42 protein-coding genes are annotated in these 49,639 nt (G+C 67.7%); 14 read left to right on the plus strand and 28 right to left on the minus strand.

Going from position 1 to position 49,639, the window contains the following annotated elements; translation table 11 throughout:
* Positions 1 to 238 precede the first annotated feature (238 nt).
* The 4 genes from U1703_RS18990 to U1703_RS17065 form a co-directional block, all read right to left on the minus strand.
* A complete protein-coding gene (locus U1703_RS18990) occupies positions 239 to 430 on the minus strand; it encodes a helix-turn-helix domain-containing protein (protein WP_443025831.1) in 192 nt (63 codons plus the stop codon).
* Positions 431 to 513: 83 nt separating this feature from the next.
* Positions 514 to 1,035: a hypothetical protein gene (locus U1703_RS17055; protein WP_332786668.1), complete on the minus strand. Its 522-nt coding sequence runs from the start codon at positions 1,033 to 1,035 to the stop codon at positions 514 to 516.
* Between the two features lie 203 nt (positions 1,036 to 1,238).
* The gene (locus U1703_RS17060; RefSeq protein ID WP_332786669.1) at positions 1,239 to 1,757 is read right to left on the minus strand and encodes a hypothetical protein; all 519 of its coding nucleotides are present in this window, start codon (positions 1,755 to 1,757) and stop codon (positions 1,239 to 1,241) included.
* Positions 1,754 to 1,936, minus strand: coding sequence for a helix-turn-helix transcriptional regulator (locus U1703_RS17065; RefSeq protein ID WP_332786670.1), 183 nt, complete (start codon positions 1,934 to 1,936; stop codon positions 1,754 to 1,756). The genes U1703_RS17060 and U1703_RS17065 overlap by 4 nt, the downstream gene beginning before the upstream one ends.
* A gap of 341 nt (positions 1,937 to 2,277) precedes the next feature.
* Between U1703_RS17065 and U1703_RS17070 the strand changes: the two genes are divergently transcribed.
* Entirely contained in the window at positions 2,278 to 2,637 is a 360-nt protein-coding gene (locus U1703_RS17070; RefSeq protein ID WP_332786671.1) for a hypothetical protein, read from the plus strand.
* Between the two features lie 74 nt (positions 2,638 to 2,711).
* Here the strand turns inward: U1703_RS17070 and U1703_RS17075 are convergent, their stop codons facing one another.
* The 5 genes from U1703_RS17075 to U1703_RS17095 all read right to left on the minus strand — a co-directional run bounded on the left by U1703_RS17075 (position 2,712) and on the right by U1703_RS17095 (position 10,701).
* Positions 2,712 to 3,605, minus strand: a complete 894-nt coding sequence (locus U1703_RS17075; protein ID WP_332786672.1) for a hypothetical protein — start codon at positions 3,603 to 3,605, stop codon at positions 2,712 to 2,714.
* Positions 3,602 to 5,035 (minus strand): AAA family ATPase, encoded by a 1,434-nt coding sequence (locus U1703_RS17080; protein WP_332786673.1) that lies wholly within the window; start codon positions 5,033 to 5,035, stop codon positions 3,602 to 3,604. Before U1703_RS17080 ends, U1703_RS17075 begins: the two co-directional genes overlap by 4 nt.
* A gap of 118 nt (positions 5,036 to 5,153) precedes the next feature.
* Entirely contained in the window at positions 5,154 to 6,353 is a 1,200-nt protein-coding gene (locus tag U1703_RS17085; RefSeq protein ID WP_332786674.1) for a tyrosine-type recombinase/integrase, read from the minus strand.
* Between the two features lie 277 nt (positions 6,354 to 6,630).
* Complete coding sequence (gene poxB / locus U1703_RS17090) at positions 6,631 to 8,355, minus strand: ubiquinone-dependent pyruvate dehydrogenase (protein ID WP_332786675.1); 1,725 nt, start codon at positions 8,353 to 8,355, stop codon at positions 6,631 to 6,633.
* A gap of 168 nt (positions 8,356 to 8,523) precedes the next feature.
* A complete protein-coding gene (locus U1703_RS17095) occupies positions 8,524 to 10,701 on the minus strand; it encodes a catalase (RefSeq protein ID WP_332786676.1) in 2,178 nt (725 codons plus the stop codon).
* 221 nt (positions 10,702 to 10,922) lie between these two features.
* Between U1703_RS17095 and U1703_RS17100 the strand changes: the two genes are divergently transcribed.
* From U1703_RS17100 to U1703_RS17115, 4 genes are read left to right on the plus strand one after another with little or no spacing between them, the layout of a single operon-like run.
* On the plus strand, positions 10,923 to 11,933 hold the full coding sequence (locus U1703_RS17100) for a glycosyltransferase family 2 protein (RefSeq protein WP_332786677.1): 1,011 nt from the start codon (positions 10,923 to 10,925) through the stop codon (positions 11,931 to 11,933).
* Positions 11,930 to 12,925: an acyl-CoA dehydrogenase family protein gene (locus tag U1703_RS17105; protein WP_332786678.1), complete on the plus strand. Its 996-nt coding sequence runs from the start codon at positions 11,930 to 11,932 to the stop codon at positions 12,923 to 12,925. The genes U1703_RS17100 and U1703_RS17105 overlap by 4 nt, the downstream gene beginning before the upstream one ends.
* Entirely contained in the window at positions 12,922 to 13,572 is a 651-nt protein-coding gene (locus U1703_RS17110) for a PIG-L deacetylase family protein (protein ID WP_332786679.1), read from the plus strand. The genes U1703_RS17105 and U1703_RS17110 overlap by 4 nt, the downstream gene beginning before the upstream one ends.
* Positions 13,569 to 14,159, plus strand: coding sequence for an SAM-dependent methyltransferase (locus U1703_RS17115; protein ID WP_332786680.1), 591 nt, complete (start codon positions 13,569 to 13,571; stop codon positions 14,157 to 14,159). The genes U1703_RS17110 and U1703_RS17115 overlap by 4 nt, the downstream gene beginning before the upstream one ends.
* Positions 14,160 to 14,168: 9 nt before the next feature.
* Here the strand turns inward: U1703_RS17115 and U1703_RS17120 are convergent, their stop codons facing one another.
* On the minus strand, positions 14,169 to 15,230 hold the full coding sequence (locus tag U1703_RS17120) for an SDR family oxidoreductase (protein ID WP_332786681.1): 1,062 nt from the start codon (positions 15,228 to 15,230) through the stop codon (positions 14,169 to 14,171).
* Positions 15,231 to 15,336: 106 nt separating this feature from the next.
* Here U1703_RS17120 and U1703_RS17125 point away from each other — a divergent pair, with 106 nt between their 5' ends.
* Positions 15,337 to 15,747, plus strand: a complete 411-nt coding sequence (locus tag U1703_RS17125) for a winged helix-turn-helix transcriptional regulator (RefSeq protein ID WP_332786682.1) — start codon at positions 15,337 to 15,339, stop codon at positions 15,745 to 15,747.
* 33 nt (positions 15,748 to 15,780) lie between these two features.
* Here U1703_RS17125 and U1703_RS17130 read toward each other — a convergent pair whose 3' ends face one another.
* From U1703_RS17130 to U1703_RS17155, 6 genes are all read right to left on the minus strand, one after another.
* Positions 15,781 to 15,981 carry a hypothetical protein gene (locus U1703_RS17130; protein ID WP_332786683.1) on the minus strand — a complete coding sequence of 67 codons (201 nt, stop codon included), beginning with the start codon at positions 15,979 to 15,981 and terminating at the stop codon, positions 15,781 to 15,783.
* 9 nt (positions 15,982 to 15,990) lie between these two features.
* Positions 15,991 to 16,215, minus strand: coding sequence for a hypothetical protein (locus U1703_RS17135; RefSeq protein WP_332786684.1), 225 nt, complete (start codon positions 16,213 to 16,215; stop codon positions 15,991 to 15,993).
* A gap of 16 nt (positions 16,216 to 16,231) precedes the next feature.
* Positions 16,232 to 17,236: an SDR family oxidoreductase gene (locus U1703_RS17140; protein ID WP_320453154.1), complete on the minus strand. Its 1,005-nt coding sequence runs from the start codon at positions 17,234 to 17,236 to the stop codon at positions 16,232 to 16,234.
* 68 nt (positions 17,237 to 17,304) lie between these two features.
* Positions 17,305 to 18,825, minus strand: a complete 1,521-nt coding sequence (locus U1703_RS17145) for an OprO/OprP family phosphate-selective porin (protein WP_332786685.1) — start codon at positions 18,823 to 18,825, stop codon at positions 17,305 to 17,307.
* Positions 18,826 to 18,928: 103 nt separating this feature from the next.
* Positions 18,929 to 20,251, minus strand: coding sequence for an MFS transporter (locus U1703_RS17150; RefSeq protein WP_332786686.1), 1,323 nt, complete (start codon positions 20,249 to 20,251; stop codon positions 18,929 to 18,931).
* Positions 20,248 to 21,087 carry a substrate-binding domain-containing protein gene (locus tag U1703_RS17155; RefSeq protein WP_332786687.1) on the minus strand — a complete coding sequence of 280 codons (840 nt, stop codon included), beginning with the start codon at positions 21,085 to 21,087 and terminating at the stop codon, positions 20,248 to 20,250. The genes U1703_RS17150 and U1703_RS17155 overlap by 4 nt, the downstream gene beginning before the upstream one ends.
* A gap of 201 nt (positions 21,088 to 21,288) precedes the next feature.
* On the opposite strand from U1703_RS17155, the gene U1703_RS17160 reads away from it, so the two are divergent.
* Entirely contained in the window at positions 21,289 to 22,524 is a 1,236-nt protein-coding gene (locus U1703_RS17160) for a cation:dicarboxylate symporter family transporter (RefSeq protein ID WP_332786688.1), read from the plus strand.
* On the opposite strand, the gene U1703_RS17165 is transcribed toward U1703_RS17160, so the two are convergent.
* Positions 22,438 to 23,367, minus strand: coding sequence for a LysR family transcriptional regulator (locus U1703_RS17165; protein ID WP_332786689.1), 930 nt, complete (start codon positions 23,365 to 23,367; stop codon positions 22,438 to 22,440). The genes U1703_RS17160 and U1703_RS17165 overlap by 87 nt on opposite strands.
* Before the next feature lie 117 nt (positions 23,368 to 23,484).
* Here U1703_RS17165 and U1703_RS17170 point away from each other — a divergent pair, with 117 nt between their 5' ends.
* Together U1703_RS17170 and U1703_RS17175 are read left to right on the plus strand one after the other, a co-directional pair.
* Positions 23,485 to 23,631, plus strand: coding sequence for a hypothetical protein (locus U1703_RS17170; RefSeq protein ID WP_332786690.1), 147 nt, complete (start codon positions 23,485 to 23,487; stop codon positions 23,629 to 23,631).
* 109 nt (positions 23,632 to 23,740) lie between these two features.
* A complete protein-coding gene (locus U1703_RS17175) occupies positions 23,741 to 26,197 on the plus strand; it encodes a putative bifunctional diguanylate cyclase/phosphodiesterase (protein WP_332786691.1) in 2,457 nt (818 codons plus the stop codon).
* Here the strand turns inward: U1703_RS17175 and U1703_RS17180 are convergent.
* The 9 genes from U1703_RS17180 to U1703_RS17220 all read right to left on the minus strand — a co-directional run bounded on the left by U1703_RS17180 (position 26,194) and on the right by U1703_RS17220 (position 37,034).
* On the minus strand, positions 26,194 to 27,918 hold the full coding sequence (locus U1703_RS17180; protein ID WP_332786692.1) for a carboxypeptidase regulatory-like domain-containing protein: 1,725 nt from the start codon (positions 27,916 to 27,918) through the stop codon (positions 26,194 to 26,196). The genes U1703_RS17175 and U1703_RS17180 overlap by 4 nt on opposite strands.
* Complete coding sequence (locus tag U1703_RS17185; protein WP_332786693.1) at positions 27,915 to 29,963, minus strand: DUF4175 domain-containing protein; 2,049 nt, start codon at positions 29,961 to 29,963, stop codon at positions 27,915 to 27,917. Before U1703_RS17185 ends, U1703_RS17180 begins: the two co-directional genes overlap by 4 nt.
* Positions 29,960 to 31,105, minus strand: a complete 1,146-nt coding sequence (locus U1703_RS17190) for a BatA domain-containing protein (protein ID WP_332786694.1) — start codon at positions 31,103 to 31,105, stop codon at positions 29,960 to 29,962. The genes U1703_RS17185 and U1703_RS17190 overlap by 4 nt, the downstream gene beginning before the upstream one ends.
* Positions 31,105 to 31,983, minus strand: a complete 879-nt coding sequence (locus tag U1703_RS17195) for a DUF58 domain-containing protein (RefSeq protein WP_332786695.1) — start codon at positions 31,981 to 31,983, stop codon at positions 31,105 to 31,107. The genes U1703_RS17190 and U1703_RS17195 overlap by 1 nt, the downstream gene beginning before the upstream one ends.
* A 5-nt stretch (positions 31,984 to 31,988) precedes the next feature.
* Entirely contained in the window at positions 31,989 to 32,972 is a 984-nt protein-coding gene (locus tag U1703_RS17200) for an AAA family ATPase (RefSeq protein WP_332786696.1), read from the minus strand.
* Positions 32,973 to 32,976: 4 nt separating this feature from the next.
* Positions 32,977 to 33,678: a DUF4159 domain-containing protein gene (locus tag U1703_RS17205; protein ID WP_332786697.1), complete on the minus strand. Its 702-nt coding sequence runs from the start codon at positions 33,676 to 33,678 to the stop codon at positions 32,977 to 32,979.
* Positions 33,679 to 33,694: 16 nt separating this feature from the next.
* Positions 33,695 to 35,029, minus strand: coding sequence for a TldD/PmbA family protein (locus U1703_RS17210; RefSeq protein WP_332786698.1), 1,335 nt, complete (start codon positions 35,027 to 35,029; stop codon positions 33,695 to 33,697).
* An 11-nt stretch (positions 35,030 to 35,040) separates the two neighbouring features.
* Positions 35,041 to 36,675, minus strand: a complete 1,635-nt coding sequence (locus U1703_RS17215) for a TldD/PmbA family protein (protein WP_332786699.1) — start codon at positions 36,673 to 36,675, stop codon at positions 35,041 to 35,043.
* 104 nt (positions 36,676 to 36,779) lie between these two features.
* The gene (locus tag U1703_RS17220; RefSeq protein WP_332786700.1) at positions 36,780 to 37,034 is read right to left on the minus strand and encodes a hypothetical protein; all 255 of its coding nucleotides are present in this window, start codon (positions 37,032 to 37,034) and stop codon (positions 36,780 to 36,782) included.
* A 265-nt stretch (positions 37,035 to 37,299) separates the two neighbouring features.
* Here U1703_RS17220 and U1703_RS17225 point away from each other — a divergent pair, with 265 nt between their 5' ends.
* On the plus strand, positions 37,300 to 38,151 hold the full coding sequence (locus U1703_RS17225) for an alpha/beta hydrolase (protein ID WP_332786701.1): 852 nt from the start codon (positions 37,300 to 37,302) through the stop codon (positions 38,149 to 38,151).
* 156 nt (positions 38,152 to 38,307) lie between these two features.
* Complete coding sequence (locus tag U1703_RS17230) at positions 38,308 to 40,788, plus strand: TonB-dependent receptor plug domain-containing protein (RefSeq protein WP_332786702.1); 2,481 nt, start codon at positions 38,308 to 38,310, stop codon at positions 40,786 to 40,788.
* A 5-nt stretch (positions 40,789 to 40,793) separates the two neighbouring features.
* On the opposite strand, the gene U1703_RS17235 is transcribed toward U1703_RS17230, so the two are convergent.
* Positions 40,794 to 41,897, minus strand: a complete 1,104-nt coding sequence (locus tag U1703_RS17235) for a DNA alkylation repair protein (protein WP_332786703.1) — start codon at positions 41,895 to 41,897, stop codon at positions 40,794 to 40,796.
* Positions 41,898 to 42,128: 231 nt separating this feature from the next.
* Between U1703_RS17235 and U1703_RS17240 the strand changes: the two genes are divergently transcribed.
* A complete protein-coding gene (locus U1703_RS17240) occupies positions 42,129 to 43,370 on the plus strand; it encodes an MFS transporter (RefSeq protein WP_332786704.1) in 1,242 nt (413 codons plus the stop codon).
* Positions 43,371 to 43,477: 107 nt separating this feature from the next.
* The gene (locus tag U1703_RS17245; RefSeq protein WP_332786705.1) at positions 43,478 to 46,357 is read left to right on the plus strand and encodes a DUF2135 domain-containing protein; all 2,880 of its coding nucleotides are present in this window, start codon (positions 43,478 to 43,480) and stop codon (positions 46,355 to 46,357) included.
* A 183-nt stretch (positions 46,358 to 46,540) separates the two neighbouring features.
* Here the strand turns inward: U1703_RS17245 and U1703_RS17250 are convergent, their stop codons facing one another.
* A complete protein-coding gene (locus U1703_RS17250; RefSeq protein ID WP_332786706.1) occupies positions 46,541 to 48,034 on the minus strand; it encodes a DUF389 domain-containing protein in 1,494 nt (497 codons plus the stop codon).
* A gap of 131 nt (positions 48,035 to 48,165) precedes the next feature.
* Here U1703_RS17250 and U1703_RS17255 point away from each other — a divergent pair, with 131 nt between their 5' ends.
* On the plus strand, positions 48,166 to 49,506 hold the full coding sequence (locus U1703_RS17255) for a chloride channel protein (RefSeq protein ID WP_332786707.1): 1,341 nt from the start codon (positions 48,166 to 48,168) through the stop codon (positions 49,504 to 49,506).
* Positions 49,507 to 49,639 lie beyond the last annotated feature (133 nt).

The raw sequence follows: 49,639 nt of genomic DNA on the forward strand, positions 1-49,639 counted from the left end.
CACGTGATAAAGCTCGACCCATTCGCGCCAGCCTCCTTCCCCAGCACGGATCGTGAATCAGAAAACGGCCGTCATGTGAAGCCCCGATGATTCAATTCGGCTGAAAACCGCTCTAGCGAGGCGATGCAAGCGTCCGGCCGACCATGCCTTAAAACGGACTAGGAATCTTCAGGAGCGGCAATCGGCGGCGGCATGGACGCAGACACCGGCAAGGGGCGAACGGCGCTGTACGATCTTCCTAGGCGGCTTGGAGGATCGCTTGCAGCGCCGATGCTGGGATGAGGCGGCGGTTGCCGATCTTCACGGACGATAGCAATCCGTCGCTCATTAGCTTGTAAAGGGTTGTGCGGCCTATGCCGGTGGCGCGAGACGCCTCCGCTACGCTGTAGGACAATCGCGGCGGCGCAGGGTGGGTAACTTCTTGGTTCATACGTTGACCTCCGCAGACCCATGTATTCGACGCAGCACCAACGGGAACGGCTTATCGGCGGCTTTACCGGGTAACTTCTCGTTTTACGGCCACTCGCCTGTCCAGAGGGTCCGCAGCGGTGCCGCATCTCCCAGCGTGTTGTCGATCTCCTTGCCATCAACGTCAGTCCAGCACTCGACCACGAGACGCCCCTGCCGATCCGGGGTGATACTCCAAGAGGCTGATCTAATTCGCTGGTAATGGCGTTCGGCCAGTGAAAGATGCTTTATCTTGTTCCATTCGCGCGTCGCCATGTAGTCGCATGAGCCACGAGCCTTCTTGATATCGGCAGGCGTCGGGCTAGTTTTGAGCAACAGGCGGTCGCCTGCTTTCATCATCAGCCAGTCGCCGACCTTGGTGTTGTGTCCCTCTCGCGTGCGCTGCACGCGGATGACGTCGCCGTCGATCTTGGCGCGGAAGTGAAGGCCCTCTTTTGCGTACTTCGCGAAGCGATCCTTCAGGCGTTTCAGCGCCTTTTCCGGTGTTTCGCCAGTTTCGGGCCGTTCGGTGGCTTCGCCGCCGATGGGGAGGTTCTTGATGTGGAGGTAGGGGCTAGGGCGTCCCATGTCATTTCCTTTTGGGCGCTACCCTCCCTCCATCACAATTCATTTTCCTAAACCATTGCTCTTAAATAAGAAGTGAAGATGTATTTATTAATAATTCTTGTAGCCATATGAATGATATAAGAGCAATAGAATAGGAAAGTGAATGTATATGGAGGGAGGGTTGATCGCCGCTGGTTAGCGGAAGATATTCTCGGAGTTGTCGCTCACGGCGTGTCCGGCAGTCTGGTCACCCAGAGCGCACCGGCATTATCGAAGAACAACTGGAAGCGTCCACGGCCCTGCGCTCGCATCCTCGCGGCACGGCTGATAGCGGCGTCGATTGCATCGTCATCCGGCTCAGGACAGAGGATCATTGCAACGCCGGCTTCCAACGCTTCCCAATGGGCAAGCTTGCGGGGCGGATCGTCCGCCCGTCCGGCACCACGCGGGCGACCTTCCGCTATACGCCAAAGCATGACGTAGCCGCCATGATCCGCGCTACAGAAGTACGCTCGATCGCTGCGGGCGAATACAAGCGGCCTCAATTGGTGTCGGACGTATCCCTCGCTGTAGCCGAACAGCTTAGCCTCTGATCGGCCATCGAAAGGACCAACGCAGAGGACCGTGTCACAATGGTGGGTCGCGATCGCCTCAAACTCGGGCGAGGCCAAGTCCGGGGCAACGATGCGGAACGGTCGCATCGTCACACCCGGCGGCGGCGAGGGCAGGACTGCCCCGCTCATCGCGTCACCTCCGCGTTCGCAATGAACGCCTCCAGGTCTTCGATCGCATAGCGGATGGAGGTGCCGAAGCGGCGGAACGTCGGGCCGCACTGCGCCCATCGCCAGCGACTGAGCGTCTTGGGCGAAAGGCCAAGGTAGGCGGCGGCGTCAGCCTCTCGAAGAAAGCGGGGGTTTTCCATGTCATTGTCCCATCGTTGTTGAGCGATGGGCATCCATCTGAAGCACCGCGAAGAAGTCGTCAGCAACGTTGGGCGCTTGGTGGCGTGTGGTGGAGGCTGAATGTCCGCGAATGACCGTTGCGCCTCCACGCCCCACCCGGCACATAGAACCCGCGACTGGTATGTCCCGGTCGCGGGGCGTCGTAACCCCAATGACACGCAGTCCGGTCGAGCTTCTCGGCCGGGTGGCGGGCGCGCATGTCCAAGGCTCCGGCTCAAAGGCGTCCGCGCCCCGTACTGCGTGCGCGGGTTACGAACACCTGGCTCCGCCGGTCGCCTCACACATCAAGGGAGTGAGGCACATGCCGAAAACCAAATCGTTCGCCGTCATCGCTCTGGCCCTGAGCGCGCCCATGATCGTCAACGCAACCGCCGACCAATGGCGCAAGCGCCCGCCGCGTTGGGAGGCCACGTCGAGCCGGAGCCTTCCTGACCTGCAAAGCTGCCTTGGATCGCGATGGGCTGGCACGCTCTCCGCGAAGATCGTCGCCATGCCAATCGAACGCGGCATGTCCTACACCACGGAAGGCGACCGCGACTTGCTGGTCGACGTGGTGGACGAAGGAAGCCAGCGCCGCGTGAAGCTGTGGCTCCGCAAGTTCATCGGCATAACGGTCGGCGCGAAGGAGCAGATCGAAAAACTAGAAAGCTGCCGTCGGTGACCCGTTGTCTATTGGGTGGTCTAAAGCAGCTTCCTTCTTGCCCGTGTTGATAGTCAGATTCCCACAGCGGCTCTCTAGTTTACCATAGCAGTCCTGACTGCGGAGCAATTTACCAAAAGGATCTTATAAGGGGTGTTGGTTCGTTCCCAGCTTTCTATATCCCTTCTCAATTGCGAGCTGCAAAATTCATTTATGGAATACGTCAGGCGTACGTGGGCGGCGATTTCTCTATCATAGGTGTTTGAATCTCTGCGTGAGCCTATTTCTGACCTGAGCATTATACCGAGCATTCCGCACGTATCATGTCCGTTTGTGAACTGATCCCAGAGTCGGGCCTGCCCCATCTCTGATGCGATCCTTTGTTCAAGCGCAGTTCTTGCCGGCTGAGTCGAATTTATACCCCTCGAAATGTTGGCCACGAGCACAGATACGTCGATATTTTGGCCATTGTAAGCAGCTGCGATGTCTACATCTGAAAGCTTCATTCTGATTATGCCCCTCTGGTTTAGGCTTCTCAAAATGGATAGCGGTTCAAGCCTTCTCTTTGCGATCTCTAAAACTGCTGCCGATCCTCCGAGAGCCTCAATCTTTTGGCTATCCCCGAACTCTCCCAAGTAGGCCGCAATAACGCTAGCGGTCATCCAATCTAAATCGAAATCATGAGAAACAGAATATATGATGTTGTCGGCCGTCGACGGGTTACCCCAGCCACAGCGATCAAAGTCTGCATCTGCAAGTCCGAGTATGCCCGGAAAACCCTCATCTTCAAGTAGGTCGATAGCTTCCTCAAGATTGTCTCTGCCGAAACAAACAACGACGGAGCAATTAACTTCGTCAATAAACTTTCTAATTCTTTTATAATCAGTATCACCCTCAACAAACAAAAATGCCCCTTTGTGCACCTTTCTCTCTAGCCTGACTTCCTGAGCTATATCCCAGCCATCAATATATTTAGTGATAGACTTCACAGAGGAACGCCTTCGTCATTCATGCTAATTTCGTAAGTGTCATCCTCATCGACATCGCCGAGTTCGACCACTAGACTCTGCCATCTTCCGATAAGCTGTGGGGAGTGTGTTGCGAGAATAGTATCGAACTTGTTAAGATTGATGATCTTCTTTAAGTCAGAAATAAATTTCTTCTGCCACGAAACGTGTAGTGAGAGTTCCGGTTCATCAATGAGGATGAGGGAGTTTTCATCAATTTCAAAAAGCAACTCAAAAAATAAGACAAGCTGGTGTTGCTCACCAGACGATAGTTTTTCAAGGGGGACTGGGCTTCCATTGAAAGAAACATCAATCCCATTTTCTCTGTTTACGTGCACGTCCTTAGTCACAAAACGCTCGTTCACCAGCTCTCTGAATAGCGAAATCCTAGAGAGGAGCTTAGAAAGAGAACCAAGCTTTTCTTCAGTGTCGTCTGCATAAACGCTTAAGACGCGGGATATCGCCGGCTCCATTGGGCCAGAGGGAAACGACACAGGGTCGTCAGCCTCCGTATCTAAGATGCCAGCGGCCATGAGGCGTTGACGTTTCTCATCCAAGACATCTAACTTAGTCTTGAGCTGATCCTCAGGAATAGAAGAGGTCTGTGATATAACCCGCCGCGGAAATGAACGGTCGAGGGACTGAGATAATGCAGCGTAGGCGGTAAGCTGATCACCGATCACTGTTTTTAGAGTTTGAGCCTTTTTGCTAATTGCAAGCGCTGGTGCGGGCCGACGACCGCCTATTCTAAACTCTCGACTATCGCTCATCTTATGCATTACTAGTAGGCGCTGCGTTTCGATAAGGTGGCAGTCGATCTTATCAATCAAAGCCGCTACAGCGGCTGGTACCTTTCCAAATATGCTTTCAGTGATGTGAGCGGGAATACTATCCGAAAAGTTTTCGACCACCTGCTGAAGAGAATAAGCTTCTCCGGTATGATCGTGCGTCCACATATTCGGAGCTATACGAGTCAGAAATGGCAGATACCGCTCAAGCTGATAAGATACTTTGCCATCAATGGTGCGGGGACGCCAAGGCGCAGACTTGCCGCCATCAGGAGCAATTGCAGTTACTCTAATGCCGATGGCGGTGGTAAAATCAGGATCATCCCGCTTGTTGTCTTTATTTATCAGAATGCGCGATCCGTCGGTAAAAACGAATTCAACATCGGCAAATTTATATTCGACAAAAACTGACCAACGCCCTGAAAAAAGTGAGTCAATCATCCTAAGGCACAGCGTCTTCCCATAGCCATTAGGCGCAATGATCGCCGTGATTCTTTCATCTGTGTTTATTGGTATATAGTAGTCGTAAGAACCGAATAAGCCGGCCACTCGAAAGGACGAGAGGCGACGAGCTGTTACAGCTTCTTGCGGCGCTCTCGCGACCCGCCTGATCCTCATAGCCATAACTTTTCATCCCCTATAATCTAACATTAGCCAGCGCCTGCAGGCGCGGGTGTCGCTGACGAACCTTTCCGATGTTGGATGGTGGGTCAAGCAAACTCGAAGCGTATGAGTGACAATCCTAATCCACCGGTGCTGCCTGCGCGTTCGAGCAAACCGAGCCTTGTGGTGCAACGAACGCAGCCCAATCGGCCATCAACGACCGCCGCTTGCCGAGGAAGTTTGTGCGGCGATAGGCCGCCTCCACCTTGTTCGTGAGAACGTGGGCCAAAGCTTCCTCCGCTACCTCACGCGGAACGTCGGTGCATTCCGCCGTCCAGTCGCGGAAGCTGGATCGGAAGCCGTGAACGGTCCACGATCCATCGACGGCGGTACGCAGCACCTTCGTCAGCGTCATGTCGCTGAGCGGCTGGCGCTTGATGCCGGGGAAGATCGGCTCTTGCTCTACACCGGCGCGCAACGCCTTCGTCGTTTCCAGCACCTCCACGGCGGCGGCGGACAGCGGCACGACGTGGGCGCGCTTAGCCTTCATCCGGGTAGCAGGGATGGACCATAGCCCGCGCGTCAGGTCGACTTCCTCCCACGTCGCGCCCCGCACCTCACCCGATCGCGCCGCCGTCAGGATCAGGAAGCGAAGTGCCAGCCGTCCCGCTGTGTCCGCCTCTCGCAGCTTCGCCATCAGTGACGGTACATCGGCATAGGGAAGGGACTCGAAATGCTCGGCCTGCTTCGTCTGTCGCGGCAGACCCGCCCGGATCGAGCGCATCGGTGCTTCGCTGTCGCGCTCACCCGTCGAGTGCGCCCAATCAAGTACGGTGCCGATCCGCTGCAATACCCGCCGTGCCGTCTCCGGCTTGGATTGCCAAATGGGGACCAACAGGTCGCGGATCGCTGGCCCTGCCACCTTCGCGACTGGCACGTCTCCAATTGCAGGGAAGGCATAGGTCCGTAGCGTGGTGATCCACTGTCCGCGGTGCTTCACGTTCTTCCAGTCGCCTGCACGTTCGAGGTGCAAAGCCTCGGCTGTCTCCTTGAACGTGCGCGCGGCGGCTGCGGGCTGCTTTGCTGATCGCCTTGCCTCAACCGGGTCAACACCGGTGCGGATCAGCTTGCGGGTTTCCAGTGCCTTCTCTCGCGCTTCCGACAAGCTGAGCGTGGAGGCTGACCCCAGCCCTATGTCGCGCCGCCGTCCGTCCACCTGGACGCGAAGCTGCCACGATCGCGCGCCGCTCGGCTTCACAACCAGCATCAGGCCCTGTCCATCGACGTAGCGACCCGGCTCTTTCGCGGCCTTCACGGCCAACGCAGTCAGCTTACCCATTCACTCAGACCCCACACAAGAACCCACATTCTTGCCCAACTCTGCGTGAACGTCAACGATCAGACGCGAACGAGCGGCTGGCCTACCGCCTAGGGAAACAGGGGCTTATCCGAACGGCGATGAATCAGCCGGGACAACAGTTATGAGGACTCCCGCTCCGCCATTCATCCGGTACAATGTGCCAGTGTTCACCAGCTCGCGGCCGGTTCAACTGCCACATCATACCGGGAATCCAACGTCGAGCCGGATTCTCGTTTGAGAACCCGGCGCGCGCCCGTCAGCGGAACAGATTGGCCTTGGCCAGCTCGATCACCTCGTCACCGCGCCCGCTCAGGACCGCGCGGGCGGCATAGAGGCTGAAGCCCTTGGCCTGCTCGGCCTGGATCTTGGGCGGCATGATGAGTTCCAGCCCTTCGGTCACGACATCGACCAGCGCCGGGCCGTCATGCGCGAACGCCTCGCGCAACGCCGCCTCCAATGCGTCGGAGCGGGTGACGCGGGTGCCGAAATAGCCCATTTCGCGCGCGATGGCGCCGAAGTCGGGATTTTTCAGCGAGACATTGGCGTCGACATAGCCCGACGCCTTCTGCTCCATCTCGACAAAGCCGAGCGTCGAGTTGTTGAAGACGACGACCTTGATCGGCAGGTTCATCTGCACGGCGGTCAGCATGTCGCCCATCAACATGGTCAGCCCCCCGTCGCCCGACAGCGACACGACCTGTCGCCGGGGGAAGGCGCCCTGCACACCCAGCGCCTGGGGCAGTGCGTTGGCCATCGAGCCATGGTTGAACGAACCGATCAGCCGCCGCTTGCCGTTCATCCTCAGATAGCGCGCCGCCCACACTGCGGGTGTACCGACATCGGCGGTAAAGACCGCATCCTCGGCGGCGATCCGGTCGACCGTCGCGGCGACGAATTGCGGGTGAAGCGGCTTTTCGCCGTCACGCGGGGTGGCCAGATCGTCGAGGCCCTTGCGCGCGTCGCGGTAATGCGCGCGCGCCTTTTGCAGGAACCGGTCGTCGCGACCGGGGCGGACCAGCGGGGTCAGCCGCTGCGCGAATTCGCGCACATCGGCGACCACACCCAGGTCGAGCGGCACGCGGCGGCCCAGCGCACCGGGATCGCGGTCGACCTGCACCACCTTGGCCTTTTCGGGGTAGAAGTTGCGATAGGGAAAATCGGTGCCCAGCATCAGCAGCGTGTCGCACTCCATCATCGCGTGATAGCCCGACGAGAAGCCGATCAGCCCGGTCATGCCAACGTCATAGGGGTTGTCGTACTCGATCCACTCCTTGCCGCGATAAGCGTGGACGATCGGCGCGTTGAGCGCGGCGGCGAGCGCCACCACCTCGTCATGCGCCCCCGCCGTGCCCGAACCGCAGAGCAGCGTCACCGCCTTCGACCCGTCGACCAGGTCGGCGACCTGGCGCAGCGCAGCCTCGTCGGGCACCAGCCGGGGCGTGGCGAGCGCGGGGAAGGGAACGGCGCGCGTATCGGGGGCCTTTTGCAGCGCCACGTCGCCGGGGATCACCAGCACCGCCACGCCGCGCTGTCCGATCGCGGTGCGGATCGCGCGGTGGAGCAGCTCGGGCATCTGGCGCGCGTCCTGCACCATCTCGCAGAAATGGCTGCACTCGCGGAACAGCTCGGTGGGGTGGGTTTCCTGGAAATAGTTGAGCCCGATCTCGCTCGACGGGATATGCGCGGCGATCGCCAGCACGGGCACATGGTTGCGGTGACAATCGTACAGCCCGTTGATGAGGTGCAGGTTGCCCGGCCCGCAACTGCCCGCGCATACCGCCAGCGCGCCGGTCGCGGCGGCCTCGGCACCGGCGGCGAAAGCGCCCGCTTCCTCGTTGCGGACATGCATCCAGTCGATCTTGCCCGAGCGGCGCAGGCTGTCGTTGAAGGCATTGAGGCTGTCGCCGGTCACACCCCAGATGCGCTCCACCCCCGCTTCCAACAGCGTATCGTGCAGCAGGTCGGCGATCGTCTTGCTCATGAAATCCACGTCCATCCATTGCGGGCCAGCGCCCCGAGAGTAGCTGTAGAACGCAAAGGCGCGCGGTTCGCCTCCCGGCAAAACGCGCAAACGTAAATGCAGGACGTGCAATCGCGCCCCTCCCCACACCGTCGATCCGGGATCGGTGCGGGGAGGGGCGCTGCCGCCTCAGGCCATGGCGGGGGCCGGGGCGGCGTCGAGGTCGACGCCCGGCTCACGTGCCCAGAAGCGCAAGGCGCGGCACTGGGTAACGAACGCCTTGGCATCCTTGCCCTTGGCCAGGGGCACGAAGCCGTCGTCGCGCGCCGTCACGCCCGCCGCGTCGAACAGCGTGGCGGCCGCCGCGCTGTGACCGATGAACTTGGCATGGGCGAAGGCGTCGGCAACGAAGTCCTTGGCGGTGGCATCGCGCGCCAGAAGCGCCGCCCCTTCCTCCGAAGGCAGGACCGCGACCGCATCGTACAGGACCGAGGGGCCGCCATCGATCTTCTGCTTGGCGGTCACCTTCGTCCCGTCGTCCAGGGTGACGCCGCCGATCTTGGGCGCGACGACTTCCCAGATCGCACCTTCGGCCTGAAGCGCCGCGGTCAGCGCGGCGAACAGGTCCGCGCTGCTGCCATCGGTCAGCAGCAGGCCCATCTTGCGTCCCTTGAAGTCCTGCGGACCGTTGGACAGGATGCTCAGCTTGGGCGAGGGGCGCAGGTCGAGCGTGGGTTTCGCCGCCTTGGCCGGTTCGGGCAGGTCCAGGCCCAACCCGTCGGCCACCGTGGCGGCCAGTCCCTCGTCGATCAGGCGCAAATGCGACACGGCGCGGGCGCGGATGTCGACGCGCTCGACCTTCGACAGTTCGAACACCAGCGCGTCGCCGATATGCTTCTGCTCCACGGGCAACTGGCTGATGAAGAACTGCCGCGCCTGGCTGTAATGGTCGGCAAAGGTCTCGGCGCGGATACGCTGCTTGGTGCCCTGCACCTCGGCGGGGAAGCTGCGATAGCCGATCGTCGGATTTTCACGCGGGCCGCCATCCGGGCCCCAGCTGTTCGGCTCGTAATTGGCGCGCCCCTTGGGGTTGTGCATCGCCATATGGCCGTCCTGCTGGAAATTCATCACCGGGCAGCGCGGCGCATTGACCGGGATGTGCGTGAAGTTCGGCCCGCCCAGCCGCTTCAGCTGCGTATCGAGATACGAGAAGTTGCGCCCATGGAGCAGCGGATCGTCCGAAAAGTCGATGCCGGGGACGATATTCTGGGTGCAGAAGGCGACCTGTTCGGTGGCGGCGAAGAAATTGTCGACATTGCGGTTGAGGGTCAGCGTGCCGATGATGCGGACGGGCACGTCTTCCTCGGGGATCAGCTTGGTCGAATCGAGATGGTCGAAGGGCAGCCGGTCGGCGGTTTCCTGGTCGAACAGCTGGACACCCAGGTCCCATTGCGGAAAGTCGCCGCCCTCGATCGCCGTCCACAGGTCGCGGCGATGGAAATCGGGGTCGGCGCCGTTGATCTTGACCGCCTCGTTCCACAGCACCGATTGCAGGCCCTGGCGCGGCTTCCAGTGGAACTTGACGAAGGTCGACTGGCCCTCGGCATTGACCAGCCGGAAGCTGTGCACGCCGAAGCCCTCCATGGTGCGGAACGAGCGCGGGATGGTCCGGTCGGACATCTGCCACATGACCATGTGCCACGCTTCGGGGCTTAAGGAAGCGAAGTCCCAGTAATTGTCATGCGCCGACTGCGCCTGTGGAAAGGCGCGGTCGGGTTCCTGCTTCACGGCATGGACGAGGTCGGGAAACTTGATCGGGTCCTGGATGAAGAACACGGGGATGTTGTTGCCGACAATGTCCCAGTTGCCCTCCTTCGTATAGAATTTGACCGCAAAGCCGCGCACGTCGCGCGCCAGGTCCATCGACCCCTTGTTGCCCGCCACCGTCGAGAAGCGGACGAAAACCTCGGTCTGCTGCCCGACCGTGCTCAGCACGTCGGCGCGGGTATGATCGGCCAGGCTGTCGGTCAGCTCGAAGACGCCGTGCGCGCCATAACCACGGGCATGGACCACGCGCTCGGGAATACGCTCATGGTCGAAGTGGAAGATCTTTTCGCGCAGGATGAAGTCTTCGAGCAGCGTCGGTCCGCGCTCGCCGGCACGCAGGCTGTTCTGGTTGTCGGCGACGGGGATGCCCTGCTGGGTGGTCAGCGTGCGTTCGGCGTCCTGCGTCGTCTGATGGGTTTCGCCACCATGGCCCTGCGCCTCGGCATAATGGGTCGGCAGGTCGGCCCCGGCAGGAAGGACAGGGGCGGGGGCCTGTCCCTCGATCTTGCCGTCCGCGCGCGCGCTTTTCTTATTGGCCATGATGCTGTCTTTCGTCGTGAATGGGTTATCCCTTTCAACGCGCGGATCGGCCAATCGCCCGGCAACTAAATGGTTGATATTGATCAAGGTCTTTGTGCGCTGCTTCGCCTACACTTTGTGCGATGATCGGTATCGATCGACGGCTGCGGCGGATTTTCGCGCCCGGACCATGATGCTCGGGGAGGACGGTTCTGTTCGACGTTCTGTTCGACAAGGCACCCGTGGTCATTTGCGTCCCCGCCCGTGACGAGGTGGCGATGCTGCCCGGATTGCTGTCGGCGATCGCCGCGCTTTCGGTCGAGCGCGACAGGCTGAGCCTCTGCCTCTATCTCGACGATTGCCGCGACGGCAGCGGGGCGCTGCTCGACCGGCTGGCGTCCAGCCTGAACTTTCGGCTGATCGTGGCGCGGGGCGGGGACCGGGGCACGCCCAATGCCGGGGCGGCCCGGCGCGCGGCGCTGGCCATGGGGCTCGATCTGCTCGCAGGCGGCGAAGGGGCATTGTTCACGACCGATGCCGACAGCCAGCCGGGGCGCGACTGGATCGCCGCAGGGATTTCGGCGCTCGCCAGGGCGGAGGTCGCGGCCGGGCGGATCGTCCGCCGCGATGCCGCCGCCGATCCGCAGCAATGCCGGATCGAGGCCTATTACGACCGGCTGCACCGTCATCGCCGGATCGTCGATCCCGTGCCCTGGGAGGCGTGCGACACGCATCACTTCAGCGGCGGCGCCAATATCGCCATCCGTGCCTCGGCCTATCGGGCGCTTGGCGGGATCCAGCCGCTGTCATCGGGGGAGGATGCCCGGTTGCTCGACGATGCGGGGCGTGCCGGGATGCGAGTGCGGCGCGACGGGGCGATGCTGGTCGAAACCTCGTCCCGGCGCGAGGGGCGGATCGCGGGCGGGCTGGCCGGGCTGTTGCGCGCGCTCGACCAGGGGGAGCCGCCGCGCTTGGCCGATCCGCGCGAGGCATCGTGGCAATGGCGCGGGCAGGCGGCGGCGCGGGCCGGCTTCGCCGCGATCGACCGCGTCGATGTGCGCGCGGCCTTGGGCGATCGGCTGGGCCTGACCCCGGATCATATTCTGGGCGTCGCGCGCGACTGTCCCAATGCCCAGGCGTTTGCGATGCGGGTCGTACCTTCACCGCCGGGCGCGGGCATGTTGGTCACGCTGTCGGAGGCCGAGGCATTGTTGACGGAATTGGAGGGCCAAGGGTGCGAGATCGCGGCATGAACGCCATGGCAGACGCCTTGCGCGATACCGTCGCGGCGGCGGGCTGGGCGGAACGGCCCGCCGGGGATCCGCCCACGGCCGAGGCCTATGTCGCACTGCTGCGGCAGTTATACGAGATCGGTCGTCGTGACCTGCCGCTCGGCCGCCTGGTGGAGGGGCATGTCGATGCGGTGCAGATCGTCCGGCGCTATGGGTCCGCCGCGCAGGTCGATCGGCTGGGCCGCGCCCTGGCGCATGGCGCGACGCTGGGCGTGTGGAATGCCGCGCTGCCGGGCGAGCCTTTGCGGCTGGACGAAGGCAGCCTGACCGGGGGCAAGAGCTATGCGTCGGGGGCCGGGGTGCTCAGCCATGCGCTGGTCACCGCCGACACCCCCGGTGGCGTGCAACTGCTGCTGCTCGATCTCGACCAGGTCGTCCCCGCCATCGATCTCGACTGGTGGCGGGTGACCGGGATGCAGCGATCCGAGACGCATCAGGTGCGATGGGAGCGCGCCGCGATCGAGGCGGACGACCGGATCGGCACGCCGGGCGTTTATGCGCGCGAGCCTTTTTTCAGCGGCGGGGCGCTGCGCTTCGTGGCCGTCCATGCCGGGGGCATCGCCGGGATCGTCGACCGGACGCGCGACCATCTGGTCGCGACGGGCCGCGCGGGCGATCCGTTCCAGGCGGCACGGCTGGCCGAACTGTTCGGGCTGGCCGATGGCGCGGCGGCGATCGTTCGGCGCGCCGCGCATTTCTGGTTCGAGGATACGGCCCCGGAGGAAGCCCGGCTGGCGCAAGTGGCCGCTGCCCGGCTTGGCGTTGCCGATGCGGCCGAGCGCGCCATGGCGACCGCCCGAGAGGCGGTGGGGCTGGCGGGACAGTTCACCGCGCATCCGCTCTCGGCCCTGCTGAGCGACCTGACGGTCTATCTGCGCCAGCCGGTCCCCGATGCGCAGCGCTTGCGGGTCGGGCGCGCGGTCGAGCAGGGCCTGCTGGTGCCATCCTTATGAGGTTGCGCCTTGCGGGGGTGACGCGCGCGGTCGTCGTGGCGCCGCATCCCGATGACGAGGTGATCGGCGCCGCCGCGCTGATCGCCGCGCTGCGCCGACAGGGGAGCCATGTCGCGGTGATCGTGGTCAGCGACGGTGCGGCCTCGCACCCCGACAGCGCCGCCTGGCCGCAACGCCGCCTGATCGCGGCGCGGGAGCGGGAAAGCCGACATGCGCTGCACCGTCTGCGTGTCGGTCGTCGCGACGTGACGTTCCTGCGCCTGCCCGATGGCGCCCTGCCCGCGCAGCAGGACCGCTGCCACCAGCGGCTGGACCGGGGGCTGCGGCGGCTGGGGCGGATCGATCTGCTGGTCGGTCCGGCGGCGAGCGATGCACATCCCGACCACCGCGCGGTCGCCGCGGCGCTGGCGGGGTTCCGGTTCGCGGGGCGGCGGCTCGCCTATCGCGTCTGGCCACCGCAGCGCTCCATGGGGCATCGCTGCCGCTGCATATCGCTGCCCGGCGGCGCGGCGGCCAAGCGGTCGCTGATCGCGGCGCACCGAACCCAGTTGGGGGCGATCAGAGACGACCCGCAGGGCTTCGCGATCGCGCGGCACGAATTGGCGGTCTTTGCCCATCCGGTCGAACGCTTCGTGGAGGGCCGGTGACGCGTGCCATCGACCTGAGTGGCTTTGCCGACAAGTTCGCGGGTGATGATGATCCCTGGCGCACCTTTTCCAGCCATGACGAGGGGGTGAAACGCGCCGCGATCCTGAATGGCCTGGGCGCAGGGCCGCTGGGCCGGGTGCTGGAGCTCGCCAGCGGCAACGGGTCGAACAGTCGGGCGATCGCCCCGCGCGCGCGGCGGCTGGATGCGACCGAAGGGACGATCGAGGGCACCCGCCTGACCGCGCAGGCCATCGCCGCCTGGCCCCGCGCGCGGGCCATCCCGCTGGTGCTGCCGGGTGGCTTTCCACGCCCGGCCTATGACGCGGTCGTCATTGCCGAGTTGCTGTATTACCTGTCGCCGCACGCGATGCGGCAGGTCGCGGCGCAGGTCGCCGCCAGCGTACGGCCGGGCGGGCGGCTGATCCTGGCGCATCACCGGGTCGACTATTATGATTTCGTCCAGCATGCCGCCGCCATCCAGGCGCGGTTCCTGCGCCTGACGGGGGTGGCGTGGCAGGTGCGTACCGTCCGCCGCCGCGCCCGCTGGCACGTCCTGGTCGCGCGGCGCGGCGGCGGTTGCGTCTGATGTCGGCCGTCAGGGGATCAGGCGATCCGCGCGCAGCCGCTCAAACAGCGCGAAGAACGCGTCGTCGGTCGGCTGATAGCCGGTAAAACCCAGCTTCCGGCTTTTCGACATGTCGGTCACCACCTCGATCGGGCGGCCCAGATCGGCGTCGGTGTGCCAGGGCGAGGCCAGGCGATCGAGGTCGGGTTCGGCCAGCCCCTCGCGTGCGGCGATCTCGCGCCAAAGCGGCGCATCGCTTGCCATCTGCTGCTCCAGCGGGCGGACGACGCCATCGAACGGCACCGCCTCGACGCCGAACCACTCGGCGATCCGGCCCCACATCCACTGCCAGCGAAAGACGTCGCCGTTGACGATGTTGAACGCCTCGTCATGCGCCGCCTCGGTTTCCGCCGCCCAGAGCAGATGGCGGGCGAGCTGGCCTGCATCGGTCATGTCGGTCAGGCCGGACCACTGCATGGCCGAGCCTGGAAAGGTGAAGGGCCGCCCCGTCTCGCGGCACAGCGTGGCATAGACCGCCAGCGTGGTGCCCATGTTCATCGCATTGCCCACCGCCAGGCCGATCACCGTATGCGGGCGGTGCACGCTCCAGGTGAAGCCGTCGCGCTTCGCGGCGGCGAACACTTCGTCCTCTTGCCCATAATAGAAATTCTCGACGTCCAGCCGCCCCTGCTCCTCGCGGAACGGCGTCTGCGGCAGCATGCCTTTGCCATAGGCCTCGAACGGCCCCAGATAATGCTTCAGGCCGGTGACCAGCGCGACATGGCGCGGCCCGGTCGGCCGGGGCAATCCGTCGAGCAGGTTGCGCACCATCGCGGCGTTGACGCGGATATTTTCCGCCTCGCTGTCCTGCCGTGCCCAGGTGGTGATGAAGACCGCGTCCGGGTTCACCCCGCGCAGTGCCGCGGCCGTCGCGTCCGCATCCTGAAGGTCGGCGGCGACCGGCTGTACGCCCGCCTGTCCGGTCGGGCGGCGGGCCAGGCCATGCACCGTCCAGCCCTGTTCCACCAGAAGCGCCGCCGTCGCGCTGCCCACGATCCCGCTTGCGCCCACCACCAATGCCGTCTTCGCCATCAAAGCCTCCTATGTCGGCCCCTTAGCTGGGCATGGCTGGACACCGCGTCCAGACGGCACCATTTGGGCCCCCAGGCACCATCTGGTAACCACTGGAGACAGACCCATGCTACCGGCAACACCCGACGAGGAATGGCGCGAGGATTGCGCGCCGCGCCGCGTGCTGGAACTGTTCGCGACCAAATGGACCAGCATGGTGCTGCACACGCTCCACGCCCGGCATGGCGGCGCGGCGCGTACCGGCGTCCTGCAACGCAGCCTGCCCGGCATTTCGAAGAAAATGCTGACGCAAACGCTCCGCGACATGGAGGTCAGCGGGCTGTTGACCCGCCATGTCCAGAGCACGATCCCGCCGATGGTCGAGTATCGCCTGACGGAGCAGGGCCAGCGTTTCGTCGAGCCGGTGGAGATGCTTTATGGCTGGGGGCGCGACAATGCCGATGCGCTCGACCGGTTGGTGCCGCGCCGCAGTTCGCGGCGCGCTGCTGGCTTGGCCGGGGATCAGCGCGAGTCGTAAGGCCATCCAACGGCATTGCGAATGGCACGGGCGTCACCCTTCGTGCAGGTCGGGAAAGCTGTAGGGGGAGGGCTCGTCCTCCGCCGTACCCTTCGCGAATATCGCGATGTCGCCGGGCGCCATGTCCATCCGCGCCCAGCGGTCCCACCCGATATGGATGAAGTCGGGTGGGCCGAAGATGCGGACGGCGCGGGCATATTCGTCGCCGCGAAAGCCCACGAAATGCAGCGCCATCGCGAAGGGTCAGCGCCCCTCGCGGCGTGCGCCCACGATCATCCGCCGGGCGATCTCGCGCACGGCTTCGTCATCCTTGTCCGCACCGTCCGCCGGATCGCCGAGATGATCCAGGCTGCCCTCCAGAAAGTCGAGCAGGCCGGGATGCTGCGCCTCGACATATTCCATCGTCTTGAACAGCAGATGTTCGGTCGCAATCTCGCGGCGGCGGGTCTGGGTGGCGCTGTCGGTCATCGTCATCTCCTGTCGTTCAGCGGGTCGGTCGGCCGAGGGCGCGCGACAGGCCCAGGGCGGCGAGCGCGCCGACACCGGCGATGCCGCCCGCGACGCCGACCTTGAACAGGTCGCGCTGGCGCGCGGTGAAGAATTCGCGCCGATTGTCGATGGCGCGGCCGGTCGCGTCGCCGTCGATACGGGCAGGACCCGGCACCGGCGCGTCGAGATTGCCCGGCTTTTCACCGATCGGCCCGGCCAGCTGATCCTCGGCGAAACCGCTCGCCTGGCGATCGGCGAAGCCGGGGGCCAGCGCCTGGGCCAGCGCCATCTGGAAGGTCGAGCGGCCGACCCATATCTCACGCTGCGGCTTCTCGATCGCCGACAGGATCGCCTCGGCGCACAGCCGGGGATCGAACAGCGGGTCGGGCAGCACCTGCTCGCGGCCGGTATGGTTGCGCGCCCAGCCGGGCTGCGGCGTGTTGACGGCGGGCAGGTACACGACGGTCAGGTCGACCGGCACCTTGTCGGCGATCAGCTCGGCCCGCAGCGAGTCGGTAAAGCCCGACACCGCGAACTTGGCGGCGCAATAGGCGGCCTGGAGCGGCACCGCGCGGATGGCCAGGCCCGACGACACCTGGACGATCGACCCGCGCCGCCGCGGCTTCATATGGCGCAGCGCGGCCAGCGTGCCGTACACCTGGCTGAGATAGGTGGTGGCGGTGACCCGCGCATATTCCTCCGCGCTGATCCGGTCGGCGGGGGCGACCACGGTCGACATCGCATTGTTGACCCAGGCGTCGATCGGCCCCAGCTCACGCTCGATCCGGTCGGCCGCCGCGTCCACCGCCGCCGCATCGGCCACGTCCGCGCTGATCGCCAGCACCTGTCCGCCGTGACGGAGCAGCAGCGTGCGCGCATCCTCCAGCCGGTCGGCATCGCGCGCGATGATCGCCACGTTCCAGCCCGCCTTGGCCAATCGTTCGGCGGTGGCCAGGCCGATGCCCGCACTTCCGCCCGTCACTACCGCCGTGTTCGCCATGCGTCGTCCTTTTGCCATTCCCTAGCCGGACGCGCGTGATCCCAAATGGTTGCCGTAGGTCGGAAAACTCAGAAGGCGATCTGAACCCGGCCGATCAGCGTTTGGCCATGATCGCTCGCCCCGCCAAGCTGGGCGGGATTGGCGACCGTCCAGTCGATCGCGTTCAGCTGAAGCCTGACGAAATTGTTGAGATACCAGTTGATGCCCAGCGTCAGCGCGCTGCCGCGCCCGGCGGTGGGATTGTCGCTGTAATCCAGTTCCTCGTACCGGGTGGCGAGTTCGATCGCGCCGCGTCCGCCCGAGGTGAAGGGACGCAGGACCTTGGGGCGGCTCCACACGCCGCCGCGCGTCAGATAGGGCGGGGTCTCGCCGGTCAGGAACCAGCCACCCTGGACCGCCCAGGCGGACTGTCCGGTCGAGGCGCCCGCGCGATTCTCGATCCGGCGCGCGCCATATTCGCCGTAAGCCCACAGCGACTTGTGGAAGGTGCCCAGCTCGAAGCCATAGCCATCGCCCTTCGCCGCGCCGGTGAAGGTGCCGGGCAGGATGCGCAGATTGTCGTTGAAGAAACCGCCGACCGCGATGCTGCGCGTCGGGCGGGTCGCATCGGTGGCGATGTTTTCGTGGAAGCCCCAGACGCCCAGATGGACGATCCAGTCGGCGGTCTTCACCGGGTTCCAGTGCGCACGACCCGCAATGGTCAGGCCGTCGCCCGCCGTGCCGGGATTGCTGATATCGTCGCCCGACACCTGGACCCCGACATGCCAGCCATCGCCATAGACGCGCGCCGCCGCCCCCAGGCCGAAGAAGCCGCGCACCGGGATGATGCCTGCGCCGACGAAATTGCGCTCCATGAAGGGGACCGAGATGGTGCCGCTCGACCCGTCCAGGCCGCGATCGTTCAGGCGGTTGCCCAGCGCGAACTCGGCCTGCTGCCCCAGGAAGCGGGTCGTCCAGGCGAGATAGGCCGATTTGATCGCCACGTCATTGTCGGCGAAATCGCCCTCCAGCACATAGGACAGGTGCTTGCCGACCGATCCCTCGAATCCCAGTCGCAGCGAGCGGGCGGTGGTCGTGGTCATGTCGCGGTTGGGCAGCGCGCTGCCGCTGGTGGTCGCCAGGTCGAGCAGGATGCGGCCGCGCGGACGGAACGAGAATTTGCCGTCGGCGCTGGTGAACTCCGGCGTGCCCTTCGACCAGTCGACATGGACGCCTTCGTTCTGCGCCTGCTCGATCCGTGCCAGCCGCGCGTCGAGCGAGGGGGGATGCGCTTCGGAGGGCAGGGACTGGCCCAGCGGGGCAGGCTTGCGCGGGGTCTGCGGGACCTGTGCTGCGACTTGCGGCGGCGGCGAGGGGTGGGCGTCGCTGGGCAGGGCCTGGCCCAGCGGGGCGGCGGCCATCGCCTGGGGCCTGGTCCCCTCGACCGCCGCCAGCCGTGCCTCCAGCCGTTCGATCTGCGCCTGTTGCTGCTCGACCAGGCGGGTCAGGCGCGCGACGTCGTCGGCGCGTTGCGCGGGTGCGGGGGTGGTTTGTGCGGCGACGGGCAGGGGCGCGCACAGGCCGATCGCGAGCAGGGCTCCACGATGCATGACGGCATCCTCTCGGGGGCGGGCGACAGGCTCGGTGGCCGCCGCCTCGGTTATGAAGAAGGGGACCGCCGCACCCGTCATGGGATGCGGCGGTCGAGAAGGGTCAGTCGGCGCTGCGGCGCACGCGCGACCCGATCAGCAGGGCGAGTAGCGAGAGCAGGGCGGCGGCGGCGCACCAGGCGCCGGGGATCGCCTTGTCACCCGTCGCCCCGATCAGCGCGGTGCTGATCGCCGGGGTGAAGCCGCCGAAGATCGCGGTGGCCAGGCTATAGGCCAGGCTGAAACCGACGGTGCGGACATGCGCCGGGATCGACTCGGTCAGGTAGACGATGAACGCGCCGTTATAGGTGGCGTAGATGGCGGCGAGCGCCAGTTCGACCGTCAGCAGCCGCCCGAAGCTGGGCGCGGCGACCAGCCAGCTCATCAACGGATAGGCGAGGACCGCGCCCAGCAGCGTCGCGGTGATCAGCAGCGGGCGACGCCCGATCCGGTCGGACAGTGCGCCCATGACGGGCAGCAGGACGAAGTTGGTGACGCCGACACATGCGGTGACGAACAGCGCCGCGCCCGGCGTCAGCGACAGCACCTTGTTGCCGAAGGTCGGGGTATAGGCGGTGATCATGTAGAAGAAGACCGTCGTCATCACCGCCATCAGCGCGCCCTGGAGCACCACGCCCCAGTTGCTGCCGATCGTGCGCATGATCTGCGACAGCGGCGGATGCTCCTTGCGCTTCAGGAACACCTCGGTCTCCTCCATGTGGCGGCGGATGACGAACAGGAACGGGATCATCACGCAACCGATGATGAACGGAATGCGCCAGCCCCAGGCCTGCATGGTCTCGGGCGACAGGCTGGTCGACACGATCAGGCCGATCAGCGCGGCGAAGACGACCGCTGCCTGCTGGCTGGCCGACTGCCACGAGCAGAAGAAGCCCTTCTTGTCGGCGGGGGCGATCTCGTTGAGATAGACCGACACGCCGCCGACCTCGACGCCCGCCGACAGACCCTGGACCAGGCGGCCGAGCAGGATGATGACGGGGGCCGCCAGGCCGATCTGCGCATAGGTGGGCGTCACCGCGATGGCGAGCGTGCCCAGCGCCATCAGCCCCAGCGTCAGCAGCAGGCCCTGCCGCCGCCCATGCTTGTCGATGTACGCGCCCAGCACCAGCGCGCCGACCGGCCGCATCAGGAAGCCCGCGCCGAAGGTCATCAGGGTCAGCATCAGCGAGGCGAAATCGCTGCCGGTCGGGAAAAACGCCTTCGAGATGTAGGTGGCGTAATAGCCGAACACCATGAAGTCGAACATCTCCAGGAAGTTGCCGCTGGCAACGATGAAGATCGACTTGAAGGCGGACTTGCGGCGTTCGGCCGAAATGGGGGCCGCCGCCGGGGGGGCGGCGGCGAAGGATGCGGTTGCCTGGGTCATGGCTTGGCCTTTTGCGAAGCGGGTTCCAATCCGCTGTCGCGGATGATCGGATAGGCTTTGGGGGAGGAAAGGTACGCGATCAGCGCGCGCGCCTCGGCCTGATGGGGGGAATAGGCGACGACGCCCGCCGAGAAGGGCGTGACCTTCTGCAACGAGTCGGGGAGCAGGCCGACGATGCGGATGCCCTTGACCGGCTTCAGCTCGCTCAGTTGCTGGAAGCCGATCTCGGCTTGGCCTTGCGCGACGATCTGGCCGACCGGGGTGGCGGGGATCATGCGGCCCTTGGGGCGGACCTGGTCGGCGATGCCCAGCTTGTCGAGCATCACCGACTGAATATAGACGCCCGAGGCGCTGTCCGACCAGGCGACCGACCTGGCGTTGACCAGGGTGTTGCGCACCGCATCCGCCGTGGCGATGTCGGGAGCGGGCGCGCCCGCCTTCACCGCGACGGCGATCTTGGACAGGCCCAGATCGGTGACGGTGCCGGAGGTGACGGTCCCCGCCTGCTCCAGCTTGTCGAGCCCGCTGCGGGCGAGGATGACGACGTCGGCATCCTCGTGCCGGGCGAGCCGGTTGGGGATCGCCTGCGGCGTGTCGCCCATCGAGGGACCGTGTTCGGCGACGATATGGACGCCGGTGTCGCGCTCATATTTCTCCGCCAGCGCGTGGAAGGCGGCGGTGAAGCCGCCCGAGGTCACGACATGCAGCTCGCGGACCTTGGCAGGCTTGGTGTCCCGTGCGGCGACGGGCGCTCCAAGGCCGGTTAACCCGAGCAGTAGCGCGATTCCCAGCGCCCGGCGCCGCGGAATCAGGGTTTGGAATGGGGAAGTTCGCACAGTCGTCATACCTCTCTCGGCCGCCCCGTCTGTTCGCGGGTTCTTGTTGGGGGGCAGAGGCTTGAGCCATCGTGCCGCACGCGGCACTAAGCCTTACGGGCGGCATTTCGATCAAATGCAATGATCGGGCCGCTCTATGCGTTTGATGCATATATCAGGATGGGATGGCCTTTGCGCGCCTTGCGGCACCTATATGTCCAGATGGTGATCGGTATCGTCGCCGGGACAGCGATCGGCGCGCTGGCCCCGGCCTTCGGGCGCGAACTGGGGCCGCTGGGCATCGCCTTCGTCAAGGCGATGCGGATGATGGTGCCGCCGGTTCTGTTCTGCACCATCGTCGAGGGGATTGTCCGGCACGGTGCCGCGCGCGACACCGGCGCGACGGTGCTGCGCAGCCTGATCGTCTTTCTCGGCATCACCATCGCCGCGCTCGCCATCGGGCTGGGCGTCGCGGCGCTGATGCAGCCGGGGCGCGGCCTGCCGCTGCCGCCTTATGGCGAGGCGGTGGCCGAGGTGGAGCGACAGCTGGCCGGGCGGCACATCACCGGGCCGGGCGATTTCTTGGTGCGGATCGTGCCCGACACGCTGTTCTCGGCCTTTACCGCAGGGGATGTCCTGCCGGTGCTGTTCGTCGCCGGTCTGGTCGGGTTCGGCCTGCTGCGCATCGGCGAGGCGGGTGCGCCGATCGTGCGCGGGATCGAGGCACTGACCCGGCTGCAATTCGCGATCTTCGGCTTCCTGATCCGCGCCGCGCCGGTGGGGGCGTTCGGGGCGATCGCCTATACGGTCGGCACGTACGGCATCGGGTTCATCGGCTCGCTGGGCCTGCTGTTCGCGACGCTGGCGCTGGCCTGTAGCATCCTGATCGCCGGGCTGGTCGTGCTGGTGTGGATGACGACGGGGCTTGGCGGCGGCACGTTGCTGCGCGTGTTTCGCGACGAGATCCTGATCGTGCTCGGCACCTCCTCGACCGAGGTGGTGCTGCCGCGTCTGATCCTGAAGCTGGAGGGGCTGGGCGTCCCGCGCAGTGTGGCCGGGCTGACCGTGCCGCTGGGCTATTCGCTCAATCTGGCGGGGACGGCGGTCTATCTGATCGTCGCGACGCTCTTTTTGGGCGAGGCGCTGGGCATCGTGCTGACCTCCGGCCGCATCGCGGTGTATCTGGGGGTGATGCTCGTCACCTCGAAGGCGGCGGCGGGGGTGACGGGCAGCGGCTTTTCGGCGCTGCTGCTCACCTTGTCGCTGCTGCCCGACATTCCGGTCGGGGCGGCCGCCATGCTGATCGCGGTCGACCGGTTCCTGTCGGAGATCCGTGCGCTGACCAGCGGCACCGCCAATGTCTCGGCCTCACTACTCGTCGCGCGCTGGGGCGGGGCCCGACTGGGTGGCCCAGGCATCGGTGAGCAGCCCCATCAGGCGGGAGGCGGCGGGCGATAGGCTTGCCGACGTCCGGCGCAGCACGCCCAGCGTGCGCGTGACCTCCGCCCCGCGCAAGGGCCGCCAGACCAGATCGCGCGCATCGGGCCCCTCGCACGCCAGGCGCGGCAAGACCGATGGACCCAGCCCGGCATGGACCAGCGCCAGCGCCGAGGTCAGCCGCGTCACCTCGTAGAACCAGCGCAGCTCGATCCCGGCGCGCGCCAGCCCGGCGTCGAGCGCGGTCCGGTTGCCGCTGCCCGGATGCACCGTCACCAGCCGGTGCCCGGTCAGGTCGCTCCACGCCGGATCGACCAGTTCCGCCAGCGGATCGTCGTGGCGACAGACCAGGCCATAAGGATCGTCGGTCAGCGGCTCATAGACCATGTCGCCATCGGACGAGACGGGCAGGGTGATCGCGAACTCGGCCTGCCCGGTCCGCACCGCCTCGGCACATTCGGTCGCCGACAGGTCGAGCACGCGGACGCGCACGTTGCGATAATCCTGCGCCAATATGTCGAGCACGTCCGGCAGGAAGCGGACGGTGGCGCTGGGGATGCTGGCGATGGTCAACCGGCCCGCCTGCCGCTCGCCCAGGGCCATCATGCCGAGCAGCGATTCGTCGAGTTCCTCGATCAGGCGGCGGAGCAGCGGCAGGATTTCCTTGCCCGCCGGGGTCAGGCGCACCGTCCGCGTCGTCCGCTCCAGCAACGGCGTGCCGACCGTCGCCTCCAGCTTCTGGACCCGGCGGCTGATCGCGGGTTGCGACAGGTTCAGATGCTCGGCCGCACGCAGGAAGCTCTTGCCCTCGGCGATCGCTACGAACGCGCGGATGTCGAGCAGCTCGAAATTCATGGAGGCCATGACCACCGATAGCAGGAGCCGGGGCGGCTTAGCCAGAGCGGGTCGGGGTCAGTGCAGGTCCCCTCAACCCGCCTCGTCCCCCGCAACCGGGCCACCGCAACGACGCCGATCCCGGTCATGGCCACCACGATCCCGCATGCGCAGCGGACGATCCGGTTGATGCGCCGGGTCGCGGGCCGTCGCGGGGGCGATCCGCGCCGGATCGGCATCTCCGGCATGTCGGCGGGCGGCGATGGGCAAAGTCCCGACATCGTGATACGATAGTCGTTTCGGGGGTGGCCAAAATCTTAAGATGTCTGCCAGTAGACCCTCTCGGGTAACAGGTTCGGCATGGGGGCCGCACGTCGTGGCATCGAAGATCAGGGTTTGGGGGGTGGCGCTGCTGATCCTCCTGGCGGGGCTCATGCCCCGTGCGGCGTCGGCCGCCCCGGTCGATCTGTACCGTACCGCCTGTCGCGCCGCGCTGCCCGATGGGGCCACGGACGAAGCCATTGCTCGCGCCCCCTATCGCTGTGGACCGGATGCGCCGACACGCGGCAGTCCCTGGCTGTGGCTGCGGCTCGATCCGTCGGGGTTGAAGGCGCTACCCGCCGACTGGGTGATGGTGGTCGACCAGACCCGGTTCGACCGGATCGCGGTGCTGACCGTGACCCCGCGCGGGGAAAGCCGCCTGGTTCGCGATCCGTCGCAACTGCATCGGCACTGGGCGCCGGGCGGCGTGATGAAATTCGTCATCGCCCCGCCGGGGCGCGAGGTGCGCGCGCTGTATCTCGGCTTTCGGAACATCGACGACCTGTCGCTGATGCGCAAGGTGGTGGCGCAGACCGATGCCGCCCTGACCGGGGTGGAGGTCCGCTGGCTGGTGCTCATCGGCCTGTTCACCGGCACGCTGTTGTCGGCGTTCCTGTACAATCTCGTCATCCACACCGGCAGGCGCCACGCCTTTCAGCGCTGGTATCTATTCTGGGTGGCGGTTTCGCTCTGCTATGGCCTGGTCTGGACGAACACGGCGGCGCTCGTCGTCCCGTGGCTGATCGGCCCTGCCGCCGTGCGGATCGACCTCGTGCTCGTCGGGCTGATGGTCACGGCGGGCAATATGTTCTTCTTCGCGGTGGTCGAGGACGGGGTGCTGCCGCGCCCGCTGATCCGGGTCGGGCGCGGGCTGGCCGGGGCGGGGGCGGTGATGGGCGTCCTGGCGACCATCGACGATTTGCCGCCGGTGCTGACCGACCGGCTGCTCAACTATACGATCGCGGGCACCGCCGTGTCGCTTGCGATCTCGTGCGTCATCGCGGTGCGGCGGGGCAGCCGGGTCATCTGGTTCTACATGATCGGCTGGACCCCGGTCATCACGGTGTTCGTCGCGCGGCTGATCCGCAATCTGGGCTTCGCGCCGCAGAACGACGCGGTGGACATGGCGACCTTCCTGGCGCTGGCCTTCGAGGCGCTGGTCCTGTCGCTGGCGATCGCCGACCGGTTCCGCCTGATCCGCCAGGAACTGGACCTGGCGCGGCAGCGGCGCGAGGTCGACCTGGCGGAGGCCAAGACGCTTCGCTCCGCCGCGCAGACCGACTTCCTGACCGGACTGGGCAACCGCGCGGCCTTTCAGCAGCAGGCGCAGGCGCTGATGACCGTGGGTACGCCGTTCAGCCTGTTTCTGATCGATGTCGACTATCTGAAGGACGTGAACGACCGGCTCGGCCATGCGAGCGGTGACGAATTGCTGCGCCATGTCGCCGGGAAGCTGACCCATAGCGCGCGTCCCTTCGCCGACCTGCGGGTGGCGCGCATCGGAGGGGACGAGTTCGTGGTCCTGTGCCCCGGTCCGCCGTCGCGCGAAGCTGCGCTGGCCACCGCGATCGGCACGATCCAGGGCGATCGCTGGTGCCCCGACGATCCGGCGCACAGCCTGTCGCTGAGCATCGGCGCGGCGCGTTTCCCCGACGATGCGCAGGCGCTGGACATGCTCTACCAGAATGCCGACCTGGCGCTCTACACCGCCAAGCGGCTGGGGCGCGGCCGCTATGTCCGCTACGACCCCTTGCAGCGCAGCCTGCGCGACATGCAGATCGCGGTGGCGGGCGAGGCGGAAGGGGCGCTGGCACGCGGCGAGTTCACGCTGTTCCTGCAACCCATCGTCTCGCTGGCCGACGACACGGTGTGCGGGCACGAGGCGCTGTTGCGCTGGAACCACCCACGGCACGGCCTGATGACGCCGAGCCGTTTCGCCGACCTGCTGGTGGCGGATCGGATCGGGCTGCTGATCCAGGACCATGTCCTCGACATGGCGCTGGCGCTGCTGCGCGACGAGGGCGAACGGCTGGGCGTGCTGAGCGTCAATTTCACGTCGGCGCAGCTGTCGGGGCCGCGATCCGCGCACGCCGTGCTCGACCGCCTGGCGCTGCACGGCATCGCGCCGTGGCGGCTGTGCATCGAGGTGACCGAGGGCGTGATGCTCGATCGGGCGGCCGACACCATCATGGTCAACCTGCGCGAACTGCACGAGGCGGGCGTGGGTATCGCGCTCGACGATTTCGGCACCGGCTATGCCTCGCTCGTCCATCTGCGCCAGTTGCCGGTCGACCGCATCAAGATCGACCAGTCCTTCGTCGCCGGACTCGACCAGACCGAGGACGGGACGTTTCCGATCGTCAGCGCCATTGTCGGCCTGGGCACCGGGCTGGGCAAGGTGGTGGTGGCCGAGGGCATCGAAACCGAGGTGCAGGCGACCCGGCTGCGCCAGCTGGGGTGTCAGCTGGGCCAGGGTTATCTCTATGGCTACCCCGAACCGATGGCGGCCCCATCGGTGCCCCTGGCGATCGCGGGCTAGTCCGGGCGGCGATCGGCCGGTCGCCCGATCCGGGCGCGCTCAAACCACCACAGCAGCGCGGCGATCGCCAGGAAACCGAGCAGCCAGGGCCAGGACGCGCCGGGACGCAGCGACGCGCCCCGTACTGTCGCAGCGTCGGGGCGATTCCGGACGAGCGCCAGCGTCGCGTCGCGCCGCTCGGCGGCGATCATCGCGGCGGGCAGGGTGGCGTGGACGTAGAAGGGCCAGATGCTTTCACCCCGGCGCAGGCCGTGCCAGCCGCCGACCCGCGGCCAATAGCCGGCACATCCTGGCGTGGCGGGATCGGGCAACAGCCGCCGGGCCTGCCCGTCCGGCAGCACCAGCGTATCCCCCGCCAACAGGTCGCATAAGGCGGTACGTTCGCCCCGATGCGCCAGCGGGTCGATCCGGGGTGCGCTCGACGTACCCGTCCGTGCCAGCGTGCCGACCAGGCGGGCCCATATCGCGCCATATGCTTCGCCATGCCCGGCGCTGACCAAGCCTGCGGCATCGGTGACGAGCCATGCGCCGATCCGCCCGCGCCCCAGCGGACGCCAACCGGCCAGCACGGCCCCCGTCGCATCGGCGAGCAGGGGCTGGGCGTCGCGAGCCCCGAACTGCACGACGCGGCGGGTCAGGGTGGGCAGGGCCTTGCCGTCGCGGTCGAGCAGGCGAACCGGCGCGCTCGCCGCCCCGCCCGCCAGCGGCAGGCCCGTCGCGGCGCCATAGCCCGGCGGAACCGGTCCGGTCACCCGCAGCAACAGGCCCATGCCGCCCCGAACCGCCGCCACCACCGCCGCCCGCTCGCCGCCGCCCAATGCCGCCCAGCTCCGCTCGTCGAGGATCAGCAGGTCGACGCGGGAAAGCCCGCCGACCGTCAGCGGCGGCGTCGGATCGCCCAGCGCCAGCCCCGCGCCCAGTGCGACGCGGACCACGGGCTTCAACCCCGCATCACTCGCCCAGCGCCGCCAGAACTTCACCTCGGGTCCCGGTGCGCCGCCGAGCAACGTCACGCGCAGCCCCGGCTCGGCGGTGGTCGGGACGGGCACGGCCAGCTCGGAGGTGACCAACCCGCGCGGACTGCGGCTTCGCAGGCGGAACAGCGCCGTGCCGGGCATCCGCGCGGCGGCGTCCAGCGTGAAGTGCCCTTCGGCATCGACGGGAGCCGCGGCGACCTGCACCCCCGCCGGATCGAGCAGCGCGACGCTGCCGCCGCCCTCGACCTGGCCGGAGACGTGGAATGGGCCGCCGGGTGCGGTCCGGTCCGGCGGAGTCATCGCGATCAGCCCCGGCGGCAAAGGCGCAGGGTCGAACGCGATCGCCAGCCCCCGTGCCGCCGGACGGTCGCGCTCGGTCAGCCCTTCGCCCCGGATGCGCAGGGCGCGGATACCGGGATGGCGGCGCAGCGCGGTTGCCAGATCGGGGGCCTGTTCGATCCCGCCCCGCCGCGCCGCCTCGGGCAACGCCACCGTCCGGCCACCAGCGACCGAGCCGCCACGCGTCAGGATGGTCAGAGTCTCCGGCTCGGCCATGCGCGTCTGCGGCGGCGACAGCGTCAGATACAGCAGGGCGGCCAGCACCGGCTGCGCCAGCAGCAGCAGCGCCAGTCGCCAGCCGTGCGCCCGCGCCGCGCCCGGCGCCCGCCACTGCCGCCAGCCCAGCCGAAGCCATGCCAGCACGACAGTGACCGCCAATATCAGCGGCAGGATCCACGGGTTCATCGGCCCACCCCGCCCGCCAGCGCATCCAGATAGCGCGTCCCGCTCGCCCCCGCGCCGTCGCGCCGTGCCGCCCCGACCGGCGGGGTCGGCAGCGCGCGCCAGACCAGTCCGCGCAGCCGGTTGCGGCAGGCCCCGCACGCCGGATCGCGACGCAGCCGGTCGAGGGCATCGTCCCACGCCAGCGGATCGGCCACCCGCGCCCGGTTCGCGCGGAACCAGCGGGTCAGCGGCGCCAGGTCCCGCGCCTCGCCCGCCGACCCGTCGATCGCGGCCCAGGCCGCCGCCGCCGCCGCATCGAAGGGGCGTGCGGTCAGCCCCGGCTCGGCCGGGGCGATGTCGTCGCGCTTGCCGGTCATCCGCCGCGCCTCGTCGATCGGGGGCAGTTCGCTGCCGCCGACCTTGGCCAGGAAGACGCGGGTCGCCTGTTGCACCTGCTTGATGAGGACCAGCGCCCGATTGGCGAAGGGCAGCGCGCGCACCGGATCGCCGCCGCGCAGCGCGCCTTCGGACTGCCACATCTGGTCGACCGCCTCGGTCAGGCGGGCACGCGTCCGGGGATCGAACAGCGTCGCGGCCTCGCCCTCGTCATGCGCATGGCCGAACTCGCCCAGCACGTCCTCCTCCCTGCCCAGCGTGGCGGGGGCGGCATCGCTGGTCGGCAGTTCGGCGCCGTGCACCTCATGCTCGCCGCCCAGGAACTGGCCGTAGCGCAGGCGGAGTGCCGCCTGATCCTCACCGATCGCGATGGCGCGGTCGCGAAAGCGTTCGGCCGACATACCGCGACGCTGGCGCAGCAGTGCCTCGGCGTCGATGATGACCTGGCGCTGGCTGCGCAGATAGGCGGGCAGGGTGGCGCGCAACGCGCCGTCCACCCCGATGCCCTGGGTGGCGGAGGGGGGCAGGCGGCGGAGGATCAGGCTGGGGCTGCGCGCGATTTGCGGCCCCGGCATCCGTTCGTCGCGCACGGTCAGCTGCGCGACCAGATCGCCCGGCCCGGCAAAGCCCAGCGCGGCCAGGTCCAGCGTGGCGGCAAAGCGCCTCCGCCGGGGATCGCCGCTGCCCTGCAATCGCAGATGATGCTCGCGAAAGCTGATATTCTCGCCCTCTCCGGCGGCGACCGTCACGGTCAGGTCCGCTTGCGGCGCGACACCGTAATCGTCGCTCGCCTCGAACAGCAACGTCCAGTTGCGCTGTCCCGCCGTGGCGATCGTCAGGGTCTTGGACGGCGCGCGCGCGGTGACGGCGGGTGGCTGGTCGGCGATCGCCTCGACCCGGTGGAGGTGCTGGGACATGGGGGCGATGCGGTAGAGGATCGAGGTGGCGAGCAGCATCGACCCGCGCCAGTTCTCACCCGCTTTTGCCAGCGGGACGGACCCACCGCCGAGCACGACCAGCGACGCGGTTTCGGGTTCGGGTTCGGGGGCGAAGGCCAGCGTCCAGGTCAGGCGCGACCCCTGCGGCACCTTCGCGTCCAGCCGGTCCAGATCGCGCGGCGGCAGGCGGGTATAGGCAGGCGGCACAATGCGAAGCCGTTGGCCGACCAGCCGGGGTGCACCGGGGGCGGCGGGCGTCTCGTCCCGGCTGGGGGCCAGCGTGTCGGACGCCTGCCGATGCGGCCAGAGGACGAGCGCGACGGCGGTAGCGAGGCCCAGTGCCCAGGCGAGCGTCAGCGTGCGGCCCGGCCAGCGCGGTCGCAGGTCGGGCGGGGGCGTGGCATCCAGCCGCCCACGCAACCGCTCGCGTTGCAGGCGCGGCAGCGCGGCCAGTGCGGCGGGATCGGCGAACAGCAATTCGCTGCTGTCCTCCAGGTCGGGCCGCTGCGTATTCCACGACCGCACCAGCCAGTCCGGGGTCAGCCGGGCCGCGCGGCGATGCGCGATCCATCCCATGATCGCGGCACCCAAAAGGGCAGCGAGAAACGCGGCCAAGGGGCCGATCAGACGCCATGCCGCCGACGCGACGACCAGCAGCGCGGGCGTCGCGGCCAGCACCACGATCGCCGCCATCCGTCGCCGGACGGGCCGCAGCCAGATTGTCGGGGTCATGGACCAACCCACCGTCGCCGCCGCGTGGCAAGCCAGCGTTCGAGCAGGAACAGCGCGGCGACGACCAGTGCCAACACATCACGCCATTCGTGAAGCGGGGCCGCGCGGAAGGACGGCACCGCCCCGGTCTCGGGGGTCAGTTGCGCGGCATCGGCGCGGGCGGGGGCCGCGACGGGGCGAATGGCCGCCAGCAGCCGGTCGGGGAAATCGGGTTCGACCAGCGCGGGCAGGGTGGCGGGGGCCAGAGGCACCGTGAACCGGAATATCCTGCCTTCGCCCAGTGGCATGACCCGCAGAAAGGCGCGGCCCAGCGTATCGCGCGCGGCGATCGCGTCGGGGCCGGGGGGCGCGGCCATGTCAGTGGGGATGATGGCGGTGCCGCCGCGCCGAACCCAGGCGACCAGCGCGGTGGGCATGGTGCCGCCGCTCAGCCAGGCCAGTGTCGTGGCCGTACCGGGCAGGGGCGCGGTCGGCGGTGCGATATCGGTGGTCGCGCCTTGGGTATTCCAGGCGGCGGCGACGGCGGCGAGATAGCGGACATCGCGGCGCACCGTGTCCGCCCTGATCGCCAGCACCGGCGGCGCGGCGGGCGTCGGTCGCGGCGCGGTCATCCTGCCGGGCACCACACGCCAGTCGACTTGGCGCGACAGGCGCGGTCTTTGCGCGTCTGCGCCCTCGATCACGGCGGGCACGAGGATGCGGACAGCGACGCCGGGCGGCAATTCGCTGTCCAGCTGGCGGACCAGACTGGCGACCGGGACGGTGCCGGTCGGGGCCGGGCGATCCAGCGCCGGGAAGCCGGGGGCCAGCCAATACCCCTCGGCCTGCTCACTCAGCCATGGCGTCGCCGTCGTCGCGGTAAGGCCGGGCATGACATAGACGCGCGGGTGGAGGTCCGGTGCCGCCGGGGTCACCGGCCGCGCAAGCCATAGCGCGAGCATCGCCAGCAGCAGCAGCCGGACGATCAGCAGCGGCCATTCCTCGAACCGGGGCCGCTGGCGGGGGCGCGGCTTGGCCCGCAGCCAGCGCAGTGCGGCGAAGTCGGTCCGCCGCTGCTCGGTCCGCCGCGCGAGGTGAATCAGCAAGGGGATGGCGAGTGCGGCCAGGACCGCAAGCGCGGCGGGGGCGAGCAGGGTCGGCATCAGCCCTCGCCCCGCCCGAACAGGCGCCGAAGGGGGGTATCGAGCGGTTCGTCGAGGACATGGGTGGCGTGGCGGATGCCGCTGGCCTGAAATTCGGCGGCCAGGCGGGCACGGGCCTCGGCAAAACGCTGGAGATAGTCGGCGCGCAATGCGGGTGCGTCGCCAAGCAGTTCCTCGCCCGTTTCGGGGTCGCGGAACAGATGACCGCCGTCAAAGGGGAAGTCGCGCTCGCCCACGGTCAGCAGCTGGATCGCCAGCACCTCGCGCCCCGCCGCCGCCAGCCGCGTCGCCAGTGCGACGCCTGCCTCGTCGAAGAAGTCGCTGAGCAGCACCACCATGTCGCGCGCGGCGATCCGCTCCCAGAGTGGGGTCAGGGTCGTGGGGCCGGGAAAGCCGCCGCCGATCGGGATTGTCGCCAGTTCCAGGCGCAACCGGTCGCGCTGTCGCGTGCCGTTGGCGGGGGTGGCGACGTGAAGCCCGCCCTCGCTCAGCCATATCCAGCCGAACCGATCGCCGCCCGCCACCGCCAGCTCGGCCAGAGCCGCCGCCAGCCCCCGCGCCGCGCCGATCCGCGTCGCGCCATCGGTATCGGCCTGCGCCATCGAGGCGCTGGCGTCGATCATGATCCACAGCCGCAACGGGCTCTCGCGTTCGGCCTCGCGCACAAAGAAGCGGTCGGCGCGGGCGAACAGCTTCCAGTCGATCTGGCGCGGCTCGTCGCCCGGCTCATAGGGGCGATATTGCGCGAACTCCAAGCCCGCCCCCCGGCTGCGGCTGGCATGCAGGCCGAGGCCGTCGCCACCCGCCAGCCGACGCGACACCAGCCGCAAGCCGGACAGCCGGTGCCGGACGGCCGGGGGGATCGGGTCGGCGCTCACCCGGTTCAGGCGTCGAGCGGCATCGCGGCCATCACGCCCGCGACCACATCGTCGGCGCTCCGCCCTTCCGCCTCGGCGGCGAAGGACAGCAGCAGCCGGTGGCGCATGACGGGCGCGGCCAGCGCCTGCACATCCTCGCGCGTCGCCGCCAGCCGTCCGTGCAGCAACGCGCGCGCCTTGGCTGCCAGCACCAGCGACTGCCCGGCGCGGGGCCCCGCGCCCCAGCGGACATAGTGCCGGACGACCTCGGGCGCGCCCTCGCCCGGCCGGGTCGCGCGGACCAGCCGGTTGATCCATGCCAGCAGGTCGGCGGACAGATGCACCTCGCGCACCAAGCGCTGGACCGCGACGATTTCCGCCCCGTCCATCACGCGCGGCACGATGGCACTCGCCGAACCGGTGGTCTGCGCCAGGATCGCGGCTTCCTCCGCTTCCGTGGGATAGCCGACGCGGACATGCAGCAGGAACCGGTCCAGCTGCGCCTCGGGCAGCGGATAGGTGCCCGCCTGTTCCAGAGGATTCTGCGTCGCCAGCACGAAGAACGGCTCGGGCAGGCGGTGGGTGACGCCCGCATAGCTGACCGTCTTTTCCTGCATCGCCTCCAGCAGCGCGGCCTGCGTCTTGGGCGGCGTGCGGTTGAGTTCGTCGGCCAGCAGCAGGCTGGTGAAGATCGGCCCCGGCTGGAAACGGAAATGGCGCTTGCCGGTGCCGTGATCCTCCTCCAGCAACTCGGTGCCCAGGATGTCGCTGGGCATCAGGTCGGGGGTGAACTGGACGCGGCGGAAGGGCAGGTCGAGCGCCTGGCCCAGGCTACGCACCAGCAGCGTCTTGCCCAGGCCCGGCACACCCTCCAACAAGCAGTGCCCGCCCGCGATCAGGCCGATCAGCAACTGCTCGACCACCTCGGCCTGGCCGACGATCGCCTGGCCGATCGCGTCGCGAAGACTGGTCAGCCGCGCCAGCTTGTCCTGGATCTCCGCTTCGGTCATGCGGTCACGCGCTCAGCGCATAGAGCGCGATGTTGACGGCGAAGCGGGTATTGTCGACCGCCAGGAAACGCTTGTTGCGCCAGTCGTAGTCCCATTCGCACCCGTAATCCTTGTTCGAGTAGAGGACACCCAGCCGTCCGTCGATGGCGATGCCTTTCAGATAATCGTGCACCAGATCGTCGCCCCAGCCATTGAGCTCGAGGCCGGTCGGCGGCGGACCGGTGAACTTGAAGAAGCGGCGATAAATGGGGTGGGTGTTAGGCAGTTTCGCCAGCGCGCGGGGCCCGAAGATCGACGCCATCTGTCGCTCGAACGACTTGGCGAACAGACCGTCGATATCGTGGTTGCAGTCGTCGACCAGCACGAAGCCGCCGTTTCGCACATAGGTGGCGAAGTTGCGCCTTTCGGCCGGGTTGAACTCGACCAGCTTGTGCCCCGCCAGATAACAGAAGGGGGCGGTCAGCATCTTCGGATCGGCGAGCGCGATCACATGCTCCTTCGGATCGACGCGAAGGTTCGTATAGTCGATCAGCGCGGTGATCATGTTCGACGGCATCCGCCGGTCGACGTCCCAGTCCCCGCTTTCGTAGCGCAGCCGGGTGAACCAGAAGTCGTAAGTAGGCGCGGCCGACAGGCGCGTCGGCAGCAGGGTTGCCGCCAGCGCGCCCATCAGGAATTCGGCGCGGGTCACTCGCCCGTAGGTCATGCCGCGCCCGCCGTCATCACACCGCGTCGGACAGCGAGGTGAAAGTGAAGTCGCGCAGCCGCATCGGCGGCAGGACCATCACCAGCGAGGATTCGTCGCCCGCCACGCGCACCGGCTTGCCCAGCTCGTCGATATTGTTGAGCATGATCACCGGGCTTTCGTTGAAGCGCAGGTTCTTGATCGGATATTTGATCTCGCCATTTTCGATATAGAAGGTGCCGTCGCGGGTCAGGCCGGTCAGCAGCACGGTCTGCGGATCGACCATGCGGATATACCAGGTGCGGCTGACCAGGATGCCGCGTTCGGTGGTGCGGACCAGCTCGGCGGTCGACTTGGTGCCCCCTGCCATCAACAGGTTGCCGGGACCGGCCACCGGCTGCTTGCCCTGCTTCTGCGCCCAGAAGCGCGAATATTCCAGGTTCTGGACCTTGCCGCCGGTGATGATCGGCCTCTTCTGGCGCGGCAGATAGTCGCCGTCCCATGGCAGCACCGCCGCGCCGGGTGCCCAGGGGTCGGTCGAGATGTCGACCTGCGGCCCGAACACCTGTTCGCCGATCTTGTTGCCTCCGCCCTTCTTGGACAGGAAGCTGCGCCCCTCGTCGGCCGAACGCGCGCCGAAGAAGTTCATCATGAACGAGATCAGGCCCGCCGCCGCCGCTGGTTCCAGGATGACGGTGTATTTGCCGGGCTCGATCGCCTTGGCGTCGACCGAGGCCGAGGCCTTGCGCATGGCGGTGCGGATGTCGGTGCCGGCGTCGAACGCCGCGGCGTCCTGCACATTATGCCCGACCCAGCCCGAGCCGCGCCCGTCCTGGGTCCGCACGGTGCAGGTATAATCCAGCCCGGTCGAGCGCTGATATCCCGAATTGCCCTTGTTGTTGGCAAAGGCGGTGAAGCTCTGCCCGTCCTCCAGATACCCCGCCGCGACCAGCCTGCCCGCCTTGCACGGCTCGATCGAGGCGGCGGCGACCTGCGCTCGGTAATCGGGGGTGATCGCGGCGGTCGACGGGCTGAACGTATCGCTGGCGCGGTAGCTCTGCTTGCCGATCGCGGGCATATATTCGGGATTTTCGGGGGCGAGGCGGGCCAGTTCCTCGGCCCGGCGCACCACGCGCTCCAGCGAGGCGTCGTCGAACTGGTTGATCGTGGCGACGCCCGACCGCTTGCCGAACGCGACCTCGACCGCCAGGTCGGCGGTATCGACGATGCCACTGGTCGACACGCCGTTGCGCGCGAAGCGGATATTGCCGGTGACCGATCCCGTCAGCTGCGCGGTGCAGTCATCGGCCTTGGACATCGACACGGCCTTGGCGCAGATCGCGCGGGCCTGTTCCTCGGTGAACATGGTCATGGATGGATTCCTCAGCCGAGCGCGCGCGCGGTGTTGATGACATTGACGCCGTTGAAGCGCGCCGTGGACGAGCCATGGCTGACCGCCGACACCTGCGATGGCTGGCCCTTGCCGTCGAAGAACGAGCCGCCCAGCCGGTAATCGCTGCGGTCGCACACGCCGACGCACGCGTTCCAGAATTCGGGCGTGCGGATCTGGTACGCCACGTCCTCGATCTGGCCGGTGATCTTGCCGTTCTTGATCTCGTAGAACAGCTCGCCGCCGAACTGCGCGTTGTAGCGCTGCTGGTCGATCGAGAAGGAGCCGTCGCCGATGATGTAGATGCCGTTCTCGACCCCTGCGATCATCTGTTCCGGCGTCATCGCCGCCTTGCCGGGCTGCAGCGAGACATTGGCCATCCGCTGGAACTGCACCGAGGACCAGCTGTCGGCATAGCAGCAGCCGTCCGATGCCGTCTTGCCCATCATGTGCGCCTGGTCGCGGATCGCCTGGTAATCGACCAGCTTACCGTCGCGGATCAGGTCCCACTGCTTGGTCTTCACGCCCTCGTCGTCATAGGCGACGGCGCCCAGGCTGCCGGGTTGCGTCTTGTCGGCGACGATCGTGACCTGCGGGCTGCCATATTGGAAATGCGCGGCCAGCTTGTCGGGGGTGGCAAAGCTGGTGCCCGCATAATTGGCCTCATAGCCCAGCACGCGGTCGAGCTCGAGCGGGTGGCCGACCGACTCGTGGATGGTCAGCCACAGGTTCGACGGGTCGAGCACCAGATCGTATTTGCCCGGCTTCACCGATGGCGCGGTCAGCTTGGCGCGCGCCTGCCTGGCGGCGGCGATCGCATCCTCGCGCATGTCGTAGCTGTTGCCATAGACGACCGCGCCACCCGGCAGGGTGCGCTTGTCGGCGGCATTGCCGTCGAGATATTCGAAGCCCATGCCCCGCGGCGAGGACAGGCCATCGCGAGTGCGGAACTTGCCGGTGGCCTTGTCGACCACGGTCACCGTCATCGGCGCCCAGATACGGTGCACGTCCTGGTCGATGTACGAGCCGTCGGTCGAGGCGAAGTATTTCTGCTCGTTGACGACGAACAGGATCGAGTTGACGAAATTCGCGCCCGCTCCGCTCGCGGCGGCGTTGACGCCCAGCAGCAGGTCGGCCTTGTCCTTGATCGGCACCGCCATCGCGTTCTTGACGATCGGGGTACGCCACGACACCTCGCCCACGCCGGTGACGGGGGCGAGCTGGACCGGTTCGGACTGGATGCGGGCATTGGCCTTGGCGATGGCGGCGGCCTGGCGCGTGGCGGCGGCGATGCCGTCGGGGGTCAGATTGTTGGTCGCAGCAAAGCCCCAGGCGCCACCGGCGATGACGCGGACGCCCGCCCCGGTTGACTCGGTGTTGACGACATTCTCGACATTCTTTTCGCGGGTCACCACGAACTGGCGCAGGTAGCGCCCGACGCGCACGTCGCAATAGCTGCATCCGGCGCTCTTGGCGGTGTTCAGCGCGACATCGGCCAGCCGCTTCTTCAGGCCGACGTCCATCGTGCTGAGCAGTTCCTCGGCGGCGATCGCCCGGCCCGGAAAGGCACCCAGCAGCAGGGCACCCAGGCCCGCGCCGCTGGCGGCCATGAAGTCGCGTCGATGCACTCTTCTATCTCCCCCGCCCGGCCCGTCGCCAGGTCCTGGGCGTTATGGTTGACCAACACAGCGCATCGGTCAAGCGCATAATCGGGAAGGGGAGAAGGGTGGGTCTATCTCCGGTCGGCCACCGGCTTCAACATGGTCGCCAGCGCCAGCCCGGCGGCAAGCTGCACCAGGCCGTAGGCCCGCCGCCGCCCCGGATGTCCGGCGAAGGGGCGGACCAGTCCGTCGACCGCCGCGACGTCCGATCGCCACAGATCGACGTGCCGCGTCGGCTGGAGCAGGCCGAGCAGCCCGTCACCGATCATGAACACCGCCGCCATCTCTGCGGATCGGCGGATGCCGAGGGTTATCGTGTCTTTCATCAGATCGCCTTTCGAAAGCACTTCAACGCGTCGGAAGCGGTCGGGGGGCATATCCACAACGAACCCGCCTTAGTTGCGCGGACCAATCTAAACCCGCCACCACCCCGGCAAAGGCCGGGGTGGTGTGGAGGAAAAATAGAGCCATATGGCTCTGATCGGCTGGTCGCATGGTGATAGTGCCACCTCGGCCGTTCACGACCTGGCTAAGGGGAATCGACGCGTGTCGAACATCACGACGAATAAGACACGGCGCCGGTCCTTGGTGATGGCCATCGGACTGGCGCTGACCGGATGTTCGCCGCTCAAGACCTTCGACGCGCTGGTGCCCAAGGATGGCGGCGCGGCGCGGGTCGCCTCGGCCATCCCCTATGGGCCGGGGCCGCGCCGGATGCTCGACGTCTACGCACCGCGCAAGCCGGGGGTTGGCACTGGCGCGGACCGCCCCGTCATCCTGTTCTTCTATGGCGGCAGCTGGAACAGCGGGACGCGCACCGGCTATGCCTTTGTCGGGCGGGCCCTGGCGGCGCGTGGCTTCGTGGTGGTGATCCCCGACTATCGGCTGGTGCCCGAGATACGCTATCCCGGCTTTGTCGAGGATGGTGCCGCCGCCGTTCGCTGGACCGAGCGGCATGTCCGCGATTTCGGCGGCGATCCGGGACGTATCGTCCTGATGGGGCATTCGGCCGGGGCCTATATCGCCGCGATGCTGGCGGTCGACCGGCGCTGGCTGGGAGAGGATGCCCGCAGCGTGCGGGGCTTTGTCGGGCTGGCCGGGCCCTATGATTTCGCGCCCTTCGACGTCGATGTCGCCCGCGCGGCGTTCGGCGACTGGCCGCGCCCCTCCGAGACGCAGCCGGTGACCTGGGCGGGGGCGGGCGATCCGCCCAGCCTGTTGCTGGTCGGGGGCGAGGACACCGTGGTCCAGCCGCGCAACAGCGATGCGCTGGCCGCGAAACTGCGTGGGGGCGGCGTGCCCGTCACGGTCCGCTCCTATCCGAAGCTGGGTCATATCGGGTTGCTACTGTCCATCGCCCGCCCGTTCCGGGGCCGCGCACCGGTGCTGGACGATGTCGTGCGGTTCGCGAACCAGGTCACGGAGCCGACGAAACACCCGTAATACCCGACATTTCCGATCGGAATAAAAGAGGTGAGATGCGACATAGAAATTCTATGGCCCCATCGCATCGGCACGGCTGTTAAGGCGCTGCCTCCACTGGTCTTTCGCGTGATTGGGGCGCGTGACCGGGCGGTGAGAAAATAAGGATTTCAGGGAATGACTCAGGGTCGCACCATCGCCCTTTTGGGGGTTTCGTTGCTGGCGCTCGGCGCGCAGGCCGCCGCCGCGCAGACGGTCTCGCCGCCGCCGAGCCAGGCCGGTGCCCCCGGCCAGGCGGACGCCGACGCATCGCGCACCGACGATCAGGCCGGGCAGACCGCCCCGGCGGCCGGTGCCGCGACGACGGGCGACGAGGGTAACGAGATCATCGTGACCGGCACCCGCGCCGAGGGGCGCACCCGGCTGGACAGCGTCTCTCCCGTCGATGTGCTGAGCGGCGCGAGCCTCCAGCGACAGGGCACGACCGAGCTTGCCGCCGCGCTGTCGGCCGTCGCCCCCTCGATCGACTTTCCGCGCCCGTCGGCCAATGACGCGACCGATGCGATCCGCCCGGCGACGCTGCGCGGCCTGTCGCCCGACCAGACTTTGGTGCTGATCAACGGCATTCGCGGCCACACCTCGGCCAATCTCAACACCAACGGCACGGTGGGACGCGGCTCGGCGGCGGTCGACCTGAACACCATCCCCACGGTCGCGCTCGACCGGATCGAGGTGCTGCGCGACGGCGCGTCGGCGCAATATGGCTCGGACGCGATCGCTGGCGTCGTCAACCTGCGCCTGCGCGAGGCACGGTCGGGTGGCGGGGCCTCGGTCACGTACGGTTTCTACAACACCCAGGTCGATACCGCAGCCAACAGCCGCAGCGTGACCGGCGAGCCGGTCGTCACCGCTTCGGCGTGGCAGGGGTTCGGCTTCGGGCGTGACGGCTTCGTCACCGTGTCGGGCGAGTACACCAAGCGCGAGCCGACCAACCGTGCCGACATCGACCGCCGCGTGACCCCCAACCGCATCACCGGCCGCTATGGCGATCCGGAGGTCGAGCAGTATACCGGCTTCGTGAACGCGGGCACGTCGATCACCGACAATGTCAGCCTCTATGCGTTCGGCGGCTATCAGGACCGCGACACGCGCGGCGCGGCCTTCCCGCGCAACGCCAGCGCCACGACGACGCTGGCAGGTTATCCCAACGGTTTCCTGCCGATCATCAATACCAAGACCAAGGACATCAATTCGGCCATCGGTCTGCGCGGCGATTTCGGCGGCTACAATGTCGACCTGTCATTCAGCTATGGGCGCAATACGGTCGACTTCCGCACGCTCAACTCGGCCAATTATGCGTTTGGCGCGGCGACGCCGAAGAATTTCTATGACGGCCAGGTCGCCTATGACCAATATGTCGCGGGCCTCGACGTGACGCGCAAGTTCGACGTGTTCCAGTCGCTGAACGTCGCCTTCGGCGTCGAGGGGCGGCGCGAGGGCTATAAGATTTCGGCGGGCGAGCAGGCCTCCTATGGCTATCCCGCGACCGGCGCGGTGGCGGGGGCGGCCCCCGGCGCGCAGGGCTTTGGCGGGTTCAGCCCGGCCAATGCGGTGAAGCGCGGACGGCGCAGCGGCAGCATCTATCTGGATGTCGAGGCGCAGGTCACCGACAAGCTGCTGGTCGGCATCGCCGGGCGGGGCGAGGATTATTCCGACTTCGGCTCGACCGCGACCGGCAAGGTGTCCGCCCGCTACGACCTGACCGACTGGTTCGCGCTGCGCGGCACCGCCTCGACCGGATTCCGTGCGCCGTCGCTGCAACAGCAATATTTCACCCAGATCGCCTCGGTCGTGACCAACGGCGTGCCGATCCTGACCGGCACCTTCCCCTCGGTCAGCCCGGTCGGTACCGCGCTGGGCGGCCTGGCGCTGCGGCCCGAAAAGTCGACCAACCTGTCGGTCGGCGCGGTGCTGCGGTCCGGCGGCTTCGACCTGACCGTCGATGCCTACCGCATCCATATCCGCGACCAGATCGGCCTGTCGGAGAATATCCAGGCGACCGCCAGCCAGCAGGTCGCGGCCCTGCTCAACCCCTATAGCGTCTCGGCGGCGCGCTTCTTCATCAACGGGTTGGCGAGCACCGCCAAGGGCATCGACGTGGTCGGCCATTACCGCGCACGCACCGACGGCGCCGGCACGTTCGACTTCACGCTGGCGGGCAACATCAACACGATCGAGGTGACGCGCGTGCCGACCTCGACCGCGACGCTGAACCCCGCGCCGACGCTCTTTGCGCGCAGCCGCATCCTGACGCTGGAGGAAGGCACGCCGGGCGAGAAGGTGACGGGTACGATCGACTGGTCGCTCGACCGGCTGGGCGCACTGGCCCGCGTCACCTATTACGGCAACGTCAACCAGCCGGGGACGACGCCCGCCGCCGACGTGCTGACCGGCACCCGCGCGATCACCGATCTGGAAATCCGCTACTCGGCCCCGAAGGGCGCGCAAATCGGTCTGGGCGTCAGCAACTTGTTCGACGTCTATCCGCGCGCCACGCCGACCGCCAACAACTCGACCGGGGTGCTGGGCTTCCCCTATTTCTCGCCCTACGGCTTCAACGGCCGCTACCTGTACGTGCGCGCCGGGCTGAACTGGTAAAGGGATCAGGGGGCGAGCAGGTCGAAGGCCGCGCTCGCCATCACCCGGCCGTTGACGAGCAGGTCGACGGCGTGGCGGCCGGGATGATGCCGCCGCGTGCTGAAATCGCGGATCACCTGTCGCGTCGCCAGCCGCTGTGTTGACCCGGCCTCCAGGTCGAAGGTCTTCCATTTGAAGACCTTCGCCGCCGCCCGCCCATGGGGTCGGGCATAATGAACGCGGTAGTCGACGACCAGGCGCTGGGTGGTCTCGGCGTCCGAGCCAATCTCTACGGTGATCGCGATCGCCTCGCCCAGCCGGATGCCGGCCGGGGTGATCGCGAAGCCCTTGACCGTCACCGCCGCATCGGTCCGCGCACCCAGGATCGCCAGCGCGGCGGGATCGCCCTTCTTGACCAGTGAGCGTAGCGCGTGGCGCACGATCCAGGCAGTGTGCGGGTCCGCCATCGACCAGTCCGAAACCCGCGCGACCAGCCAGTCGGGGCGATCCTTGCCGATATCGTTCAGATGGTTGGCGACCGATTTGCGCACATACAGGCTGGGGTCGGCCTTCAATGCCTCCAGGATCGGTGCGGCGAGCGTCGGATCGGCCTTCAGCGCCGCGATTTGCGTCGCCCAGGGCAGGCGCGGCCGTGCGCCTTCACTGGCCAGCCGCCGGACATGCGGGTCGAGATGCCGGGTCCACTCCAGCATCTGCGCCAGGATTCGATCGGGCTCGCGCGCCAGGAACGGCCGGATCGCGAACTCCGCCGAGCCGTACCGGGTCAGCTCGGCCAGCGCGCCCATCGACCGTCCGACATCGTGCAACCCGTGGCGCGCGACATATTCCGCCAGCGCAAAAGCCTGGAACGCATGGGTCAGCCGGGGCGCCATGGCGCACAGTATCGCGACGGCGCGGGCATAATCGCCGGGCAGCGCGACATGCAGCGCATCGGCGATGTGGCGTACCCGCTCCATCACTGACAGCGCCGCCAGGCCCGGCTCGGCGGCACCCTCAAACGCTGCGCGATCGAAGTCCGGCGATGCCGCCACCCCGGCATCGGCGATGACCACCAGCGCGGCGGGCCCCAGAATGTCCTTCATCAGCGGCTGCGCGCCCGGTTCCGTCATATCCGCATCCCATGCTGGCCGGGCATTGTCATCACGGCAACGCCGGAGATAGGCAAGCAGGTGTGCCCGGGGCGAATCCATATGCATGATCGTTTTACGGTCCCTCGTGCCTCTTCGAGGGGAGAGGGAAAGAGGGCGTGGAATGAATGTCGATTTGTCTTGGGCTATGGGATTGGGAGCATGGAGCCGCAACAATGCTGAGCCGTTCGGCTGGCGCATGAAGGAACTGCCGTGATCGAATCGTCGCCGCCGCTGATCGCCGGAACGCCGGGCTATCGCCGTTTGACCTGGGCGATGCTGTTCGCCGGGTTCGCGACCTTCTCGACGCTCTATGCGGTGCAGCCGCTGCTGCCGTTGCTGGCGGCGCATTACGGGCTGAGCGCCGAGGCGTCCTCGCTGGCGGTGTCGCTGGCGACCGGGCCGCTGGCGGTCGGCATCCTGGTGGCGGGCGCTCTGTCCGACCGGTGGGGGCGGCGGCCGCTGATGATCGCGGCGATGATGGCCGCCGCCGTCCTGACGCTGGCGGGGGCGGTGATGCCGGGCTGGTACGGGCTGCTCGCCCTGCGCTTCCTGGCCGGGCTGGCGCTGGCCGGGGTTCCGGCGGTCGCGATGGCCTATGTCGCCGAGGAGGTGGACACCGCGTCGATCGGATCGGCGATGGGGTTGTATATCGCGGGCAGCGCGCTGGGCGGCATGGGCGGGCGGCTGGTCGCCAGCATGGTCGCGGCGGTGGCCGACTGGCGCTGGGCCCTGGCCGCTGTCGGGCTGACGGGGCTAATCATGGCGGAGGCGTTCAGGCGGCTGGCCCCGCCTTCGCGCCGGTTCGTGGCGAGCGACGGCGACTGGCTGGCCCTGCCGCGCGGTGCGGCGCGGCTGTTCCGCGACCCCGGCCTGCGACTGCTCTATGCCGAGAGCTTCCTGCTGATGGGGGTGTTCGTCACCATCTACAACTATGCCGGTTTCCACCTGCTCGGGCCGCCTTACGGCCTGGGGCAGGCGACGGTGGGGGCGGTGTTCCTGCTCTATATCCTGGGGTCGATCAGTTCGAGCATGTTCGGCCGCCTGGCGGGCAAGGCGGGCCGTCGCCGGATCTTCTGGATGCCGGTCGCGATCCTGATCATGGGGGTGGCGATGACGGCGGCGGCACCGCTCTGGCTGGTGATCGCCGGGATCGCCGTCGTCACCATCGGCTTTTTCGGCGCGCATTCGATCGCCAGCGCCTGGGTCGGTCGACGCGGCGGTGCGGCGCGCGGACAGGCGGCGGCGTGGTATCTGTTCTTCTATTATATGGGGTCGAGTGTCCTGGGGTCGGCGGGCGGCATGGCCTGGACGCGTGGCGGCTGGGCCGGGGTGGTCGGCTTCTGCCTGGTGCTGGGCGCGCTGGCGCTGATCGGCGGCGGCCTGTTGTTCCGCGTCCGCCCGCTTGCCGAGAGCGAGCAGGCGCGCCCGGTAGGGCCCGTCACACCCGCCTGACGGCGATCGGCATTTCCGGACGGAGTCGCTTGTTCCGGGGCCGGGGGCGGGTTAGCCTCCGGCCGGTACAGGGGGCGGATATGCTGGCACGGTGTTGGGGACTCGTGGTGCTGGGCCTTGCCCTGATCGTCGGACCGGGGGCTGCGGCGCAGGTCGCCAATCCCGTGCTGACCGCGCGGGCCAACGGCATTCGGGACGAGGCCCATGCCCGGCCCCTGCAATTGCGGCGGCTGGACCTGTCGGTCGAGCAGCGCGGCGGCGTGGTCGAGACGACGGTCACCGCCGCCTTCGCCAATCCCGAGCGCGAGCAACTGGAGGGCGATTTCCGCCTGACCCTGCCCGAAGGGGCGGTCGTCACCGGCTATGCGCTGGATATCGGCGGCCGGATGGTCGACGGTGTGCTGGTCGATCGGCCACGCGCCAAGGCGGTCTATGAAGCGCGGGTCCGCCAGCGTGTCGATCCCGGCCTGGCCGAGGTCGGCGCAGACAATGTCTTTTCGACGCGGGTGTTTCCGATCTGGCCGGGGTCCGGGCGGACGATCCGGGTAAGCTTCGTCGCCCCTGTCGGGGCCAAGGGCTGGCGCCTGCCGCTGGGCTTCGACGCACCGGCCGAGGGGTGGTCGGTGCGTGTCCATGCGACCGGCTTGGCGGGCGCGCCGGTCGTGACGCTGGGCGACGCCCCGCTGGCCATGACGGCGCAAGGGGATGGCTTCCAGGCCGAACGCGCGGCCAAGGGCGTGTTGCCGCCCGGTGCTTTGGCGATCGCACCTACGCGTGTTGCCGATCTGGTCGCGAGCACCCATCGCAATGGCGAGCATGATGTCCAGCTCAGCGGCGACCTTCCGGCGACAGCCGCCGGTGCGGCGGCACCGGCACGGCTGCGCATCTATTGGGATCGTTCGCGCTCGCGGTTGAAGGCCGATACCGCGCGCGAGATCGCGCTGGTCAGGGCGGCGATCACCGACTGGCGGCCCGGCACGGTCGAACTGGTCGCCTTCAACAGCAGCGGTGCGCTTCGCCAGACGGTCGCCACCGCCGACGAGGCCGCCGCGTGGCTGGCCGCGTTGTCCTATCGCGGGGCGACGAGCCTTGCGTCGATCGGCCGCGACGGCCCGGCCGATCGCTGCCTGATGTTCACCGACGGCCGCGCGACGATCGACCGTGGAGCCACGATCGGTGCGGCCTGCCCGATCGACGTGGTGAGCAGCGCGGGCGACGACGACCGGACATGGGCGGGGCATCTGGCCCGCGCGCATGGCGGTCGCCTGATCCTGCTGGACGGCGATCCGGCGGCGGCGGTGGCGCAGATGCGCGTGCCCGGCACGGGCGTGACGGCGGTGGTCGACCGTGATGGACGCCCCGTCCCCTTCGTGCCGTTGCCCGCTCCCGCCGGGCGCTGGTCGATACTGACGCGTGCACCCGGTTTCGGGCCGGTCACGGTGCGGCTGGACGGCGGGCAGTCGATCGTCCGCGCGGTCGAGGGGGCAGGGGTCGCCTTTGACGGGCCCGGCGCCCTGCTGGCGCAGGATCAACTGGCCGAACTGGGCGGCACCGATCAGCGTGACGCCTTTGTCGCGCTCAGCCGCCGTTACGGCATCGCCAGCCCCAGCCTGTCTTTCCTCGTCCTGGAAAGCGTGAACGACTATCTGGCGGCCAAGATCGACCCGCCCGCCACGCTGCCCGCCGAATGGCGCGACGATTATGCGCGGGCCCGCAAGGCGGCGGACAGCAACGACGCCGCACAGGCGCAGCGCCACCGCGAGAATCTGGTGAACGAATGGCGGGAACAGGTCGCCTGGTGGAAGACGAAATTCGACCCCGCAGCGGTGCCCAAGCGGATCGCCACCTCGCGCAGCTTCGACCGGACGGCACCGGGTGGGGCACCGCCACCGCCACCGCCACCGCCACCGCCACCGGCCCCCGCTGCGCCGCCCGCGCCGCCTGCCCCCCCGGCTCCTCGGGTCAGCCCTATGGCGGGCAACATCGTGGTAAGCGCCAGCAGGGCGGGCGCCGAGTCCGGCCCCGCCGCGCCGTCGGTCCAGATCGATGCCTGGCAACCCGACCGCCCCTATCTGGAGCTGTATGACGGCAAGCCCGCCGACTTCGCCGAACGTTTCCGCGAGGCCGAGGCGCGGCACGGCGCGCTGCCCATCTTCTATCTCGACACCGCCGCCTGGCTGGCGAAGCGCGGGCAGATGGCGGAGGCGCAGGAGATGGTGCTGTCCGCGCTCGAACTGCCTACCGCCGACGACACGACACTGGGCATGGTCGCCGACCGGCTCGAGCGGTACGGTGCCTGGGACCGCGCGGTCGAACTGCGCGAGCGGCAGGCGATGCTGGATCCGGACCGGCCGCAGCCGCGCCGCCTGCTGGCGCTGACGCTCGCCCGCCGCGCCAGGGCGCAACCCGCCACGGCGCGCGCCGACCTGACCCGCGCGATCACGCTGCTATACGATGTCGCGATCACGCCGCAGTCGGGACTGTGGGAGGGTATCGCGCTGATCTCGCTCAACGAGGCCAATGCCATGCTGCCGCGCCTGCGCAGGTTGGGCGGCACCGTCGACATGGACCCGCGCCTCGTCGGGTTGCTCGACGTCGATGTGCGCGTCGTCATCGACTGGACGAGCGACGCGTCGGATATGGACCTGTGGGTCGACGAGCCGTCAAGCGAGCGGGCGATCTACAACAACAACCGCACCGCGATCGGCGGGCGGCTGTCGAACGACATGACGCGCGGGTATGGGCCGGAGGAATATATGGTCCATGTCGCGCCGCCCGGCACCTATACCGCGCAGGCCAATGTGTTCGCGCCCGACCGGATCGACCCCAATGGTGCGACCATCCTGACCGCGCACCTGTTCCGCAATTTCGGACGCGCGAACGAAACGGTCGACAGCGTCGATATCGAGTTGAAGCGCGATGAAAAGGGCGCACGCATGATCGGCCGGGTCGTGGTGTCCGCGAAGAAGGGGGCGCCCCAACGGTGATGATGGCCGATGGGCTGGGTGCGGGGTCGAACGCGATGATATGATCGGGGCCCGAGGAAGAATGCCCCTCCCCGTCAGGGGAGGGGTGGATCAAGCGGATGTCATCGCGCTCAAGGTCTGCGCAACCCATCCCCGTTCCGAGGAGCGAGGGCTGTCGAAGCGATCGTGGGGCCTGTCATGGGCTCAGTTCGCAGGGGCCGGTGGCGGCGGGGATGTCCATTCCAGGCGGATCGCGCCGCCGCCCGTTCCGACTTCCGCCCGACCGCCCCGGCTGACGATGGCGTCGGCCACCGCGCGGCGCTGTGCGGCGGTGCCGCCCGCCACCCGCACGGCGCGTTGCATCCGGTCGCTGCCCCAGGCGGCGGCATCCAGCCCGTCGCCGTTGAGCACCCCCTGCACGAAACGGATGGCGGGAAGCGGCACCCCGGCAGGCGGTGCCAGGAGGACGCTCCATTGCGGCAGGGCCCCGGCGGCGCGCATTTCCAGCGCATGATAACCCGCCAGCCCCAGGCCGGGGAGCGCCGCCGCCGTTGCCGACAGGCGACGCTGGCCCGCATCCACGGCCACCGCGCCGGGCGTGATGCCCGCGATCAGCGCCAGGTCGGCGACGGCGCGCTGCTGGCGGTCGAGGTCGCTGGGGCCGCTCGACTGGCTGGCGCGCGCGATCTGCGCGGTTTCCGCCCCATTGTCCTCCAGCGAGACGCGAAGCTGGTCGACATGCAGGTCGATCGGGCGGCCCAGCCGCTGGCGCAGGTCGGCGGCGAGCAGACGGTCGGCCTGCGGCTCCAGATGCGGGGTGAAGACGACCGCGCGAATGCGGATCGGCCGGGCGGCATAGTCGATGTCGAGCTGGCCCAGCCGCGACGTATCCGGAAAGCGTGCCCGGATCGTCTCGCGCGCCTGGCGCTGAGCGACCGATTCAAAGGCGATCTGGCGCAACGCCGCGCCCAGCGGCACCGACAGCGCGCCCAATGCCCCGCAGAACAGGATCAGCTGCCACCCCGTATGCTGGTGCGACAGATGCCGCCCGAACCCATAGACCCGCGCGACGATCGCGGCGGTCAGCGCGATCGTGACCGCGTTGGTCAGGAACAGCAGCAGCGCACCGCTGAAGACGGTCCAGTTGGCGGTCGCGATGCCGAAGCCGACGACGGCGAGCGGCGGCATCAGCGCGATGGCGATGGCGACGCCGACGACCGTATTGCCGCGCCCCCGGATCAGCGCATAGGCCCCCGCCACCGCCGACAGCAGCGCGACAAGCAGGTCGAGCAGCGTGGGCCTGGTGCGCCCCGCAATCTCGCTGGTGATCGTCTGCACCGGCGACAGGGTGACGAACACGCTGGACAAGAGGACCGCGATCGCCGCCCCCGCCAGCAGCGCGGTCGCCGCCCGCCGGATCTCGCGCGTGTCGAAGGTCGCGATGCCGAAGCCGAGGCCGATGATCGGCATCATCAGCGGCGACAGCAGCATCGCCCCGATCAGAACCGCCACCGAGGGCATCAACAGGCCCAGCAAAGAGATCGCCGCCGAAATGACGATCAGGAACGCGTAACGCCCCGACCAGCCCGAATCCTGCGCGATTTGCGCCAGCACCGCTTCGTAATCGACCCCGCCGACCACCCGCATCGACCACCATCGGCGTATCGTGCTGCGTTCGCGCGTGGTTCGTTCCACCATGGTCTGGCCCGTCTGTCGTTGATCCCAGCGGCCCTGCTAGGGGATCGGGACACGCGATGCGACCCCGGCTTGGCCCATTGGCGTCGAACTCGGGTGGTTTTCCATCGCCGTCCGGGTGTAGGGCAGGGGGCATGTCAGCCCGCCATTCGTCCCGCCCGATGATCCGCAAATGGACGCCCGCCCGCTACCGCGCGTTGCTGCGCACCGCCGGGCCGGGATTGGTGAAGTTTCGGACGCGGGTGGCGATCCTGATCGGCGCGGTGGCGATCGGGCTGGCGGCGACAGTCTTTGCCAAGGCCGCCGATCTGGCGGGCGAGGCATTCGGCGGGTTCGCCGCGCATTACCGCTATGCCCCGTTGATCCTGACGCCGGTGCTGTTTGCCGTTCTGGTCTGGATCACGCGGCGGTTCGCACCGCTCGCGCGCGGATCGGGCATTCCGCAGGTGATGGCGGCGCAGGCCGATCCCGAGCGCGCGACCGGCGGGCTGGTGTCGATCCGTACCGTGGTGGCCAAGGCGGGGCTGACGCTGGCGGCGGTGCTGGGCGGTGCCTCGGTCGGGCGCGAGGGGCCGACGGTCCAGATCGCCGCCGCCATCATGGGGCTGACCCACCGCATATTGGGCGTGCCGCTGCGCGGCGCGGTGCTGATCGCGGGCGGTGCGGCGGGCGTCGCGGCGGCGTTCAACACGCCGCTGGCGGGGCTGCTCTTCGCGATCGAGGAACTCGCCTCGGCCTATGAGCAGAAGGTCACGCTGCTGGTCATCGCGGCCATCGCGATCGCGGGCATGGTCGCGCAGTCGGTGCAGGGCGATTATGTCTATTTCGGGCTGATCGGCGCGCACATGCCGATCGTCACCGCGCTGATCGCCGCGCCGGTCGCGGGTCTTGTCGGCGGGCTGGCGGGCGGCGGCTTTGCCCGGCTGATGCTGACGATGGCGACCGGGGGCAACCGGGTGACGCGGTGGAGCAAGGCGCACCCGATCCTGTTCGCGGCGCTGTGCGGCGTCGTCGTCGCGGGGCTGGGCGTCGGCACCGGGCTGACCTGGGGCACCGGCTATGGATCGGCGCGCGCGATGATCGTCGGGGTCGATGCCCCCTTGTGGTTCGGCCCGGCCAAGTTCCTGGCGACGCTGGCCACCGCGGTCGCGGGGTTGCCCGGTGGTATCTTCGCGCCGTCGTTGTCGGTGGGAGCGGGATTGGGCAACCTGCTCCGCTCGGTCTTTCCGGGATCGCCCGCCTCGGCGATCGTGATCCTGGGCATGGTCGGCTATTTCGCGGGCGTGGTCCGCGCGCCGCTGACCGCCGTGATCATCCTGTCCGAGACGACCGCCAGCCGCGGCCTGATGCTGCCGATGTTCGCCGCCGCCTTCATCGCCGACGGGGTCAGCCAGCTGGTATGCCGCGAGAAGCTGTACCACGGCCTGTCGCGGACCTTTGCGATGCGGCCGGTGGATGAGGGTGTGGGGCGGTAACAGGGTTGGTCTGGAATCGCCCACTTGCGGCCTTTGATTACGCCTATATGCTCGCCTCGATGAAGCAATCCGCCGTCTCCTATCGTGTGAAGGATAAGCTGATTATCGGCTATCTCGTTCGCACATCGATGGG

The organism is Sphingomonas flavida (genome assembly GCF_036663655.1).
In the GTDB taxonomy this organism is placed as follows: domain Bacteria; phylum Pseudomonadota; class Alphaproteobacteria; order Sphingomonadales; family Sphingomonadaceae; genus Sphingomonas.

Excerpts from the sequence above, each read along its gene's own strand:
- U1703_RS17235 (WP_332786703.1), bottom strand. The coding sequence starts at position 41,897 with ATGACGGAACCGGGCGCGCAGCCGCTGATGAAGGACATTCTGGGGCCC.
- U1703_RS17055 (WP_332786668.1), bottom strand. The coding sequence starts at position 1,035 with ATGGGACGCCCTAGCCCCTACCTCCACATCAAGAACCTCCCCATCGGC.
- U1703_RS17095 (WP_332786676.1), bottom strand. The coding sequence starts at position 10,701 with ATGGCCAATAAGAAAAGCGCGCGCGCGGACGGCAAGATCGAGGGACAG.
- U1703_RS17190 (WP_332786694.1), bottom strand. The coding sequence starts at position 31,105 with ATGCCGACCCTGCTCGCCCCCGCCGCGCTTGCGGTCCTGGCCGCACTC.
- U1703_RS17135 (WP_332786684.1), bottom strand. The coding sequence starts at position 16,215 with ATGACCGACAGCGCCACCCAGACCCGCCGCCGCGAGATTGCGACCGAA.
- U1703_RS17210 (WP_332786698.1), bottom strand. The coding sequence starts at position 35,029 with ATGACCATGTTCACCGAGGAACAGGCCCGCGCGATCTGCGCCAAGGCC.
- U1703_RS17150 (WP_332786686.1), bottom strand. The coding sequence starts at position 20,251 with ATGACCCAGGCAACCGCATCCTTCGCCGCCGCCCCCCCGGCGGCGGCC.
- U1703_RS18990 (WP_443025831.1), bottom strand. The coding sequence starts at position 430 with ATGAACCAAGAAGTTACCCACCCTGCGCCGCCGCGATTGTCCTACAGC.
- U1703_RS17250 (WP_332786706.1), bottom strand. The coding sequence starts at position 48,034 with ATGGTGGAACGAACCACGCGCGAACGCAGCACGATACGCCGATGGTGG.
- U1703_RS17060 (WP_332786669.1), bottom strand. The coding sequence starts at position 1,757 with ATGAGCGGGGCAGTCCTGCCCTCGCCGCCGCCGGGTGTGACGATGCGA.
- U1703_RS17160 (WP_332786688.1), top strand. The coding sequence starts at position 21,289 with ATGGTGATCGGTATCGTCGCCGGGACAGCGATCGGCGCGCTGGCCCCG.
- U1703_RS17205 (WP_332786697.1), bottom strand. The coding sequence starts at position 33,678 with ATGACCTACGGGCGAGTGACCCGCGCCGAATTCCTGATGGGCGCGCTG.
- U1703_RS17145 (WP_332786685.1), bottom strand. The coding sequence starts at position 18,825 with ATGCATCGTGGAGCCCTGCTCGCGATCGGCCTGTGCGCGCCCCTGCCC.
- U1703_RS17165 (WP_332786689.1), bottom strand. The coding sequence starts at position 23,367 with ATGGCCTCCATGAATTTCGAGCTGCTCGACATCCGCGCGTTCGTAGCG.
- U1703_RS17070 (WP_332786671.1), top strand. The coding sequence starts at position 2,278 with ATGCCGAAAACCAAATCGTTCGCCGTCATCGCTCTGGCCCTGAGCGCG.
- U1703_RS17180 (WP_332786692.1), bottom strand. The coding sequence starts at position 27,918 with ATGAACCCGTGGATCCTGCCGCTGATATTGGCGGTCACTGTCGTGCTG.
- U1703_RS17080 (WP_332786673.1), bottom strand. The coding sequence starts at position 5,035 with ATGGCTATGAGGATCAGGCGGGTCGCGAGAGCGCCGCAAGAAGCTGTA.
- U1703_RS17170 (WP_332786690.1), top strand. The coding sequence starts at position 23,485 with ATGGCCACCACGATCCCGCATGCGCAGCGGACGATCCGGTTGATGCGC.
- U1703_RS17085 (WP_332786674.1), bottom strand. The coding sequence starts at position 6,353 with ATGGGTAAGCTGACTGCGTTGGCCGTGAAGGCCGCGAAAGAGCCGGGT.
- U1703_RS17225 (WP_332786701.1), top strand. The coding sequence starts at position 37,300 with ATGGCCATCGGACTGGCGCTGACCGGATGTTCGCCGCTCAAGACCTTC.
- U1703_RS17185 (WP_332786693.1), bottom strand. The coding sequence starts at position 29,963 with ATGACCCCGACAATCTGGCTGCGGCCCGTCCGGCGACGGATGGCGGCG.
- U1703_RS17065 (WP_332786670.1), bottom strand. The coding sequence starts at position 1,936 with ATGGAAAACCCCCGCTTTCTTCGAGAGGCTGACGCCGCCGCCTACCTT.
- U1703_RS17130 (WP_332786683.1), bottom strand. The coding sequence starts at position 15,981 with ATGGCGCTGCATTTCGTGGGCTTTCGCGGCGACGAATATGCCCGCGCC.
- U1703_RS17200 (WP_332786696.1), bottom strand. The coding sequence starts at position 32,972 with ATGACCGAAGCGGAGATCCAGGACAAGCTGGCGCGGCTGACCAGTCTT.
- U1703_RS17140 (WP_320453154.1), bottom strand. The coding sequence starts at position 17,236 with ATGGCGAACACGGCGGTAGTGACGGGCGGAAGTGCGGGCATCGGCCTG.
- U1703_RS17120 (WP_332786681.1), bottom strand. The coding sequence starts at position 15,230 with ATGGCGAAGACGGCATTGGTGGTGGGCGCAAGCGGGATCGTGGGCAGC.
- U1703_RS17105 (WP_332786678.1), top strand. The coding sequence starts at position 11,930 with ATGAACGCCATGGCAGACGCCTTGCGCGATACCGTCGCGGCGGCGGGC.
- U1703_RS17110 (WP_332786679.1), top strand. The coding sequence starts at position 12,922 with ATGAGGTTGCGCCTTGCGGGGGTGACGCGCGCGGTCGTCGTGGCGCCG.
- U1703_RS17230 (WP_332786702.1), top strand. The coding sequence starts at position 38,308 with ATGACTCAGGGTCGCACCATCGCCCTTTTGGGGGTTTCGTTGCTGGCG.
- U1703_RS17255 (WP_332786707.1), top strand. The coding sequence starts at position 48,166 with ATGTCAGCCCGCCATTCGTCCCGCCCGATGATCCGCAAATGGACGCCC.
- U1703_RS17125 (WP_332786682.1), top strand. The coding sequence starts at position 15,337 with ATGCTACCGGCAACACCCGACGAGGAATGGCGCGAGGATTGCGCGCCG.
- poxB (WP_332786675.1), bottom strand. The coding sequence starts at position 8,355 with ATGAGCAAGACGATCGCCGACCTGCTGCACGATACGCTGTTGGAAGCG.
- U1703_RS17220 (WP_332786700.1), bottom strand. The coding sequence starts at position 37,034 with ATGAAAGACACGATAACCCTCGGCATCCGCCGATCCGCAGAGATGGCG.